The 56141-nt window shown below is 37.4% G+C and carries 66 protein-coding genes and 2 other annotated features (2 of these 68 running past the window's edge); of the genes, 49 read left to right on the top strand and 17 right to left on the bottom strand.

What is annotated here, in order from left to right; genetic code table 11:
- From ACP3VS_RS09675 to ACP3VS_RS09650, 6 genes are all read left to right on the top strand, one after another.
- On the top strand, positions 1 to 904 hold the 3' portion of the coding sequence (locus ACP3VS_RS09675) for an ABC transporter ATP-binding protein (protein WP_031416626.1). Its footprint begins 8 nt before the window's first position; 904 of the gene's 912 nt are visible here — the last part of the coding sequence; the start codon falls outside the window, past its left edge; its stop codon occupies positions 902 to 904.
- A complete protein-coding gene (locus ACP3VS_RS09670; RefSeq protein WP_031416625.1) occupies positions 901 to 1611 on the top strand; it encodes an ABC transporter permease in 711 nt (236 codons plus the stop codon). The genes ACP3VS_RS09675 and ACP3VS_RS09670 overlap by 4 nt, the downstream gene beginning before the upstream one ends.
- The gene (locus ACP3VS_RS09665) at positions 1611 to 2348 is read left to right on the top strand and encodes an ABC transporter permease (RefSeq protein WP_426388579.1); all 738 of its coding nucleotides are present in this window, start codon (positions 1611 to 1613) and stop codon (positions 2346 to 2348) included. The genes ACP3VS_RS09670 and ACP3VS_RS09665 overlap by 1 nt, the downstream gene beginning before the upstream one ends.
- A gap of 19 nt (positions 2349 to 2367) precedes the next feature.
- Entirely contained in the window at positions 2368 to 3627 is a 1260-nt protein-coding gene (locus ACP3VS_RS09660) for an erythromycin esterase family protein (RefSeq protein ID WP_426388578.1), read from the top strand.
- A gap of 68 nt (positions 3628 to 3695) precedes the next feature.
- A complete protein-coding gene (locus ACP3VS_RS09655; protein ID WP_426388577.1) occupies positions 3696 to 4580 on the top strand; it encodes a helix-turn-helix domain-containing protein in 885 nt (294 codons plus the stop codon).
- Positions 4581 to 4683: 103 nt separating this feature from the next.
- Positions 4684 to 4842 (top strand): DUF1540 domain-containing protein, encoded by a 159-nt coding sequence (locus ACP3VS_RS09650; RefSeq protein ID WP_004231699.1) that lies wholly within the window; start codon positions 4684 to 4686, stop codon positions 4840 to 4842.
- 48 nt (positions 4843 to 4890) lie between these two features.
- On the opposite strand, the gene ACP3VS_RS09645 is transcribed toward ACP3VS_RS09650, so the two are convergent.
- A complete protein-coding gene (locus tag ACP3VS_RS09645; protein WP_031416620.1) occupies positions 4891 to 5133 on the bottom strand; it encodes a hypothetical protein in 243 nt (80 codons plus the stop codon).
- Between the two features lie 74 nt (positions 5134 to 5207).
- Positions 5208 to 6545, bottom strand: a complete 1338-nt coding sequence (locus ACP3VS_RS09640; protein WP_012295943.1) for a PLP-dependent aminotransferase family protein — start codon at positions 6543 to 6545, stop codon at positions 5208 to 5210.
- A 118-nt stretch (positions 6546 to 6663) separates the two neighbouring features.
- Between ACP3VS_RS09640 and ACP3VS_RS09635 the strand changes: the two genes are divergently transcribed.
- The 3 genes from ACP3VS_RS09635 (at position 6664) to ACP3VS_RS09625 (ending at position 9063) form a co-directional block, all read left to right on the top strand.
- On the top strand, positions 6664 to 7587 hold the full coding sequence (locus ACP3VS_RS09635; RefSeq protein ID WP_036162410.1) for a DMT family transporter: 924 nt from the start codon (positions 6664 to 6666) through the stop codon (positions 7585 to 7587).
- A complete protein-coding gene (locus ACP3VS_RS09630; RefSeq protein ID WP_426388576.1) occupies positions 7574 to 8452 on the top strand; it encodes a DMT family transporter in 879 nt (292 codons plus the stop codon). The genes ACP3VS_RS09635 and ACP3VS_RS09630 overlap by 14 nt, the downstream gene beginning before the upstream one ends.
- A 65-nt stretch (positions 8453 to 8517) precedes the next feature.
- Positions 8518 to 9063, top strand: a complete 546-nt coding sequence (locus tag ACP3VS_RS09625; protein ID WP_426388575.1) for a histidine phosphatase family protein — start codon at positions 8518 to 8520, stop codon at positions 9061 to 9063.
- A 40-nt stretch (positions 9064 to 9103) separates the two neighbouring features.
- Here the strand turns inward: ACP3VS_RS09625 and ACP3VS_RS09620 are convergent, their stop codons facing one another.
- The 4 genes from ACP3VS_RS09620 to ACP3VS_RS09605 form a co-directional block, all read right to left on the bottom strand.
- Positions 9104 to 9751, bottom strand: a complete 648-nt coding sequence (locus tag ACP3VS_RS09620) for an SIMPL domain-containing protein (protein ID WP_426388574.1) — start codon at positions 9749 to 9751, stop codon at positions 9104 to 9106.
- Positions 9752 to 9805: 54 nt separating this feature from the next.
- Positions 9806 to 10429: a DUF2238 domain-containing protein gene (locus ACP3VS_RS09615; RefSeq protein WP_036162408.1), complete on the bottom strand. Its 624-nt coding sequence runs from the start codon at positions 10427 to 10429 to the stop codon at positions 9806 to 9808.
- A 121-nt stretch (positions 10430 to 10550) separates the two neighbouring features.
- Positions 10551 to 10853, bottom strand: coding sequence for a YunC family protein (locus ACP3VS_RS09610; RefSeq protein WP_008175342.1), 303 nt, complete (start codon positions 10851 to 10853; stop codon positions 10551 to 10553).
- A 148-nt stretch (positions 10854 to 11001) separates the two neighbouring features.
- A complete protein-coding gene (locus ACP3VS_RS09605) occupies positions 11002 to 11124 on the bottom strand; it encodes a hypothetical protein (RefSeq protein WP_012295936.1) in 123 nt (40 codons plus the stop codon).
- 258 nt (positions 11125 to 11382) lie between these two features.
- Between ACP3VS_RS09605 and ACP3VS_RS09600 the strand changes: the two genes are divergently transcribed.
- Complete coding sequence (locus tag ACP3VS_RS09600) at positions 11383 to 12120, top strand: polysaccharide deacetylase family protein (protein WP_031416614.1); 738 nt, start codon at positions 11383 to 11385, stop codon at positions 12118 to 12120.
- Positions 12121 to 12186: 66 nt separating this feature from the next.
- On the opposite strand, the gene ACP3VS_RS09595 is transcribed toward ACP3VS_RS09600, so the two are convergent.
- On the bottom strand, positions 12187 to 12438 hold the full coding sequence (locus tag ACP3VS_RS09595; protein WP_012295934.1) for a hypothetical protein: 252 nt from the start codon (positions 12436 to 12438) through the stop codon (positions 12187 to 12189).
- Positions 12439 to 12543: 105 nt separating this feature from the next.
- On the opposite strand from ACP3VS_RS09595, the gene ACP3VS_RS09590 reads away from it, so the two are divergent.
- From ACP3VS_RS09590 to ACP3VS_RS09570, 5 genes are all read left to right on the top strand, one after another.
- Positions 12544 to 13338, top strand: a complete 795-nt coding sequence (locus ACP3VS_RS09590) for a DUF2268 domain-containing protein (protein ID WP_012295933.1) — start codon at positions 12544 to 12546, stop codon at positions 13336 to 13338.
- Between the two features lie 18 nt (positions 13339 to 13356).
- Positions 13357 to 13869, top strand: coding sequence for a DNA-deoxyinosine glycosylase (locus ACP3VS_RS09585; RefSeq protein ID WP_426388573.1), 513 nt, complete (start codon positions 13357 to 13359; stop codon positions 13867 to 13869).
- 1156 nt (positions 13870 to 15025) lie between these two features.
- A complete protein-coding gene (locus tag ACP3VS_RS09580) occupies positions 15026 to 15388 on the top strand; it encodes a hypothetical protein (protein WP_036162402.1) in 363 nt (120 codons plus the stop codon).
- 360 nt (positions 15389 to 15748) lie between these two features.
- Positions 15749 to 17377, top strand: a complete 1629-nt coding sequence (abc-f, locus tag ACP3VS_RS09575; RefSeq protein WP_197224181.1) for a ribosomal protection-like ABC-F family protein — start codon at positions 15749 to 15751, stop codon at positions 17375 to 17377.
- 71 nt (positions 17378 to 17448) lie between these two features.
- Entirely contained in the window at positions 17449 to 18210 is a 762-nt protein-coding gene (locus tag ACP3VS_RS09570; protein WP_036164885.1) for a hypothetical protein, read from the top strand.
- A 44-nt stretch (positions 18211 to 18254) separates the two neighbouring features.
- On the opposite strand, the gene ACP3VS_RS09565 is transcribed toward ACP3VS_RS09570, so the two are convergent.
- A complete protein-coding gene (locus ACP3VS_RS09565; RefSeq protein WP_012295926.1) occupies positions 18255 to 18740 on the bottom strand; it encodes an SRPBCC family protein in 486 nt (161 codons plus the stop codon).
- Between the two features lie 137 nt (positions 18741 to 18877).
- Between ACP3VS_RS09565 and ACP3VS_RS09560 the strand changes: the two genes are divergently transcribed.
- Positions 18878 to 19246: a YybH family protein gene (locus tag ACP3VS_RS09560; protein WP_012295925.1), complete on the top strand. Its 369-nt coding sequence runs from the start codon at positions 18878 to 18880 to the stop codon at positions 19244 to 19246.
- Here the strand turns inward: ACP3VS_RS09560 and ACP3VS_RS09555 are convergent.
- Positions 19239 to 19985, bottom strand: a complete 747-nt coding sequence (locus ACP3VS_RS09555) for a sulfite exporter TauE/SafE family protein (RefSeq protein WP_012295924.1) — start codon at positions 19983 to 19985, stop codon at positions 19239 to 19241. The two genes, ACP3VS_RS09560 and ACP3VS_RS09555, sit on opposite strands and share 8 nt — an antisense overlap.
- A 194-nt stretch (positions 19986 to 20179) precedes the next feature.
- Between ACP3VS_RS09555 and ACP3VS_RS09550 the strand changes: the two genes are divergently transcribed.
- The 9 genes from ACP3VS_RS09550 (at position 20180) to ACP3VS_RS09510 (ending at position 29254) form a co-directional block, all read left to right on the top strand.
- Positions 20180 to 20644, top strand: a complete 465-nt coding sequence (locus ACP3VS_RS09550) for a DinB family protein (protein WP_031416603.1) — start codon at positions 20180 to 20182, stop codon at positions 20642 to 20644.
- A 10-nt stretch (positions 20645 to 20654) separates the two neighbouring features.
- Positions 20655 to 21485 (top strand): helix-turn-helix domain-containing protein, encoded by an 831-nt coding sequence (locus tag ACP3VS_RS09545; protein WP_012295922.1) that lies wholly within the window; start codon positions 20655 to 20657, stop codon positions 21483 to 21485.
- Positions 21486 to 21689: 204 nt separating this feature from the next.
- The gene (locus tag ACP3VS_RS09540; protein ID WP_031416602.1) at positions 21690 to 22670 is read left to right on the top strand and encodes an ABC transporter substrate-binding protein; all 981 of its coding nucleotides are present in this window, start codon (positions 21690 to 21692) and stop codon (positions 22668 to 22670) included.
- 104 nt (positions 22671 to 22774) lie between these two features.
- Positions 22775 to 23782 (top strand): FecCD family ABC transporter permease, encoded by a 1008-nt coding sequence (locus tag ACP3VS_RS09535; RefSeq protein WP_036162397.1) that lies wholly within the window; start codon positions 22775 to 22777, stop codon positions 23780 to 23782.
- Between the two features lie 28 nt (positions 23783 to 23810).
- The gene (locus tag ACP3VS_RS09530; protein WP_012295919.1) at positions 23811 to 24806 is read left to right on the top strand and encodes a FecCD family ABC transporter permease; all 996 of its coding nucleotides are present in this window, start codon (positions 23811 to 23813) and stop codon (positions 24804 to 24806) included.
- Positions 24807 to 24835: 29 nt separating this feature from the next.
- Positions 24836 to 25618 (top strand): ABC transporter ATP-binding protein, encoded by a 783-nt coding sequence (locus ACP3VS_RS09525; protein ID WP_031416598.1) that lies wholly within the window; start codon positions 24836 to 24838, stop codon positions 25616 to 25618.
- Positions 25615 to 26385 carry an alpha/beta hydrolase gene (locus ACP3VS_RS09520; RefSeq protein ID WP_426388572.1) on the top strand — a complete coding sequence of 257 codons (771 nt, stop codon included), beginning with the start codon at positions 25615 to 25617 and terminating at the stop codon, positions 26383 to 26385. The genes ACP3VS_RS09525 and ACP3VS_RS09520 overlap by 4 nt, the downstream gene beginning before the upstream one ends.
- Before the next feature lie 128 nt (positions 26386 to 26513).
- Positions 26514 to 28082: a BCCT family transporter gene (locus ACP3VS_RS09515; protein ID WP_012295916.1), complete on the top strand. Its 1569-nt coding sequence runs from the start codon at positions 26514 to 26516 to the stop codon at positions 28080 to 28082.
- Between the two features lie 644 nt (positions 28083 to 28726).
- Positions 28727 to 29254 carry a YfiT family bacillithiol transferase gene (locus ACP3VS_RS09510; protein ID WP_012295914.1) on the top strand — a complete coding sequence of 176 codons (528 nt, stop codon included), beginning with the start codon at positions 28727 to 28729 and terminating at the stop codon, positions 29252 to 29254.
- Between the two features lie 98 nt (positions 29255 to 29352).
- On the opposite strand, the gene ACP3VS_RS09505 is transcribed toward ACP3VS_RS09510, so the two are convergent.
- Both ACP3VS_RS09505 and ACP3VS_RS09500 read right to left on the bottom strand, forming a co-directional pair.
- On the bottom strand, positions 29353 to 29967 hold the full coding sequence (locus ACP3VS_RS09505) for an exosporium glycoprotein BclB-related protein (RefSeq protein ID WP_031416594.1): 615 nt from the start codon (positions 29965 to 29967) through the stop codon (positions 29353 to 29355).
- A gap of 169 nt (positions 29968 to 30136) precedes the next feature.
- On the bottom strand, positions 30137 to 31336 hold the full coding sequence (locus tag ACP3VS_RS09500) for a hypothetical protein (protein WP_036217674.1): 1200 nt from the start codon (positions 31334 to 31336) through the stop codon (positions 30137 to 30139).
- Positions 31337 to 31571: 235 nt separating this feature from the next.
- Between ACP3VS_RS09500 and ACP3VS_RS09495 the strand changes: the two genes are divergently transcribed.
- The 4 genes from ACP3VS_RS09495 to ACP3VS_RS09480 all read left to right on the top strand — a co-directional run bounded on the left by ACP3VS_RS09495 (position 31572) and on the right by ACP3VS_RS09480 (position 33877).
- Positions 31572 to 32210, top strand: coding sequence for a hypothetical protein (locus ACP3VS_RS09495; RefSeq protein WP_012295911.1), 639 nt, complete (start codon positions 31572 to 31574; stop codon positions 32208 to 32210).
- 86 nt (positions 32211 to 32296) lie between these two features.
- Positions 32297 to 32875: a hypothetical protein gene (locus ACP3VS_RS09490; protein ID WP_426388571.1), complete on the top strand. Its 579-nt coding sequence runs from the start codon at positions 32297 to 32299 to the stop codon at positions 32873 to 32875.
- Positions 32862 to 33146, top strand: coding sequence for a hypothetical protein (locus tag ACP3VS_RS09485; protein ID WP_426388570.1), 285 nt, complete (start codon positions 32862 to 32864; stop codon positions 33144 to 33146). The genes ACP3VS_RS09490 and ACP3VS_RS09485 overlap by 14 nt, the downstream gene beginning before the upstream one ends.
- 11 nt (positions 33147 to 33157) lie before the next feature.
- Complete coding sequence (locus ACP3VS_RS09480; protein ID WP_426388569.1) at positions 33158 to 33877, top strand: hypothetical protein; 720 nt, start codon at positions 33158 to 33160, stop codon at positions 33875 to 33877.
- Positions 33878 to 33953: 76 nt separating this feature from the next.
- Here the strand turns inward: ACP3VS_RS09480 and rpmG are convergent, their stop codons facing one another.
- Complete coding sequence (gene rpmG, locus ACP3VS_RS09475) at positions 33954 to 34103, bottom strand: 50S ribosomal protein L33 (protein ID WP_012295907.1); 150 nt, start codon at positions 34101 to 34103, stop codon at positions 33954 to 33956.
- Between the two features lie 175 nt (positions 34104 to 34278).
- On the opposite strand from rpmG, the gene ACP3VS_RS09470 reads away from it, so the two are divergent.
- The gene (locus ACP3VS_RS09470) at positions 34279 to 35466 is read left to right on the top strand and encodes a GTP-binding protein (protein WP_197150606.1); all 1188 of its coding nucleotides are present in this window, start codon (positions 34279 to 34281) and stop codon (positions 35464 to 35466) included.
- 18 nt (positions 35467 to 35484) lie between these two features.
- Here ACP3VS_RS09470 and ACP3VS_RS09465 read toward each other — a convergent pair whose 3' ends face one another.
- Together ACP3VS_RS09465 and ACP3VS_RS09460 are read right to left on the bottom strand one after the other, a co-directional pair.
- The gene (locus ACP3VS_RS09465; protein ID WP_012295905.1) at positions 35485 to 36027 is read right to left on the bottom strand and encodes an isoprenylcysteine carboxyl methyltransferase family protein; all 543 of its coding nucleotides are present in this window, start codon (positions 36025 to 36027) and stop codon (positions 35485 to 35487) included.
- A 1-nt stretch (position 36028) separates the two neighbouring features.
- Positions 36029 to 37111, bottom strand: coding sequence for a type III polyketide synthase (locus tag ACP3VS_RS09460; protein WP_031416591.1), 1083 nt, complete (start codon positions 37109 to 37111; stop codon positions 36029 to 36031).
- 391 nt (positions 37112 to 37502) lie between these two features.
- Between ACP3VS_RS09460 and rsgA the strand changes: the two genes are divergently transcribed.
- From rsgA to metG, 4 genes are all read left to right on the top strand, one after another.
- Positions 37503 to 38582, top strand: coding sequence for a ribosome small subunit-dependent GTPase A (rsgA, locus tag ACP3VS_RS09455; RefSeq protein ID WP_171821127.1), 1080 nt, complete (start codon positions 37503 to 37505; stop codon positions 38580 to 38582).
- 10 nt (positions 38583 to 38592) lie between these two features.
- Positions 38593 to 39018: a FosM family fosfomycin resistance protein gene (gene fosM, locus ACP3VS_RS09450; protein ID WP_031416589.1), complete on the top strand. Its 426-nt coding sequence runs from the start codon at positions 38593 to 38595 to the stop codon at positions 39016 to 39018.
- A 15-nt stretch (positions 39019 to 39033) separates the two neighbouring features.
- Entirely contained in the window at positions 39034 to 39681 is a 648-nt protein-coding gene (locus ACP3VS_RS09445; protein WP_197150609.1) for an HAD-IA family hydrolase, read from the top strand.
- A gap of 110 nt (positions 39682 to 39791) precedes the next feature.
- Positions 39792 to 40052: a binding site (T-box leader), on the top strand.
- Positions 40053 to 40109: 57 nt separating this feature from the next.
- The gene (metG, locus tag ACP3VS_RS09440) at positions 40110 to 41744 is read left to right on the top strand and encodes a methionine--tRNA ligase (protein WP_031416586.1); all 1635 of its coding nucleotides are present in this window, start codon (positions 40110 to 40112) and stop codon (positions 41742 to 41744) included.
- 47 nt (positions 41745 to 41791) lie between these two features.
- Here metG and ACP3VS_RS09435 read toward each other — a convergent pair whose 3' ends face one another.
- Together ACP3VS_RS09435 and ACP3VS_RS09430 are read right to left on the bottom strand one after the other, a co-directional pair.
- The gene (locus tag ACP3VS_RS09435) at positions 41792 to 43363 is read right to left on the bottom strand and encodes a 2-isopropylmalate synthase (protein ID WP_036162389.1); all 1572 of its coding nucleotides are present in this window, start codon (positions 43361 to 43363) and stop codon (positions 41792 to 41794) included.
- A 92-nt stretch (positions 43364 to 43455) separates the two neighbouring features.
- Positions 43456 to 43694 (bottom strand) — a binding site (T-box leader).
- A 495-nt stretch (positions 43695 to 44189) separates the two neighbouring features.
- The gene (locus ACP3VS_RS09430) at positions 44190 to 45884 is read right to left on the bottom strand and encodes a methyl-accepting chemotaxis protein (protein WP_012295897.1); all 1695 of its coding nucleotides are present in this window, start codon (positions 45882 to 45884) and stop codon (positions 44190 to 44192) included.
- Between the two features lie 311 nt (positions 45885 to 46195).
- On the opposite strand from ACP3VS_RS09430, the gene ACP3VS_RS09425 reads away from it, so the two are divergent.
- From ACP3VS_RS09425 to ACP3VS_RS09410, 4 genes are all read left to right on the top strand, one after another.
- Positions 46196 to 46690 carry a DUF1648 domain-containing protein gene (locus ACP3VS_RS09425; protein ID WP_197224175.1) on the top strand — a complete coding sequence of 165 codons (495 nt, stop codon included), beginning with the start codon at positions 46196 to 46198 and terminating at the stop codon, positions 46688 to 46690.
- A gap of 145 nt (positions 46691 to 46835) precedes the next feature.
- Entirely contained in the window at positions 46836 to 47015 is a 180-nt protein-coding gene (locus ACP3VS_RS09420; RefSeq protein ID WP_036164848.1) for a hypothetical protein, read from the top strand.
- Between the two features lie 277 nt (positions 47016 to 47292).
- A complete protein-coding gene (locus ACP3VS_RS09415; protein WP_012295893.1) occupies positions 47293 to 47670 on the top strand; it encodes a VOC family protein in 378 nt (125 codons plus the stop codon).
- A 44-nt stretch (positions 47671 to 47714) separates the two neighbouring features.
- On the top strand, positions 47715 to 48695 hold the full coding sequence (locus ACP3VS_RS09410; RefSeq protein WP_426388568.1) for a GNAT family N-acetyltransferase: 981 nt from the start codon (positions 47715 to 47717) through the stop codon (positions 48693 to 48695).
- A gap of 48 nt (positions 48696 to 48743) precedes the next feature.
- On the opposite strand, the gene ACP3VS_RS09405 is transcribed toward ACP3VS_RS09410, so the two are convergent.
- Positions 48744 to 49181 (bottom strand): Rrf2 family transcriptional regulator, encoded by a 438-nt coding sequence (locus tag ACP3VS_RS09405; RefSeq protein ID WP_012295891.1) that lies wholly within the window; start codon positions 49179 to 49181, stop codon positions 48744 to 48746.
- Between the two features lie 190 nt (positions 49182 to 49371).
- Here ACP3VS_RS09405 and hmpA point away from each other — a divergent pair, with 190 nt between their 5' ends.
- The 11 genes from hmpA to ACP3VS_RS09350 form a co-directional block, all read left to right on the top strand.
- Positions 49372 to 50538, top strand: a complete 1167-nt coding sequence (gene hmpA, locus ACP3VS_RS09400; protein ID WP_036164842.1) for an NO-inducible flavohemoprotein — start codon at positions 49372 to 49374, stop codon at positions 50536 to 50538.
- Between the two features lie 180 nt (positions 50539 to 50718).
- On the top strand, positions 50719 to 50979 hold the full coding sequence (locus ACP3VS_RS09395) for a metal-sensitive transcriptional regulator (protein ID WP_012295889.1): 261 nt from the start codon (positions 50719 to 50721) through the stop codon (positions 50977 to 50979).
- 42 nt (positions 50980 to 51021) lie between these two features.
- Positions 51022 to 51363 carry a rhodanese-like domain-containing protein gene (locus tag ACP3VS_RS09390; protein WP_031416581.1) on the top strand — a complete coding sequence of 114 codons (342 nt, stop codon included), beginning with the start codon at positions 51022 to 51024 and terminating at the stop codon, positions 51361 to 51363.
- A gap of 11 nt (positions 51364 to 51374) precedes the next feature.
- Positions 51375 to 51674 carry a rhodanese-like domain-containing protein gene (locus tag ACP3VS_RS09385; protein ID WP_012295887.1) on the top strand — a complete coding sequence of 100 codons (300 nt, stop codon included), beginning with the start codon at positions 51375 to 51377 and terminating at the stop codon, positions 51672 to 51674.
- Between the two features lie 63 nt (positions 51675 to 51737).
- The gene (locus ACP3VS_RS09380; RefSeq protein ID WP_031416580.1) at positions 51738 to 52286 is read left to right on the top strand and encodes a sulfurtransferase TusA family protein; all 549 of its coding nucleotides are present in this window, start codon (positions 51738 to 51740) and stop codon (positions 52284 to 52286) included.
- 16 nt (positions 52287 to 52302) lie between these two features.
- Positions 52303 to 52698: a DsrE/DsrF/DrsH-like family protein gene (locus ACP3VS_RS09375; protein WP_012295885.1), complete on the top strand. Its 396-nt coding sequence runs from the start codon at positions 52303 to 52305 to the stop codon at positions 52696 to 52698.
- 84 nt (positions 52699 to 52782) lie between these two features.
- Positions 52783 to 53910, top strand: a complete 1128-nt coding sequence (locus tag ACP3VS_RS09370; RefSeq protein WP_031416578.1) for an MBL fold metallo-hydrolase — start codon at positions 52783 to 52785, stop codon at positions 53908 to 53910.
- A 145-nt stretch (positions 53911 to 54055) separates the two neighbouring features.
- A complete protein-coding gene (locus tag ACP3VS_RS09365) occupies positions 54056 to 54283 on the top strand; it encodes a sulfurtransferase TusA family protein (RefSeq protein ID WP_012295883.1) in 228 nt (75 codons plus the stop codon).
- Between the two features lie 68 nt (positions 54284 to 54351).
- Positions 54352 to 55137, top strand: a complete 786-nt coding sequence (locus tag ACP3VS_RS09360) for a sulfite exporter TauE/SafE family protein (RefSeq protein WP_012295882.1) — start codon at positions 54352 to 54354, stop codon at positions 55135 to 55137.
- Positions 55138 to 55139: 2 nt separating this feature from the next.
- On the top strand, positions 55140 to 55844 hold the full coding sequence (locus ACP3VS_RS09355) for a DsbA family oxidoreductase (RefSeq protein ID WP_036164834.1): 705 nt from the start codon (positions 55140 to 55142) through the stop codon (positions 55842 to 55844).
- Between the two features lie 231 nt (positions 55845 to 56075).
- On the top strand, positions 56076 to 56141 hold the beginning of the coding sequence (locus tag ACP3VS_RS09350) for a c-type cytochrome (protein WP_325882047.1). The gene runs 885 nt beyond the window's last position; only the first 66 of its 951 coding nucleotides appear in the window; its start codon is at positions 56076 to 56078; the stop codon falls past the right edge of the window.

The following is a 56141-nucleotide window of genomic DNA, read 5'->3' as shown; positions in this document are numbered from 1 at the left end:
TATCGTACAAACACAAAACTTATCAAAAAACTTTGGAAAAGAACAAGCTGTATCAAATATAAATTTGCAAATACGCAAAGGTGAAATTTATGGGTTTTTAGGGCCTAATGGAGCGGGGAAAACAACAACGATTCGTATGCTTCTTGGTCTAATGAAGCCATCCTCAGGAACAATAAAAATTTTTCAAAAGGACATAGTGAAGGATCGTATTCAAATATTAGCGAATGTAGGTTCATTAGTTGAAAATCCATCTTACTACCCACATTTGACGGCCTATGAGAACTTGGAGGCACTACGAAAAATACTAGGTGTACCAAAAACCAGAATCGATGAAGTTCTGCAAACTGTTCGTTTGAAGGAAGCTGCAAATAAGAAAGTAAAGGGCTTTTCACTAGGAATGAAACAACGCCTTGGTATTGCTGCTGCTTTACTGCACAACCCGGAGCTACTCATTTTAGACGAACCAACGAATGGTCTCGACCCTTCAGGTATTATTGAAATTCGCAATTTAATTAAAAGACTACCAAAGGAATACGGGATGACCATTATTATTTCCAGTCATTTATTATCAGAAATCGATCAAATGGCTACACAGGTAGGTATTGTTTCTAAGGGGACATTGATTTTTCAAGATTCCATTGAGGGAATGCGTAAATTTGCACAACCAAAGGTTACTTTTAAAGTGAGCAATGGTGAAAAAGGATGGCGTTCCCTTTTAGCAAATGGCATTAAGGCAAACTATCAGGATGACGTCATTTTCTTAGAGGAATGTTCTGACGAGAAAGTAGCACATATTGTTCAGGTCCTGGTTCAGGAAGGGATTTCAGTATTTCGAGTAGAGGAAGAAAAACGCTCATTGGAGGATATATTCCTGCAAATGACGGCGGGAGAGCTAAAGTTATGATGAGTAAACTATTAATTGCTGAATTTTTAAAGATCAAACGGAAAGGTATATGGTTTTTAACGCTTTTAGGTCCCGTTGGCGTAGTTGCTCTGCAAATGGTCAATTACGGTGTGAGGAAAGACTATCTTTTACAGCAGAGCGAGAATGATTGGGGTTATTTTTTACTGAACATTCATTCCTTTACACCGTTGGCAGTTGTATTAGGTATTGCTATCCTAACGTCATTCATGGCGAGTATAGAAAACGAGACAAATGCGTGGAAACAGCTCATCGCTTTACCTGTTTCAAAGCTATCCGTGTATTTATCTAAATTTACAGTATTAACGATTCTGTTATTTTTGTCTTCAACACTATTAATGATTTTTACACTGAGTTACGGACTAATTTTAAGCTTAGGTGAAACGGTCCCTTACTTAGAGCTCGCCAAGTATAGTTACTTCCCAGCTCTTGCAGCATTACCAATACTAGCTCTTCAGCTGTGGATTGCTAGTGTTTGTCATAACCAAGGTATCTCGATTACTGTAGGAATTTTCGGAGTGATTTTTTCCTATTCTTCCTATGTTTTACCGGATTGGATGATATGGAAGTGGCCATCATTGATGAATCAATGGGATGAGCCGATCATCAATGTCATGTTAGGAGTGGGGATTGGTATCTTACTCTATATTGCTGGCATGATTGATTTTGCAAGAAGGGACGTGAAATAATGACGGCTATACTGCGAGCTGAATGGTTTAAATTACGAAAATCAAAAATGGTACCAATTATCTTAGCAGGACCCATTATTGGGCTATTTATCGGATTATCAGCCAATTTAGAGGATAATATGTCAGGGGTATCAATCAATGAATGGTATATTGCGTTGTTCTCCATGAATTTAACATATGCTTTATTATTCTTACCACTTATTACGGGGGTTTTGGCTAGCCTCATTTGTAGGTACGAACATCATTCTGGTGGCTGGAAGCAGCTATTAGCATTGCCTGTAACGAGGGGGAAAGTATTTGTAGCTAAATATGTGTTAATCGTACTGCTTGTTATGGCGATGCAGCTACTGTATCTATGTTCAGTTTGTGCTGTAGGGATGATAAAGGGGTATACGGATCCTTTTCCAATGGAGATTGTATGGAAAAGCATTGTGGGAGGATGGGTAGCGACATTGCCTTTAGTAGCCCTTCAATTATGGATGTCGATAATGTTTAAAAGTTTTGCTGCTCCTTTTGCAGTCAATGTGGTATTTACCTTACCCTCTATTTTTGCTATTAATTCTGAACGTATTGGACCTTACTATCCATGGGCACAGCCCTTTTCGATGATGTATATTGGTGGCAGTACAGACGATGTATTTTTTGTGCCATGGGAGCAATTGTTAACAGTTGTCGGTGGTGGCTTCATCCTATTTTTTCTTGGTGGGTATTTCTACTTCCAACGAAAAGCCATTTAACCTAAAGGGGAGAATTGACATGAAAATGAAACGAAGTTTGAGAATATTAACTACATGTATATTACTAGCAGTTTTAGCTGGCTGTGGACAGGGGGCGGCTGTCAAAGATGCCTCTCAATATAGTAGTGAAATAAAAGATATTACTATACCTGATGATGTAAAAGTTATTGGCTTTGGAGAGGCAACACACGGAAATGTGGAATTCCAAGCCTTAAAAAAGGATCTATTTGAAGCAATGATGAAGAATGAAAATGTTCGTGTCTTTGTTTTAGAGGGGGATTTTGGAGGAGGCCAACAAATAAATCAATTTATTGTCAATAGTGTTGGCACGGCGCAAGATGCTATTAAAGCACTGGATTACGGCATTTATCAAACTGAACAAATGGTGGACTTTGTGCAATGGATGCATGACTATAACCTAACAGTCAAGGAAGAAGATAAAATTTATTTTTATGGTAATGATATGCAGCGCTATGATGATAGCAAAAAGGGCTTACTTGATTATTATGGGGATGTCGATGCTGAAACAGCTAAGCAATATACGGCTCAGCTTGAACATGTGTCCAACAAAACAATGAGAGATTTATCGAATAGCCAGTTAGTAGAGCTAGATAAAACAATTGATGCCATCATCAAAGATTTACAATCAAACAAGGAAGCCTATGAGAAAAAGTCATCAAAGGATGCCTTCTCTTTTGCGGCGCAATATGCACAAATTTTAAAGCAACGTACGCAATTGTTTTTAAACGATGGTAATTACATGAATTTACGTGATGAATACTTAGCTCAAAATTTACAATGGATTGTTGATTTCGAGACGACGAAGGGCCATGATAAAGTATTGATGTCTGGTCATAATGGCCATATAGATAAAACGTCTGCTACAATGGCAGGTTATAAGTCGATGGGACAATATTTAAATGAGTACTATAAAGATCAGTACTTTGCCATTGGTACGGATTTTGTGACAAATACATTCCAAGCACCGAATGGGTCTGGTGAACGTAAGGAGTATACGATAGAACATCATAACGCTCTAGTGGATGCCTTTAGTGATATCCATGACAACATCTTTTATGTGGATTTTGAAAATGCTAGTCAATCAGAAGAGCTATCTAATATCCTTACAAAGGAGCAAAGAATGGGCAATATAGGCGATGATTTTCGTCCTTGGTATAAGCTTACAAAAATGCTCTATACCATTAAAATGACACCAGCAGACGCATATGATGGTCTAATAATTGTGCAGGAAGCAACACCAACCCAAGTAACCGATTAGTTAAATATAGCAATCTCCATCAAAAAATCTTTGTTCTTCTCCATTATGATAAAAGTGAGGTGAGAAATATGGAGTATAGTCAGGCAACACAAAGGATTATTACTTATATCGAGGAGCAATTGATGGAAGAAATAGAACTTGAGTTTATGCTGAGTATTACGGGGTATTCGAAGTTCCATCTAAGTCGAATCTTTAAACAAGAAACAGGGCTTACGATTGGTGAATATATTCGGATGCGGCGATTAGCTGTGGCTGCCAGTTGTTTAATATACTCCAATGCATCAATCATAACGATTGCCTTTAAATTTCAGTTTCAATCTCAAGAGGCTTTTACAAGAGCTTTTAAAGAAGTGTATGCTTTACCACCAGGAAAGTACCGAAAATTGATGCAATCATTAGCTATGATGGAGGAGGAAAAGTTGATGGAATTAAATGAACAGGTTAAGGGATGGATGCTGAGCGGCGCAAATCCAGAATTATATCAATTTCATACGGATGATAAGGTGTTTCATTCAGGAAAGCGCAGTGGTGTATTATTTTCCACCAATGCATCAGCAAATAATGGGCAATTTGCTACGATGATGCAAGGATTTCAGGCAGCTGACTATAAAGGCAAGAGGCTGAAAATGTCATGTTACTTAAAAACGGCTGAAGCTACAAAATGTGGGGCGTGGATGCGTATAGATAATGGTACGGGTGATACGATTCAATTTGATAATATGGATCAGCGCTCTGTGACAGGAACTACTGAATGGAATCATTATTCTATTGTTCTAGATGTACCCGAGGAAGGTGATTCCATTTATTTTGGTGTGTTGTTAATCGGCTCAGGAAAAGTGTGGGCAGATGGTTTCCGCTTTGAAGAAGTCAACAATTGGGTACCCACAACCAATATGCTTTCGCAGGAACGTTTACCGAAACAACCAGCGAATTTAGACTTTAGCATGGAGTGAATTGGATACGCTACACTCACGTGTGAACCGAGAATGGACTTTGTTGAACAACGTATTGTTTATCTCTAATTTGTTAAAGCTAACAAAGAGGAGGTGTGAAACGATGGCACAAGAAATTCTTTGTGAAGTCAATAACTGCACATTTTGGGATTCTGGAAACAAATGCACAGCAGAAAAAATTTATGTTGTCAGCCAAAAGGGACAACATGCTTCCAACAGTGAGGAAACTGACTGTAAAACTTTTGAACCTGAAACGCATTAATGCAAAAAAGGGTAGCCACTTATAGGTTACCCTTTTTCCCTGTCTTTATTAATAAGCATCGACCTTTTCTTTATTAAATAAAAGTTCATGTGCATTGTTTACTTTTTCCTCTACGTAATCCAAAGAGTACTTACCCACCGAATCTGTTAAATCACCAATTGCCCGCGACAAGTTATCAATGATCGAGATTAATTTATGCATTTCCGTGTGGTCTTTTTCTTGGTGCATCTCATCCATAATTTCATATGCAAGACGCTGAATTTTCCTTAGTCGCAATTTCTCAGAGTGCATTGAATCCTCCTTATTGAACCAATTTATGATGTCTAAATATATGAAAAATAAGTAGGTTTCATGAATGACTTTTTTTAAAAGTAATTGTTAGGATCATTAAGGGACAATGAAATTTCCTTTATACCAACATCAATTTTTGACTCTTCCACATTGGAAACATTTAATTTCAACATTCGCTCATGAAAAAATCCCTCTAAATAATTACGGTTAATCGAATCTAAAAGTATATTGCTTTGTTTCAAGTGCTGGATAAGCTTATCGATATTGACCTGTCTTGGTAGAATAATATGGCTATGCATACAGATTTCCTTAGAAGCTTTAAATTTTGCTAAATGGGCTGTTATAGATTGTTGAAGTCTGTTAGCACGTATGGCATAAGACTCGCTGACCTTCTTTTGATAACGTTCAAACATACCACTTTTTAAGTAAAGCTCTAAGGCTGCCTGGGAGATCATTGAGCTATCAATATCAGTTGTATTTTTAAATTGCCTAAATGTTTGAATGAAGACCTCTGGTAAAACGGCTAGCCCTATACGTAAACCCGGAAACATGATTTTAGAGAAACTTTTTAAATAAATGACATGTTGCTGTGTATCATCTGTATAAATAGGATCTATTTTCGAATTTTGCTCGAAATCCGCTAAATAATCATCCTCAACAATGTATACATGATATTGATAAGCAAGTTGACGAATCATATCTTTCTCCTGTTTGCTATAAGAAGTCCCTAGAGGGTTGTGCAAGCGAGGCATAGTGTAAAAAAACTTAATGTCATAACTATTAAAAATGCGCTCTAACTCATATAAATTAATGCCATCTGTTGTTCTTTTTATGCCGATGGCAGGAATTCCGTAGGTTTTCAAATAATCCATATACAAATGATAACTAGGTTGCTCCACTAAAATTGTTGAGCGACCATTTGGAAATGGCATAATACTCAGCAAAGACAGGGATTGTTGTACGCCCGAAGTGATAAAAATGTTTTCTTCTTTAGTGAACACTTGATAGTTTGTTAATAGTTTTTTTGCCTCTTTTATTAAGGAGGGTAAGCCTTGTGATGTCCCATATCTAAATAGGTCTGCTTGGTATGTATCGATTGCCTTGTTGAGGCAATGTTGAAAGTCTTGGTACGGAAAAGCATGCCAGCTAGGTGAGGAGGTAGCAAAATCTATATGGTCTTGAACCTGTGGCTGAAGGGGTAATTGATGGTCAACAACATAGTGGCCGCTTTTCGGTAATGCATAGATAAGATGCTGATCCTCAAGTTTTTTTAAAGAAGTTAAAATAGTACTTTTACTGCAGGAATATTGTAGTGATAACTGACGTATTGAAGGGAGCTTTGCCCCTGATTGAAGAGTACCTGTTTGTATTTGAGTCAAAAGCTGTGAATAAATCCATTCATATTTAAGCATATTTAACCTCCAGCACACCTGTATCGGTACAGATGCGTTTTTTTCATATCGTCAATGTGTGTTCTTTTTTATACGATAACATTACCGGCCGGAAATGATGGAGAAGGAGCGTTATCGTATGTTAGAAAAAAGAAAAGCCTATATAGCAGCAATTTCGTATGCATTTGTTATTGGACTTTCATTCCTATGTGTGAAACTTACTTTGTCGGTGGCGAGCCCTATTGATACATTAGCTCACCGCTTTACAGTTGCTTTCATCGGCATTGTTATTTTACTAGTATTTACGAAAAATAAGCTAACAATAAAAAAACAGGATTTATTAAAAATTTTACCTTTAGCCCTATTGTATCCTATAGTTTTTTTCACGTTTCAAGTGCTTGGGCTTGCTAGAATTTCATCCTCAGAAGCTGGAATTATTCAAGCAACAATCCCTATTTTTACATTAGCACTAGCAAGTTTATTGTTAAAGGAAAAAGCTACATGGGGACAGTATGTTGCTATCTCGATTTCTGTACTTGGTGTGATTTATATGCTAATGATGAATGGGGCAAATGCTACTACTGGAAATATTTTTGGCAGCGGATTTATTTTGCTTTCAGCTTTTGCAGCATCAATTTATAACGTCTTTGCAAGAAGGCTTACAAAGCAATATTCTTTACTGACATTAACCTATGTCATGACGTTATGTGGATTTGTTATTTTTAATGGGATAGCTATAGGAGATCATGTGATGAAGGGCACCATCCATGATTTTTATAAGCCATTTCTACATGTTGACTTTATCATTGCCATTTTATATTTAGGCCTATTATCCTCGCTAGGCACGTCTTATTTATCAAATTATGCTCTATCTATATTAGAGGCCTCTAAAATGAGTGTTTTTAGTAATTTGGCTACGCTTATTACTATATTTGCGGGTGTTTTATTTTTACATGAAACCTTCCAGAAGTACCATTTAATCGGGGGAGTCATGATTGTTATGGGGGTTATAGGAACAAATTATTTCGGCATGAAGAGGGTAGCGAAAAATGAGCAAATATAGCCTCTTATTATTAATAAGCTGTATATGGGGGTCTCAATTTTTCTTTGTAGCGCTAGTGACAAATGATGTTGGTGCAATAACCTTATCGTTGTTGAAAGCGCTAATAGGTGCCATTTGTTTAAGTGTCATTAGCATATTTTTGAAAAAGGACAGCAATCATGTGAATAGTAAATACTATTGGGCAATCGCCATTTTTGAAGTAGTAATTCCATTTGTCCTGATTGCACAAGGTCAAAAATATGTTAGCAGTAGTAATGCATCTATTGTAATAGCTATGGTTCCCATAATCACGTTAATTTTTGTCGTTTTTTTCTTTAAGAAAAAGGTTAGTAAGTTCCAACTCATTAGCATTTTATTAGGTCTCGTGGGAATCAGTATTCTTTCATGGCCAACACAAGAGATGGACGGTTCAAGTACAGTATTTGGCAATGCATTACTGCTCTTGGCCGCAATGAGCTTTGCACGATCATTAATATTAATGGAAAAGCTGGGGGCTGGCTCACCTATCGTACATATGCGAAATGTTTTAGGAATAGCCACGGTCATTTTATTACCAATGGCGATGATCTTTGAACAGCCATTCCAACTAAATATGAGTGGCATACAGATTGTTGCCGTAACCATTTTGGGGATTTTCCATTCGGGGATTGTTTACATGCTTTATAATTTATTGATAAAAAAAGAGGGTGCATTATTTGCATCTCTTAGTAATTATGTAGTTCCTGTAGTAGGTGTACTATTGGGTTATTTTATACTAAAAGAGACATTGGAAATCAGACAATTCGTAGGCATATGTATTATCCTTTGTGCCCTGTTATTATCTAAAGAGCGGGTTGTTCATAAAAAGACAAATGATGAAAATTAATGATTTGGGATTATTTAATGACGTACAATTCTAATAAAACTACTTTTTCAAGACGGGAGGCATTTATGAGTAATATCTATGTCATTAGACATTGTCTTACACAAGGGCAATCACCTGACGCCCCTTTAACACAGACAGGCATGAGGCAAGCAGAAAGCTTAGCTGATTTTTTCAAAGATACTACCATTCATCGAATTCTCTCAAGCCCCTTTTTACGCGCAGTCCAATCCATTAAAGCTATCAGTAAAGAAAAGGGTATTCAAATTGAAATAGAACATCGATTGTCTGAACGACTTTTAAGTACAAAAGATTTGCCAGATTGGTACGAAAAATTACAGGCAACATTTATGGATATGGACTTATCATTTGATGGGGGAGAATCCAGCAAAGAAGCAATGGACCGCATTGTGAATGTTGTAGAGGAGGCTGTTGCTCGAAATGTTGAAAATACCTTACTAGTGAGTCATGGCAATATCATCACCTTATTATTGAAACATTATAATAAAGATATTGATTTTCAATGTTGGAAAGATTTAAGTAATCCAGATGTTTTTGTATTACAGGTAAAGCACAATAACATCGTAATAGAACGGGTATGGAATCCACAGTAGGAAAGCCTTCTGCCGTTGCTTCGCTGAAGGCTCAAATCGTTCAATATTGAAAGTTCACACGGACAGAGGCATTTATGTCGATTTGCCCTTGTTCAATAGGTGTCATATCGGAGGAAATTGCCATTGAGCGATATAGAATAGGCGTATTAACTTGTTCTTCCACAATTTCAGTGGGGAGTAGCTGCAAAGGTAAATGCATCGTTTCAGCAATGGTTTTCGCCTTTGCCTGAGCATTATGCAGCGCTAAACTCAATGCTTGCTGATAATAGGCATCTACATGGTCAACTTTAAATTGAATGTTTGTGATACGATTTGCCCCATTATCTACTGCTGTATCAATGATTAAGCCAATACGTTCAGGATTTGATACATGGACGGTAATGGCATTAGTTACTTCATAACCATTAAAGATTTGTTGGCCGTCTTCAAAATGATAAAGTGGGGTAATTGTATAGGCAGCTGTTTGAATTTGTTCGCTTGGAATGCCAAGGGCTGTAATGGATTGAATAACTCGATTCATAGTTGCCGCATTCTCCTGCTGTGGCTCTTGTACATTTTGGCCTCGCGTTTGAACTTCTATTTGAAGTTGAATGGAGCTTGGCTTAGACTTTACCTGCCCATCGCCCCTTACAGTTATAACACGTGGGGGAATGGATGCCTTCTGATGATGGAGCTGAGCATAGTACATACAATACCACCTTTCATAAGATTTTTTATTCATCATAGTATGCAAAAAATGATTTTATTTGTTTAATCTCTTTAAATATTTATCATGGAGCTTTGTCAATAAAAGCAAGGTAATAATAGAACCTAGCAACGCTAAAGACATGTCCCATTGAGCGTCCCAACGATCTCCCTGCATCCCTAAAAAGTCTTTGGCCCCTTTACTGCCCTTGGAGATTCGGGTGCTTAACCATTCAATGATTTCATAAAATGCAGCAATCGCAAGTAAAATACTAATGGAAATGAACGATAGCCAAGCGCCTTTTGTAAGAGGCGTTTTTCGAATTAAAATTTCCCTTATAACAATCGCCAGCAAGCCTTTTAAAAAATGTCCGAAGCGATCGTAATTATTACGGTGCAAATTAAATTCTTCTTTTATCCAATTAAATAGTGGCACCTCCGAATACGTATAATGCCCACCAATAAATGTTAGAATCGACAATAAGGCAATGATTGAGTAAGAAATGGTTGTGAATCGAAATTTAGGATAGATACAAACTACAATAATAATCGCAACTATTCCTGGGCTAACTTCAGCCAGCCAATCTAAGTAGGAAGATGGTTTAATAACAGACCAGATAAGAACAATTAAAGTGATGGCAAGAAAAGTTACATGTATTTTAAAATGCTTATTACTATTCATGACAACACGCTCCTTTGTCCCAAAGTATGGGGAAGTAGGAGTTTGCTTATTCAACCGATGCTGCGTTAAAAAAAGGAAAAGCGTCTAGTTATTCGTTCTAAAACTGACGCTTTTGTACACATTAAATCATTTTTAAAAGCGCCTCGACACCACTCATACCTTCTGTAATGCCAAGTTGCTCGGCTTCATAAGTCACGGATTCTAACGGGGCTGTTAATAACTCATCAATCGTTTTTACACCAACTGCCCGACCAGCAATGATTTTTCGATCCACTAAGCGACTATTTAAAAGACCTACATCTAATGCGCCGCACATAATGTAGCCTGTATTATTGGAAATGGTTAATAGTGTTGTTTTAGGTAATTGAACAACTACTGCAGTAAAGAAATGCCCCTTAATCATGATAGGTTCAATTGTCACCATTGAAATCACTCCTTTTCTCTATATACATATGGCGATAACTAGCAAGGTGTTCGACATTTCTAATAAAAAATCTTTTAATAGTAAAGAAAAGAAGTCCAATATCAAAATAAAAGGAATCTACTCTTGGCGAATAGATTCCTTTTAGCATTTACTTGGTATAAGACAATAAAGCTGTTTGTTTAAATGTATTTAATGCAATGGTTGCTTCACTTTTAGAAGTATATTCAAACATACGATACGTGTTTTCTTCAAATACGGTAATGATCCACATTTATATTATCCCCTTTTGTGTTACATAACATTTATTAAATTTAATTAGTTGTTATATATCAGTGATGATTTTATTTTACATGAATAAAGAAAAAAATAAAGGGATATTAATGATGTTTCACATTTCGTTCAAATTTATAAAATTTTTTTAAAATAATTAAAACAGGAAAACAGACAATCCTTCACAAGTATAATTCACTGTAAATCGCAAATAGTAAGTTGACGGAGTTCTGTGAATATGGACTTGGGAGGTGATGCTATGACACGTAAATATGTAAGGGTTTTAACGGTTTTCGTTTTAATCATCTCGGGGTTTTTTGTAGGATACAAAGCCCAGGCTAATAAAGGACGTCCGTATTATGAGGAAACAGGAAAAGTTGTGTGGGATATTAACACAGAGGATAAAATAGTGGCACTTACCTTTGATGATGGTCCACATCCCAAATACACAGCGGCGGTGCTTGATTTATTAGCCAAATATGATGCCAAAGCTACCTTTTTTATTATTGGAAAAAATGCTGACAAATATCCAGAGCTTGTTTTACGTACTTATACAGAAGGGCATGAATTAGCGAATCATACGTATACACATCCGTTTAAAGTTTCCATCAATAAATTGCAAGAAGAGCTTCGACAGACGAATAACACGATATATGGTATTACTGGATTTTCCCCAGTTTTATTCCGTCCTGTTGGTGGAAATTACACAGATGCTATGATAAATGCCGCTGTTAAGGATGGCTACAAGGTCGTGATGTGGTCTTGGCATCAGGATACTCAAGATTGGAAAGAGCCCGGTGTAAAGAAAATTGTACAAAAGGTTATGAAAGGCACAAAGCCTGGCGATGTCATATTATTTCATGATGGTGGCGGTAACCGTACACAAACCATTAAAGCATTAGAGGAGATAATACCGGCATTAAAGAAGCAGGGCTACACATTTGTTACAATATCCGAGTTGATTGAAAGTAAACAGCAGCAAGAACAAGTTCAATAATGAAAAATGAGCCATCTCAACAATGTTTGAAATGGCTCGTTTTTCACATATATAAAATCGCTTAGGCTAGAAGAAAATAATTGGAGCTAGTGCAATACCTAGAACAGTCCCTAGTGCAATACCAACGCCAAAGCCGCCTCCACTAAATCCCCAAAAGCCTAAACCATAACCACCATATCTTCTATCAGGTAGAATCCATACCTGTCTTCTGTCGACCCTCGTGATTTCCCCAACATGTACTCTACCAGATGTATCCGAAATTCTAACTCGTTTACCGTGATATTTACAACAAAGATTGTAAGCATCAGTTGGATTCACAATAATCCCTCCTTTCTACTTCATTACAAGTTAATATATGCTAATTAATGCATTTATCTTTAGCCGATTGTCTATCCATCACATATACTATCAAGAGGTGATGACATGGCAGTTATGCCTACAGATAAGTGGCTTGAGGAGTATGAATTTTCCAGAAAATCTAAGAGCAGTGATGAGCTATATAGCTTACAATGCTCGGTGCTATGTGATCGTTTGATCAAACTATTTCAAGAGGGATATACAGAGGAAATACACTTTGAATTACAGCAGCAAGGTCTTTTCCTACCAGAGGAAGAGATTAATTTAAAGAGACTAAAACAGATGAATGTGTGGGGCTGCGTGGAGCAGGAGTTTATGTATCTACAGCAGAAGTGGAATGGTCCAGCTATACCTATTTATATCTTTCCAATTACAAGGCAGCAGAATATCACTAATAAAAATGGTGTGGCTTATCCTCATTCGCTTTTTTTATTTGTGGGAGAAGTAGAAAAACAGGAGCTTCAAGCATTACTCGCCCATGAATACAACCATGTTTGCCGTTTACATTATCTTAAAAAATCCTTAGATGAAATGACTTTATTGGATTCTCTTATATTAGAGGGTTTAGCAGAATGTGCTGTGAAAGATCTTTACGGAGATAGATGGCTAGCACCATGGTTAACTAACTATACATTTGAGAAGCTTATCAAACTATGGAAATCTCAGTTTTTGCCAAACCTACAACTGCAGGGATTGGAAAAGCATCGACCATTCTTATACGGTGGGGAGCTTCCGCTGTGGATAGGCTATTGTATAGGCTATCAAATTGTTCGGTCATATATGAAGAATCTTTCATCACAGCTTCCTTTATTAATAACAAGCCAAGATATACTTGCTGGCTCAGAGTTTCCGCTACAATAGAGTAAAGGAGTGATTGCTGTGTCTAGTGAAATAAAAAATGTATTATTACCAATTGTAGATTCATCCACAAAGGTGCTAATTGTTGGATCCATGCCAGGAAAACAGTCATTAGTAAAACAGCAGTATTATGGTAATCCACGCAATCACTTTTGGCCTATCATTGGCCAGCTATTACAGGTCGAGGTTCCTGAAGATTATTGTGAGAGAATAGCTTTATTAAAAAAGCGTGAAATCGGTCTTTGGGACACAATTGAAGCCTGTGAGAGAGAAGGGAGCTTGGATGCAGCGATTCGTAATGAAAAGCCAAATGATTTTCAACCCCTTTTTGAAACCTACCCGAACATCAAGTTAGTACTCTTTAATGGGGCGAAGGCATTCGATGTTTTTAAAAAGCATATTGGATTAGAGCTTTTAGCAGGACGAGCCTATAAAAAAATGCCATCAACGAGTCCGATACCCGGGAAAAATATTAAATCCTTTGACGAAAAAGTTGAGGAATGGCGAATTATATTGTCATATTTATCACAATAGTTTGCGGGTCATTCAAGCATTGCTTTGTACATAAAAATTTACATAGTTAAGGGTGATGATATGGCGAGAAAGAATGATAAAAAATCGTTAATGAACTCGTTTTCGCTTCCTGCATAAAAAGATGTATGAAGAATGTTCATAAGAAAAGTCACGAAAACGTTGATATCTCAACATTCGTGGCTTTTTGATGTGTTTTCAAACTTTTATTTGGGAACGTTTTTTTGTTTGAAATTTATATTATATTTACTAAAAAAGCGATAGTCTATCAGCCTTCTATAGTTGGCTAGAAGAAAGGGAATAAAAAAAAGAGTAAGAGTAGCAACTTCTAATCCATTTTAATTTTCTTATACTTTGTGAAATACATTATAGAAAAAAATATAATCCAAAAAATAATTATTAAATACACAAGAGCAGTGAGAGGTTCGGTAAACGGATTAACATTATTTTGATAATCTTTAATAATTAGAATAGCTAACACCAAAATTGAACTCCAAAACATAATCATCAAATATAATTTCATAAGATTCTAGACTCCTTTCTATTAACATTTTTTTATTTATAATGTAAATTATGGATATATCGTTAAAAGGGATGGAGGAAAAGTATACGACTGTTAAAACTAGTAACAATTTAAAATTTTTAACTTCTTTCGTTACCATCTTTTTATTAAGTGTAATTTATTTTTCGGAAAATTCCAACGTTGAAGAAAATATTACTCATACAGTAATTGAAGTGCATAAACGTGAAGAAAGTAAGAGCATGGAGCGTTAGAAAGAGATGTATATTTTTAAAACAGAGTTTTTTTTCGGAGCAAATAATAAATATATATTTATTATTAAAAAGATTAATTACTTTATTTATATTTTGGACAGGCTATAAACCTTAGAGCTGCAAGTGTTTCAGGTTTTAAATGTGTATTTAAAATCGTTCCTAAAGACGCAACTTATCCGTTAGTTTGTTGTTGAAAATAAAAAGACATATCAAAAAATACTTTTCCTATGCGATAAAGTTGGAAATCATAAATATACTTTATTAGAAATGCCAAAGGTTATAGGATGAGGAAAATTGGCCTGTTATTATCTTCGCTTAGGTGGGCAATGGCTCAACGGTTAAATGCCCTATTACATATATTGAATTATGTAAAAGGAGGGCTTGTGTGTACAATAATCCATTTAGAGAAGATAATTTTAGAAGACCTGGCTGGGGTGGCAATGATAATTTTGAAACACCGCCATTTGGTCCACCTAATTTTGGTCCGGCTCCAGCTGGACAAATGCCAATGAGTGCACCACCAGGCTTTTCACCGCCAGTGCCCGCACGGCGAGAAGGATCAAGTGGTATTCACTCCTGCTTATTTAGAAACACCTTTATTTGGTTGAATACAGGTAGGAGCTTTTGGTTTTTCCCCACAGTTATAGGAAGAGATTTCATTGCGGGTTTTCGTTGGAGTAATCGGTATGGCTGGTATTTCCGTACCATAACAAGAAATCAAATTCGTTCATTTGAATGTTTTAGATAAAGCTCACACAAAGAAAGTTTCATTTTCAAAAAAATGGTGTTACAATGACGGTAATAAAAGATGAAGGGACGATGGGTGGCTAATGAATAACTAATCTTATTTTTTAAAGATGAAATTAAAATTTCACCAGCAATAAAAATAGGATTAGTCTGCCCATTTTCCATAAATAACACTTGTATTGGTCTTAATCTGCCAATATAAAGCGATTCCGCAAGCTTATTTTACTATGTCTAAAATAAGTAATGGAGTAACAAATATAGCTGTTGCAACAGTTTATTTGTGTATATGTAGCGATGACTAATCCTTCCAAAATACTTGGAGGGATTTTTTTGATTCCTCCTACTGGAGAGGATGAATGTTATGAAGGAGCTTTTAAAATTACAGGATATTAGTTATGAAATAAAGGATACATTCCTATTTGAACATGTGACTGCTACCGTAAAGCAAGGTGAGGTAATCGGCATTATTGGTAGAAATGGTGCTGGAAAATCCACATTGCTTCAATTGATTCGAGGTATGTTAGTGCCCACAACAGGAGAAATCAAGGGGCTACAAACTGTAAAAACGGCATTTGTAGAGCAGGAATTAGCTCATTTTAATAGGATGGAAATAACAACTAAAGAGGCAGATTTGCTATCTAAATGGAAAGTGCCGAATGTGCCATTTGCAGCATTAAGTGGTGGGGAAAAACTCAAAATGCGCCTGGCGGAAGGTTTCTCGCAGGGAGTTCAACTTCTAATGCTGGATGAACCAACCAATCATTTAGATGAACAGAGCACCAATTTTTTGATTAAACAAGTACAAAACTATAGGGGAACGGTTATTGTTGTCTCGCATGATCGATACTTTTTAGATAGCGTAGCGACCAAAATTTGGTCGATTGAGGACAATAGACTTATAGAACATAACGGCAATTATTCAAACTATATGGCTGAAAGAGAGCATCGAAGATTAACACAACAACGTGCATACGACAAGCAGCAAAAAAATATTGAGCGCATTGAGGCACAGATGCAGGAATTGACAGCATGGTCTCAAAAGGGCCATGCTCAGTCTACAAAGCTAGAAGGTTTTAAGGAATACCATCGTGTGAAAGCAAAGCGTCTTGATTCCCAGGTGAAATCCAAGAAAAAGCGATTAGAAGCAGAGCTTGAGAAGGCAAGGGTGGAAGCTGTAAAGCCTGAGGCAGAAATACGCTTTTCTTTAGGCACCCATCAACGTGTCGGTAAACGCTTTTTAGAGACCAAAAATGTATCCTTACACTTCAATGACAGAGTGTTGTTTAAGGATGTGAACGTCACTGCGCAGTTTGGAGATAAAATTGCCATCACAGGAATAAATGGTAGTGGAAAAACAAGTTTTTTAAAAGTCATCTTAGGTCAATTAAAGGCAGAGGGCAGAGTATGGCTATCTCCGGCTGCTAACATTGGTTATTTATCACAAGAAGTCTTTGATCTACCTCTTGAACAGACACCGGAGCAGTATTTTTATCAAGAAACGTTTGAAGAGCGAGGGAAAGTCCGCAATCTCATGAAAAATCTAGGGTTTACTTCTACTCACTGGACATCTGCTATAGGGGAGATGAGCATGGGTGAGCGGGTAAAATGTAAACTGATGGCTTATATATTAGCAGACAAGAACGTTCTTATTTTAGATGAGCCAACGAATCATCTTGACCTGCCTTCCCGTGAGCAATTAGAGCAAACGCTTGCCCAATATAATGGGACATTACTTGTTGTCTCACACGATCGCTACTTTCTAGAAAAGGTAACGAATAGTGTATGGGAGATTCATGCTCAACAGATAGAGAAAAAATGGAGAAAAGAGGTTAAGCAAGACGAGGGTGTAGTGACACTTCGCTTAAAGCTAGAAACCGAGCGGCAGGAAATATTAGGTAAACTTAGCTTTCTCACAGCTAAAGATAAGGACTATGTAATGCTTGATGAAAAATTTAATGAACTGACGAAGCGAATTAACGACCTAAAATAGATAACGTTTAAGATGGTTTTCACTAGGGAAAAATACCGAGAGAGGGAAATTAATAGATGGAGGTACACGCAATGAAAAGAATGCTAGTTCTCCTTTTTTTGAGTATTTGCTTTATAGGTGCCTGTGCTAATCGGGAAGAAAATCAACAAGCACATGAAAGTGAGACCCAAATACCTGTCGAACAAGCTAATCAACATGATAATGGAACAGCTATGGAACAAACAGAGGTCCTGCAACAAATCAAGGATCAAATACAAGCTGATTTCACCATAAAAATGCCAACAACTTTACCTATTACACAGGATTCTTTTTTATCAGCTACTACAAGGACAGAAGGGAATCAGGTGGAAATTGTCTTTTATGAAAGTAAAGAGAGTATGCCGATTAATGATATTCGATTAAAGAAATCAGCAAACGTTATAGCACGATTGCTCGTTAAGCAATACAATAATGCAGAAGGGGCAAGCACCCAAATAGCGTTTGATAATTTTAATCAAAATGGTGGACAAAAAGTGGATCTTGGTGACAATATTAAAGGTTATCAAGACGCGGGGGCAGGCTCCTTATGGACTGGATGGAATGAAGGACGCTGGGCAATTGCCACACATACCCGAACAGAAAATCCTGAGGCTGGTGTCAAGCTTGCAAAGCAAGTAGTAGAATATTTAAAAAGTCATATGCTCCCTATTCCAAAGCAATATGGCATGGCTCAATTGGACGTTTATCAAACAGGCAATTTAATCGTTTGGCAGGATGAAAAGCTTGTGTATACACTCGATTCCATAAAAGACCCACTAAAGGCCATAGAAATAGCTACAGCGTTTGACCAATAATTAAAATCCTAGAGTCTTGTGGCTCTAGGATTTTTTTAGTTGTTTTACTTTATAGAATCAATAAGGCCACTGTAGTCGTGGAATCGCTGTTGCCAACTCTCCATTGGGAAATTTAGTTGTTCCTTTCTATCTAGCAAATCAGTCAGCAAGTTTAGACATATATGCCACCCCGCTAAATCCTTTGGCGTATGCTCTGTCAATTCTTGAAGTGTCTCTACTAATAGGAGGAATGTGCCCTCGTCATTAGAAGAAAGTTCGAATCGTACCGTATCCGTACCCCAATCAAATTCGAGAGTTTCATTTTCTGCATAATCGGTAATGGCTATTGTTTCATAGGCATCTGTTCCATCGTTCATATTAAAATGCATCTTACCATTCTTACGAAGATCAATGATTTCTAAATTGCTCATCCACTTTTGCAGCTTGTCATTTTCAGTGATTGCTGCCCAAACAACATCTATTGAATGAGGGAGCTGGCGTTTGAATGTTGCAACATGATGATTGGATTGTTCTTCAATAGTAGCTAGCATAGTATCCTCCGTCTTTTATGTGATTTTGTCCTTATTATAGGTGTTCTTTATGAACTGTTCAAAGGAGAACATCCCATAAATATATTATTTATAAGAAGTGAGATTTGGGATACTATTGTTAAAAAGGGGGCGTGAACATGACATATGAACAAGCATTAGAACGTTATATCCAAGCAACAAATACTCATGATTTTAATAAGGTAAAGGTTATTTTGCATCCACAGGCTGTCTATTGGTTTTCGGATAAAACATGTACGACTACAGAAGAAATTGGTGCTTACTTCAATCACGCATGGAATGTAATTCAAGAAGAGGTCTATTCAGCAACTGATATAACTTGGCTAACCGTTGATGAAAAAACAGCCACCTGTATTTATACATATCACTATGAAGGCTATCATAATGGGAAATCTGTATCAGGTAGCGGTAGGGCGACAAATATTTTTACATGGATGAATGGTGAATGGAAGTTAATTCATGAACATTTGAGTGGATATATTAAATAATTTCCCATACCATCTGAATAATCAACATCGAGATAATCACAGTTAGTAGTCGTTTGGCTACTTTTATTGGAATGTGTGGTAGCACAAGGAGGCCTAATTGAGAGCCTATAATGGAGCCTAAGGCCATGGCAATTGCATAATGCCATTGAATAAAGCCTGTTTGATAAAAAACAATAAAAGCTCCAGTACAACTTCCAAAAAGCAGTGCACGCGTGAGCTGTACGGCCTTTATGTAAGTGTGTTGGCAACGCCAATAATATAAAATACTAAAAGTTGAAGAACCAGGACCAAACCCACCATCATACATAGCGATAAAAAATGGCTGCCAAAGGGAGGACGTTGTATGCTCTGTAGGATTCACAGTGTCAGTCCAAGCCTTGTTTTTTAAAGTGACAACTAATGCAAAAATCAGTAGGATACAGGCTGTAACATTCATATTTTGTTCGGATTGTGACACGGCTAGAAGTGCACCACCAGCTCCTCCTATAACAGCAATAGCTATGTATTTTAAAATAACTTTGAAATGTAGCTCCTTATGATACAGTAAATAAAAAATGCTAGATAAAGCCGATATACCGGTCGAAAATTTATTTGTAGCAATACTAGTTTGAATGGGAATACCGACCAGCATCATAGCGGGTAGCGTCATAAGACCTCCACCTCCCGCAAGTGTACCGATAAAGGCAGCTATTATACCAATGCATACGAGGGTTAAAGAGATTTTTGTATAATGTGCCATGAAACTAAGGAGTACAAGGAACAATATCCATAAAATTTTTTTCATAGGCTACTCTCCTCACTTGGATAGCTTTAGGGTAAAGGTATTTAATTTATAAATCTAATATATTATTTTTGAGTACATATAAATATTATTTATCTTTTGGAAGACTAAGGGAGATTGCTGCATACAAAGGAAGAAAGAGGCGAAATCCAATGCTGCGAGACAAAAAGTCGATTATTAAACACTATGAACATTCTCTTCATTGGGTAAAGAATTTGAGGAATTTAACTGAGGAGCAATGGCGTATGCCAATTGAATCTGGAAAATGGTCAGTTGCAGAGGTGATAGGGCATCTTACACCCTGGGATAAATTTGTGTTAGAACAACGAATACCATATTTATTTACTAATACATCGTTACCTAAAGGACCAGATGTCACGAATATGAACACGAGGGCAGCTGAGAAAAGTCGTGAACAGCAGTTAGAAAAAACGATTATTGAATTTGTTTTGACAAGACGTCAATTGCTTCAAACCATTCAGCAATTTACAGATGAGCAATGGCAGCAGTCGTTCAATATTGGGCAGTCTAACATAACGATGGCTGATTATTTTGGCGGATTAATTGACCATGATTTACATCATTTTTCACAAATTCAGAGTGTTTTACATGTATAGGAGCTAGCACATGGATATCAAGTATTTAATAGATTACTTTGCACAGGCATCTGTAAAGTTTACCGATGTCTTTACCAAAAGAATGGAGCCAGGAGAGGTTGATTTAGGGAGAACTACAGCACCAGAAAAATGTGGAATTATTGTGCCGCTTGCAGGAAGTGCTATCTTTAGCTTGAATGGAACGCCATATGTGATGGAGCCAGGAGTAATAGTGCATGCTGGTCCTCAAATGCCAATTGAAGTGAACGTAACAAGTCAGAAGGTTTGGGAATATGCTGTAGTTCACTATAATCTACCTATGGAGGAGACGGCATTATATCCACTGGTGGAACAACATTTTCTCATTAAAACAGGACATAATACGCAAATTATTACCCAGGTACAGCAGCTAGTAGAAAGCTATTCCTTTCCAGGTAATATGGCCGTATTTAAGTCCAAGACATTATTCATGAACTTGCTGGAACACATTCTTATAGCGGCAAAAGTGAAGGTTCTGGATAATGCCAATGAATTAATGGAGCAGGCTTTACAGTATATACATGAGCACTATGCGGAGCAGATTTCGGTATCAAATATTTCTAGTGAATTTGACATTGAACGGCGTCGTTTTGCCTATTTATTTGAGCAGCATACAGGTATGAATCCAAGCAAATATATAACAGAATACCGTATACGACGTGCGAAAGACTTACTAGAATATGGTGGAATCCCTGTAGCTGAAATTGCAGAATGTGTTGGATATGTAGATTGTTTTTATTTTAGTAGAGTATTTAAAAAGTGTACGGGTTTATCTCCCTCAGCCTATCGCAAGTTAAAAATAGAGGAAGCCAAATATGTATGAATGACTGTTTCTTATAAAAAAGGAGCAGTTTTTTTATGGCATAAATCGGCAAAAGTCCATGTCATTTTCGAAATCGTCCATTCACAATCTATTTTCACTTTGTTAGGATAGTATCCGTAAATGATAATGAGTATCAATTATATGTTGACATACATATGTAAATGATTATCATTATCAATATGAGCTTGTTAGGAGAGAATATCTATGAATAAATATTTTAAAATGTGTGCACCAGCACTTTTAGCACTATCATTAGCTGCATGTGGAACAGATAAGGCAGAGGAGTCTACTTCAACAAATAATACAACGGAGACAAGTGTAACAGAATCACAGACAGAACTAGCTAAGACACAGACAATTACGTACTTGGGTGAGAAATATGAGCTTCCAGTAGAAGTGAAAAATATTGTCGCTGCAAGTCTTGAATCTATGGAAGACGCTGCAATGCTTGGAATTAAGCCCGTAGGTGTACTTGAAGTAGGTGGCAAAGTGCCAGCATATCTAGCATCTGATTTTGAAGGTGCTACACTGGTAGGAAATAAAATGGAGCCAAATGCAGAGGCCATTCTTAATTTGGATCCAGATGTCATTGTAGGTACTTCAAAATTCCCTAAAGAAACGGCTGAAAAGTTGAACAAAATTCAAACAATGATACCTTACTCACATATTTCAACAAACTGGAAGGAAAATTTGACAGTGCTTGCACAGCTAGCTGGTAAAGAAGATGATGCTAAAAAAATCATTTCTGACTATGAGGCAAAAGTTGCTGATGCACAGGTTAAATCGAAGGAGCAATTAGCTGATAAACAAGTATTAATCATCCGTGTTCGCGGTGGTGTAATGTACATTTATCCAGCTGGTGTTTATTTAAATCCTGTTTTGTATGAGGATTTAGGTGCTCCAGTTCCAGAGGTAGTGACGACAGCTAAAGCGCAGGCAGAATTATCGCTAGAAACATTAGCTCAAGTAAATCCAGATGCAATTTTCCTTCAATTTGAGGAATCCGAAAATAAGGATACTCCTAAGGCGTTAGAGGAGCTACAAAAAAATCCAATTTTCACTAGCTTAAAGGCATCACAAAATAATGAAATTTATGTCAATACAATTGACCCGTTAGCACAAGGTGGTACGGCTTGGTCTAAGGTTAAATTCTTAGATGCAGCAGCTGAAAAATTACTTAAATAGTATACACAGGCTGGTAGTAGGTTTGGTGATATCACCAGGCTATTACCGGCCTTTTGTTCAGTAGAAGTTTGGATACTAAAATGGTATAGAAAAAGGTGTGAAAGTTGAAAAAAACAAACGTAGTGTCATTTTCAATATTAGCAGTATCTCCTCTCCTTATTGCCCTTGTGGCGCTTGTTTCTGTTATGTATGGAACAAAGGATATTAGTGTAATCACTGTGTGGCAAGCAATATCAGCATTCGATCCTTCTAATGTTGATCATCAAATTATACGGACAGGACGTATTCCTAGAATAGGCGCAGTCTTGTTAGTAGGAGCCTTTTTGGCAGTTGCGGGTGCAGTTATGCAGGGAATTACACGAAATTATTTAGCATCTCCTTCATTGATGGGTGTCAACGATGGCTCTGCATTTGTTATAACATTAGCCATTGTCTTTTTCCCAGGACTGCCTAATTATCAAATGATTTTATTGTCAATGCTAGGTTCTGCACTGGGTGCGGGCATTGTTTTTGGCTTTGGCTCGTTAATTCGGAATGGTTTATCACCAGTAAGGCTAGCCATTATTGGAACCGTTATTGGGACATTTTTAAGTAGTATAGCTACAGCGATTGCGATGTATTTTCAAGTATCACAAACAGTCAGTGCTTGGTATAACACTAAGGTACATATGGTAGATATGGATATGTTGATGCTCTCTATTCCATTTGGATTAGTTGGTTTATTATTGGCCTTACTATCCGCGAGGGCCATTACGATTACCTCGCTAGGTGAGGATATTGCAATGGGACTAGGTCAAAAAACAAAGGCAGTACGGATTATTAGTATGCTAGCTGTCGTATGCTTGACAGGGACAGCAGTTGCTCTCGTTGGGAAAATAGCCTTTGTAGGGTTAGTTATTCCGCATATTACTCGTTTTCTTGTTGGAGTAGATTATCGCTATATTATCCCTTGTGCGGCGGTTATTGGTGCCTTTTTCTTGGCGCTTTGTGATGTCCTTAGCCGCTTTGTTAATTATCCATTTGAAACGCCAATAGGAGTCTTAACAGCATTAGTTGGTGTGCCATTCTTCTTATATTTAGTTCGAAAGCACGGAGGTGAAAAACGTGCGTAAACATACCTCAAGTGTATTCTTAATGACTATGTCGACGCTTTTACTTTTGATTTTAGTTGCAAGTTATCTACATATTACAAATGGTGTTTTTGATATGTCTGTGATGGATGTCATAAAAACATTATTGCGTATTGAACCTAATCCAAAATTTGATCTTGTTATTTTTGAATTCCGCTTACCACGAATTGTCATAGCTGGGCTCGTTGGTATTGGATTAGGAATGGCGGGGGTTGTATTACAGGGTATTACGCGCAATGGGCTCGCAGATCCAGGGATATTAGGAATTAATGCTGGAGCTGGTGCTGCGGTCGTAATTTTTATGTTTTTCTTTCAATTAAAATTAGTGAGTGCAGATATGAACAGCTGGCTATCCATTTTAATGATGCCATTGTTCGGTTTTATCGGTGGAACAATTGCGGCTATATTAATTTTTACGTTTGCTTTGAAAAATGGTCATCTCGATATGCAGCGATTAATATTAACTGGGATTGCCATTAACAGTGGATTTGGCGCTTTATCATTGTTTCTATCTCTAAAAATGAGTGCGCAGGATTTTGAATCTGCAGCTATTTGGATGGCAGGTTCCATTTACAATGCGAATTGGATTTTTGCTCTTACTATGTTACCTTGGCTTGTAATTTTAGGAATTTATGTGCATAAAAAATCGTATTTACTTGATTATTTTCAGCTGGAAGAGGATAACATCACAAGTTTAGGAATTGCTGTTGAAAAAGAGAAAATGAAGCTGTTATTAGCCAGTGTAGGACTAGTTAGCGCATGCGTATCTGTATCAGGAAGTATTGGCTTTATTGGGTTAATGGCGCCACATATCGCCAAGCAGCTTGTTGGTATTCAGCACCGCTATGTCATGCCAGTAAGTGCATTAATTGGTGCAGGCTTGCTAATTCTAGCTGACTTTATCGGCAAAACGGTATTCGCACCGTCTGAGCTGGCTGTTGGAATAGTAGTATCGATTATAGGAATTCCATATTTCTTGTATTTACTAGTGAAATCTAAGGCATAGGAGGAAATGGTGTGCAAACAGCGTTTAGAATGGAAAATTTGGCTTCAGGCTATGAGCAGGTTCGAGTGTTTGAAGGGTTAAATTTAACGATTGAAGAGGGCAAGGTCACAACGATTATCGGACCGAATGGCTGTGGTAAATCAACGCTTCTCAAAACAATAGGAAGAATTTTGAAAAAGCAACAGGGCACGGTATACTTGCAGGAGCAAAATATGCAAAATCTGTCGACAAAGGATATTGCACAGAAGCTAGCAATATTATCACAAACACCCGTTGCACCGGGACAATTAAAAGTCGAGGAACTTATTGCTTATGGCAGATATCCGCACCGCAACAATGTCAATCGATTAACAAATAAGGATGAAGAAATGATTGAGTGGGCGTTAACGGTCACAAACACGGTGGAATATCGAAATCGGGAGCTAGCACAGCTTTCTGGGGGTCAGCGTCAACGTGTATGGCTCGCTATGGCATTGGCACAGGAAACAAATATTTTGTTGCTCGATGAGCCGACTACGTATTTAGATATGGCCCACCAATTGGAAGTACTTGATATCGTGAAAAATTTAAATGAACAGCATCAATGTACAATCGTCATGGTTCTTCATGATATTAACCATGCTGCTAGGTATTCAGATCATCTGATCGCCATGCGAAATGGTGTTATCATGCAAACAGGAACACCACAGGAAATCTTAAGCGCAGAGGTGATGCGTCAAGTCTTTAACATTGATGCACGTATTATGGAAGATCCAGCAACCAATACACCTGTATGCTATGGCTATGACATATTGAAGGAGGAAAACAAATGAATCCAACAGAAATAGATTACTCAACACAGCAAATGACTTCAAAATTGGCAGACTATACGTATGGGATTAACGTTTATGTACCAAATGAGGAAGCGCCAACGGAAGGCTTTCCGGTCATCTATGTATTGGATGGTTCTTCTTATTTTTCTCTTGTTAAGGAAGCAGTTCGATTGCAAAGTCGTAATGCGCCAAAAACGGGTATTTTACCATCCATTGTTGTTGGTATCGGGCATGGTGAAGATATGCGTGAACGACGTTTTTATGATTTTACGGCACCAGCAGAGACGTATATTTATCCCGCAAGATTTAAAGGTAAAGGGCATGAAAAGCTTGGTGGGTCAGTAAACTTTAGTCGATTCCTAGAAGAAGAACTAAAGCCAATGATTGAAGCCAACTATCCAGTAAATAAAGCACAGCAATCGATATTTGGTCACTCATTAGCTGGTTATTTTACGCTTTGGCAATTATTTCACCATCCAACAAGCTTTCAACATTACCTGGCTATCAGTCCTTCCATCTGGTGGAATGAGCATGAATTAGTCCCATGTGCCTCAGTATTTTTAAATGAGCATCAGGCTATGAAGGAAACATTGTTTATTAGTGCTGGTGAACTGGAAACCTTTATGGTGGATGATGCACGACAAATGGCAACAATACTTGAAAAAGTAATGAAGGTTGATTTTTATGAAGCTTTAAACGAAAATCATGCATCTGTTGTGCCTACAGTTATGAGTAGAGCCATACGTTTTGCTTTTACAAATGAATAAACAATAGCCGCATTATCTATTGGTAGTGCGGTTTTTTATTTTCAAGAAGTTTTGATTTATAAAATACTTGAAGGAAACTCATAATAAAGGAAATTTGGTAAAACGTCTGGGATTAATGGAGGCGCTGTATGCAAAAAATTAAAAATTTAATCAACCCAGTATTTATTATTTCTAGTGGAGCCATTTTATTTTTAGTAATTATTGGGGCAATAATACCGGAACAGTTTAAGAATGGTGCGAACAGCGTCTTTCATATGACGACGGATTTTTTTGGTTGGTTTTACTTAATGGCGGTCTTTATAATCGTGGTTTTTCTATTTGGCTTGGCTATTAGTAAATATGGCACTATTCGGTTAGGAGCAGAAGATGGTCGACCAGAATTTAGCTTTCTCACATGGATTTCTATGCTCTTTTCTGCAGGTCTAGGGGTTGGATTAGTCTTTTGGGGAGTAGCTGAACCAATGAGTCATTACTTTTCACCGCCCTTTAGTGACACAACACCTCTAACGACAGATGCAGCGCGACTGGCAATGGGTTATTCTTTCTTTCATTGGGGAATCAGCCAATGGTCTGTTTATGCTATATTGGGGCTTGTCATGGCTTATGTGCAATTTAACAAAAAAAGAAATATGCTCATCTCTACCGCTTTAGAGCCTGTAACGGGGACAAATCGAGTCGTGAAGGGCACAATTGATATTTTAGCGGTTATTGCTACAGTTATGGGGGTAGCTACTTCTATTGGCTTGGGCGTGCTCCAAACAAACGGAGGTTTAAGCTTTGTCTTTGGTTTACCTAATACATTTCTCATACAGGTAGCCATTATTCTTATCATGTTTATTGGCTATATGTTCTCTGCCACTACGGGCCTTCAAAGGGGAATGAAAATCCTAAGTAATGTCAATATGATGCTAGCGATTGTTTTACTGCTATTTGTCTTTATAACTGGCCCAACAGTTTTTATTATGGAAACCTTTACACTAGCAATAGGGGATTATATTTCAAACTTCATTCAATACAGCTTAAGGATGCAACCGTATATCGGGGGGACTTGGGTGAAGGATTGGACGATCTTTTATTGGGCGTGGGCGATAGCATGGTCGCCCTTTGTTGGTTCTTTTATTGCCCGTGTATCTAAAGGAAGAACGATTCGAGAATTCATTGTTGGCGTATTAATTATTCCTCCTCTTATTGCTTGTTTTTGGATTGCTGTTTTTGGAGGAACTGCCATGTGGTTCGACCTGCATAAAGAAGCTGAAATTGCGCAAACCGTTCATAACGACGTAACAGTGGCCTTGTTTCAAATGCTAGAGTATTTACCTCTTTCAATGATAGCTTCTTTTATTGGAATTTTGCTCATTTTCATTTTCTTAATTACATCAGCCGATTCAGCTACTTTCATTATGGCGAGTATGACGACAAGGGGGTCTTTAAACCCGACAGTACTATCCAAGTTAGTATGGGGTATATTGATGGCCTCTATATCAGGTGTTTTATTGTATACAGGTGGGCTGGATGCACTACAAACAGCCTCATTAATTGCCGCGTTACCGTTTACAGTCCTATTACTGTTGTTAATGATTTCTTATATTAAAATGATGAAGGAAGAGATTGTTCCTCTGAAGAAAAAAGACATTCAACGATTGAAGATAGCAAGGAAGCATCTTGAAAAAGAAGCAAAAGCCAAAGAAAAAAAATAAGGTGATAAGCTGTATTATTCTTTGATGAGTAATACAGTTTCTTTTTGTGTTATTGCTATTTGGTATTTTAATGAACGGAATTGTCTGTAATAATTGAGGGTAAAAAGAATTTTTTTAGGGGATGGGGGTTGTCGTAGAAGATTTGTCCTTATATGTATGATGCTGTTAGTGGTAGTAGTTATACAAATATAGGTAAAATTGTAATAACAGAGAATGCCCCAGATTTTTTGCAAATAAGTGATTTTGCAGCTATTAATTGGAATGAAAAAGCAGTGAATTTGGTGATAGAGCCATTATAGGTAATGCCAATAAATCGGGTGTTATTGGTGCTAGTATGCAAAGTTTGAGCCCACAAAATGGATGTGGCATCTTTGAAGAATTGAAGGAAATGGTAATACAGAGTTAACAGTTGTAGGATACTATAGAGATTCTAAAACTAACCAGTCTATTTTAGTTGGCGGATGGAGCACAGGTCTTAGCGGGCCAGCAAACGAAGCAGATGCTCATAGCCCTTTAAGCGTAAAAATTCCTAGTCCTGGAAAAGGGCTGTTTTACTGATACAAATGGAAAACACTCTGATACGTTGATTGTTGATATCCAGGAATAATAATGACCTAAACATTTTGGAAAAGTAAGAGGGAAAAATGGAGGAGAGCAATTTGATTGATTTACGATATCCCATTGGGGAGTTTCAATGTCCAAAAGAAGTGACATCACAGCAAGTAAAAGAATGGATGGGAGATATTTACCTATTACCAAAGCAGCTTAAAGAAGTATTAAGTGAAGCAAGTGAGCAGGCATTGGCAAAATCGTATCGTGAAAATGGTTGGACCGTTAGACAGCTAGTCCATCATATTGCTGATAGTCATATGAACAGCTATACCCGTTTTAAGCTAGCACTAACAGAGGATGTACCAACGATTAAGCCATACAATGAGGCTGAATGGGCAATGCTCCCAGATTCAGAAATGCCAATAGCAACTTCGCTGACATTAATTGAAAGTTTACATGAGCGTTGGGTTTATTTACTGACAAATTTAACGGATGAACAATTACAACGAGCTTATAATCATCCTGATTCGGGGTTAACAACATTGGAACAAGCAGTAGGTTTATATGCATGGCATGGCAAACATCATTTGGCACATATCCAGCATGCATTAGCATTTTAGCTACATAAAAAGTAGACGATTTAGTTAAAATCGCCTACTACAATTTAATTATTAGGTTTGAAAAGATACTTATAACTTTAAGAGTTAGCGTTATTTACTTATACAATAGTAATTCCTGCACTTGCGTTACCAGTAAGAGTAACCAGAACAGTAGCTCCTGAAGTAGTCATGGAGAACACCATTAATAAACGATCACCAGTAGTTACTGGCACTGATACGTTGGCACTACCGCTTGCAATTGCACCAGCTAATAATGCTGCTAATGGTAAAGCTGGAGTTAAATCAACAAATGCTGCAGTAGGGCTGAAAACATTGCTTCCTTGAACTGCACGGTAAATTTGTGCTCTCACTGTAGCTGTTCCTGTTAGTGTTAAAGCGGCAGTTGCTGAAATTGTTGCAGCAATAGATGTAATTGTTCCTGGACGTGGAACAGTAAAAGCTTCTGTGGCAAGAGAACTTGTTAAATCAATATTAACGCCAGCAAGAGCTACACCTGGAACAGATGTACCAAAACCAACAAGGCTTACAGTACTAACTAAACCAGTTGCAAGAGATACTAATACAACAGGAATTGTTCCTGAAGAAAATGGGATAATGGAACCTGTAGCTGCTGGTGGAGTAATACATGCCGCATCAATACCGATAAATGGTCCAAGGGCAGTACAATCACCATTGCCTTTAGAGCAACCACACATTGAGTTGTTAAAACACATTTTTACACCCCCTTTCTTCATTATTCTATTCATATGTGAAAAGGGGGGAAGGGCAAATATCTACCTCTCCTATAAATTCAATGATTTCATAAAATCAATTTTCTATTGAAACAAAAAGACATCCACTATGTGTTTTCATACATAGTGGACGTCTTATAAAGTGATAAATTTAACTCCATCTTTTAAAGAAATCAAAAAATGAATTTTTTCCCTTCTTATTTTCTTCCTCAATCGGCATATTTACAGGATCAGGTTCCTTATTTTCTTCTTCCAGGGATGGATGAACCTCATAGACTGCTTCAGAATTATACACTTCGACATACTCTTCTGTTTCGATTGAAGGAGAATGATGTGTTTCAACTGTGTCAGCTGGCTGTGCTACTGTTTCTGAAATGACTTCGTTGAGAGGCTCACTAGCTATTGCAGTAGTGTCTTCACTAACTGTCTTGCTAAGTTTCTCTGAATTAACCTGTTCAAACGATCCTTTAGTTACTTCGGAAATCTCATGGTTGTTACGTTCATTTTCCGTTGGCACAGCCTCTGTAGGATCATCTAATTTTTCGGTTCCAGTACTCGATTCATGAACAATAGTTGATAGTAAATGATCATTCTCGATGTTTTCCTCACTTAAAGTGGGCTGTACAGCAGATGGATCATAAACACTTACTGGAACTTCCTTTGCATCCGTGGCATTTTTAAAATGGAAGGTGGATTCAACTGTCGTGTTTCTGAATAAACCATTGTATATATGGCTTGGATGCGTATTAATGGATTGAAAATATTGCTGATTAAAATGCCGCTCTTCTGGTTTAGCTACCTGCTGGTCATTGTGAGGAGGTGGAGCCCCATTATTATTGACATTTTGTTGGTGGTTTATGGCTTTACCTGCCAAACTTTGTAATAGTCTATAAGATGGTTGTGCTGATGTTATCGTAGTTTTATCTGCTGTCTGTGTCATTCTAGGTTGTTGTCTAGGCAAATGAGTAGCCGAAGTTTGAGAAGGCATTTTAATGGCGGGAGAAATGGTTGTTGTATCATTTCCTTCAACAGTTAATAATTTGTTTAAAACTGCTAAAATTTCTTGATTCATTTCTTCCATGGTTTGATTCAGAGACTCAATCTGTATGGAAAGAAGCCTTATTTGATCATCATATCCTTTTATATAGGAATTTTGCTTAGTATCCAATGTCTCTGTAATCCCCTCTAAATGGGCTATCTGTGTTTTCAGTCCATCAAACCCCTGCTTCATATAAAGGAAATCTTCAATTGACGATCCCGTTTTTAATGATGATAACGATTCTCTATAGGTTTCAATTTTTTGCTTTAAATTTTCAATCTCTTGAGTGGTGTACAATTTTGACTCCTCCATTGTAGTTCACCCCTTTCATTCCATTATTAGTTTATTAAAAATATTGACTTTCTGTTACAAATATACCTGTTCCTTCAACATTTTAGTTCTTATTATAAAGAAAGAACTGTAAGACAAAATGATTGTCGTTGATTTTTATAAATATCCAATGTAACTATTTATTAGCCCATGCACTTATAGCTGAAAAACATATGCTACAAACGAAAGATAAAAAACTTATGGAGGTGTCAAAAGGATGCAAGAACATATGCCATCCCAGGCGCAGGAACTGATTTGTATAAATGTTGATAAGGTATATGACTGGATTGTAAAGGAAATGTCATTTGATATTTCACCAACTGGAGCAATTACATTCCCAGGCGTAACAGCAGCTACTGACTTAACAGGTGCTATTGTTACATGTCGAGTAATTCCAGCAGCTACAAATCCAATTGTGATCCTAAACCGTGAGAATCGCCAATTCTCTATCGATGGATCAACTGTTTGTCTACAACATTTAAATATTCAAAAGAATTTCATTCTTACGATCGTTGTTACATTACCAAATGGAACAATGTTCACAAGCGCAGAGATTCCTGTTTCACGCTGTGAGCAAGTGACATTATGTGCACCTAAGGGTACAGATGTAGAAATTCTATATACAGATTTAGATTGCTTCGTTTGTACAACTGGTACACTTACAGCTGCAGCAGGTGCAATTACGTTTTCTGCGTTAACAATTACTGTTGCTGTTTGCCAAAGCATTCAATCAACATTCCCAGTTACTGTGGAATTCTTAGCAACTTTCTGCGAACCAAGAGCAGATTTACCATTCACATGTCCAACTGCGGTTCGTCCACAACAATGCCCAGTTATTTTCCCAACTGTTGGTTAGTAGTGCTAACAAATAGAGGAAAGTCATATCATGAAGAGAGGGTTATCCTCTCTTTTTTTTTATGAATCATAGTAAGGGGGCATTAAGTGATAACACGAATAGAAGACAAGATACAAGCGGTGAAAGAACAGACAAACATGTATGTTCAAGAAATAAAAAAGCTGGTAGAAGAGCTAGCAGTTCAAAATAAGATTAGTCTAATCAGTTATTTTACATCCTCGTTCAATATATCCTATGACTCTGAGCAAGAAAGTCTTTGTTTAGGCTCCTACCATATTCGTAATATTGGTCAAACACCCGTCACAAATCCATATCTATGTATTAAATTACCGAAAGATTCTCCGTTTTATTTCTCGGGAAGGTATGTTCACGAAAATTACACACCTACTTTAAAGACACAGGGGCAAAGTAATTGGGAACGTTTTAATGACAAGTCTAGTAAGGAGGAATATTGGCTTAGACTAGTAGGGAAGTCCACCATCGAACCAAATGAAACGATTTCATTTACCAATTTTCAAATTAAATGGTCCCATAATTTATCGTATTCTGGCACTATTATGGGTTTTACATATTGTGATCAGCTAACAGATGGTGTGGTTGTGTTAAACCCAATTAATCTCAATGGAATTAGTCAAACGCAGGAGGGAAACAATGGTGGATCATGAAAAACAAGAGCTTAGTAGCGTAATCCAACAATTGATGAAGGACCAGCTTAACCGCCGTAATGTACAAGATAATAGCTTTGCCTTTCTTGAAAAAGATACATTGCAACAATTAATTGGCTATCTTGTCTCTGGGGAAAAAAATAATATCTTTGAACAACATGAACATTCGAAGCTACAAACAAAGTGGTTAAAACAACTAGATGAGGTGTTAGATGACAGTAAAGCACAGTTTGAAGAAGTCATTGAAATTCTAAAAAGTTTTTCAGGCTAGGAGGTGCAAGGATGGACAACGATATTGTCAAAAACAATGATCCTCTACAGCTCCAACAAATGATAATTTTTTTAAGGGCCGAATTAGCCAAATATAAAAATGAAGTGAAAAGGCTAAGGGATAGTGATTATTATGCATTAGTGCTACGGCTTGAACGGGAAAATATACAATTAACAAGACTCAGAAAAGATCTCTCGATGGAGCTATTAAAGTTGAAGCGAGATTTTGATAAGGAATTGGAAGCATATGATGAAGAGATACAAAAACGAGAGTTACAAAGGAAAAAACAAATTACTTCGATAGAGTCCTTATTAAAAGAGCTAAATGAGTTGCGAGCAGAAAATAAGTTATTAAAGGACAGCGTTAACGTATCTAATGAAGATAAAAACTATAGGTCAATGATTGAAGGGTTTGATAAAAGATTACATGACTTTACCATCGTTACAGGTGGACAAATGGAACGTATCTTAGAGACAATAGAACAATCCTATAGAGACAAAGTAGAGACGGACAGCCTATATCAACAATTAGTCAAAGAATTAGAGACGAAAAATCAAGAAATCGAAAAACTAACGAATGAGATAAAAGGCTATAAAAATCAAACTGATGACAGTAGAGTAAAAATGAATGGATCTATTAATCTAGACGAGCAGATCGATTATAGATTACGAATGCTTGATGAACTCGATCAAAAATTGAACGAGCTTGCATTCGAAATAAATAGAGAATAGATGGGATAAAACACTGTTTCTAGGGGGTAAGCATACCCCTTTTGAAACAGTCCCCAATTAATTAACTACTGCTAAATTACTTTGTTTCACGATGTAAAGTAGTTCGTTTTAAGCGAGGGGAATACTTTTTAAGCTCCAATCTCTCTGGATTATTACGTTTATTTTTCGTCGTGATATAGTTTTTATCACCAGTTTCTGTGCAGGCTAGAGTTATTTGTACGCGCATAATTATGCCTCCTTTTAAATAGTAATTATTACGATTTAAACAATATATTTTAGGTTGTAAATTGTCAAGTTTAATTTCGTATATAATAAAAAGCTTTGCATTTTATAAAATTATATGTTTTAATTACAAATTATAAATAGTAATGATTACGATTTAAGGAGTTGGAGAGATAACAATGAAAATACCTGTGACTGTATTAAGTGGATACTTAGGTTCTGGTAAGACCACAATGATGAATCATGTATTGCAAAACGAAAAGGATTTACGTGTTGCTGTTATTGTGAATGATATGAGTGAAATTAATATTGATGCTGAGCTTATTGCAAATGGCAGCGGTATCTCACGAACAGAAGAGAAATTTGTGGAGTTATCCAACGGCTGTATTTGTTGTACATTGAGAGAAGATTTATTACAGGAGGTGGAACGTCTTGCGAAGCTTGGCAATATTGATTATATATTGATTGAATCGACAGGTATTAGTGAGCCGATTCCAGTTGCGCAAACATTTAGCTATTTAGATGAAGAGCTCGGCATAGATTTAACGAGATTTTGTCAATTGGATACGATGGTAACGGTCGTAGATGCGCATCGCTTTTGGCATGATTTTCAATCAGGAGAGAGTTTATTAGAGCGTAAGGAAGCAATTGGTGAATTAGATGGACGGGATGTTGCAGACCTTCTTATTGATCAAATAGAATTTTGTGATGTCCTTGTATTAAATAAGTGTGACTTAGTTTCAATAGAAGAGTTAGAACGGTTGGAGGGTATATTGCGCGCACTACAGCCCGAGGCAAAAATAATCCGAACGGTGAATGGTGAAATTGATTCTACTGACATTTTGAATACAGGCCGTTTTGACTTCGAGCGTGTATCAGAATCAGCTGGCTGGTTAAAAGAATTAGAGTTGGGGCATGAAAACCATATGCCGGAGACGGAGGAGTACGGGATATCTTCGTTTACCTATACAAGTAGAAAGCCATTCCATCCGATGCGCTTTGTCGAGTGGTGTGACCACATGCCCCAATCAATTGTGCGGGCAAAGGGGATTGTTTGGAGTGCTAAACATCAAGATGTTGCGTTATTGCTATCACAGGCAGGTGCATCTGCAAAAATTGAACCTGTTTCTTATTGGGTAGCTGCACTACCAAAAGCTCAGCAGGAAGATGTTTTCCAACAAAGTCCAGAGGTGTTGGAAGACTGGGATAGCGAGTTTGGAGATCGCATGACCCAACTTGTTATTATTGGTATTGACTTAGATAAAGAACGTATTTTCAAACAGTTGGACAGCTGTTTATTAACAGATGAAGAGTTTCGTAACCCGTGGGAACAACTACAGGATCCGTTTAACTGGGAATGGCATTAATAAAAAAGAAGATTTCGGCTACGACTCCGAAATCTTCTTTTCAAACACTCGATTATAATTAGTGGCATCTCGTAAAGCCTTTTCTTCTATTGGGATTCGTACAGATAGCATTGTAATGTTTAATAGTGTAAAGCAAAACGCTGTAAAATATGCCTGGAACATAAGAGGTAGAAGGAGAATTTCCAAGCAAACGACGGCATAATTAGGGTGGCGCATAAATTCGTAGGGACCTTTACGCACAACTTGTGCGTGAGGTAGAATGAGAATCTTTGTATTCCAAAATGTTCCCAAAGAACGGATACACCATATACGCAATGCCTGAACGGCTACAAACAAAATAAAAAGTAATGGGAATAAGGGCGAAATACCATTGTTATTTGTTACTACTTCAACAATTAGAAACAAGAAGAAACTAATATGCATAGTGACCATATAAGAGTAGTGAGAGTTACCTACCTCATAAGCTCCCTGAGAAAACATCCATTTCTCGTTTCGTTTAGCAATGAAAACCTCTGTCAATCTTTGTAGAATGACAAGCGTCACAATTAAATAGAAGATCATGCTACTCCCTCCAGTTTAATAATACAGCTTCTGCACAAAAACCAGGGCCAAGAGCGACGAGTAAACCTGTATCCCCCACTTGTCCTTCATGTAACATAAATTGTTTTAACACGTATAACACGGTTGGCGAAGACATATTACCATGTTGTCGTAATATTTCCCGAGAAATGTCGGTTTTTTGAGAAGAAAGATAAAGCGTGTCTTCATAGGCTTTTAATACTTTTTTTCCTCCAGGATGTGCAATGAAATGAGTAAGCTGTTCACTGTAAATTCCTTGTTCCAGTAAAAACTGTTCAATATATGGTCCAAGCCAACTAGTAATAATAGCCGGAATGCTTTTTTGAAAAATGACATGAAGCCCATTATTTTTAATGTCCCATCCCATTACATTTTCTGAATTGGGCATCCATTTAGAGCCTGTCGCTAGAATAGCTGGTGATGGTTTTTTTGTATCAATCATGATTTCATCGCCACACACGAGCATACAGGCAGCACCGTCAGCAAAAAGCGAAGCCCCAATTAAATTACTTTTAGAAAAATCGTTTGGCTGAAATGTGAGGCTACATAATTCAACACAAACAACAAGCACCTTTGCATTTGGGTGTGCTTTACAAAAATCAAAGGCTCTGCTAACACCCGCTGCTCCTCCCGCACAGCCTAAGCCCCATAATGGAATACGTCTTAATCGATCGGAAAAAGTAAGCTTGTTCATAATACGAGCATCAATGCTAGGTGTTGAAATTCCCGTACTACTAACAAATATGATGGCATCGATTTCTTCAGGAGAAATGGGTGAATGTAAGAAGGCTTCATTTTGTAAGCATGCCTGAATGACGCTTACGCTGTATTGTGTAGCTAGTTCAATATATAAATTATTTCGCTCCTCAAATGAGTGATTTGTACGATGCCACTCAGGTGGTACACAAAAATGACGTGTTTCAATTCCACCATTTTCGAAAACCTTTAGATAGCGTTCTAATTTTGGGATTTTTTCATAGAAAAGCTCTTTTGTTAGTTCCTCTGCATTTGATTGCTGTAATGTGTAAGGTGGTTGATGTGTGCTAATAGAAATGATTTTAGGCAATTCAACATCTCCTCGCATTTATTGGTCTTGTACATTCTATGCGTTGAGGAAGTAGATACATGCTTATAATATTGTATTTGACAATTCCTAAAATTTTGTATATATTGGTAACAACTAAATGGAAAGTAGGTGATGTGACATGATGAATAAATCTATTTTTAGCGAACTGCAATTCGGTTTGTTTCATTTCACACGCCTAATATATACAAAGAGACGTCGTGCATAGCTCGATGTACTTGTATATCCTTTAAACGTGCGTGTGAAACCTTGTAACTGCCGAATTATGCAGGTACAAGGTTTTTTTATCGTGATTCAAATTTGCTGAATCAAGATAATTGCTTCTTGTGGAAGTCTGCACAGAAGCCTCATAGAAACGCATATTTAGGAGGAAATTAATTTGAATTTAACAACATTAGGTTTTACAAAATATTTTGAAGAGCAAATATTAGAAATGAAAAAACAATCTAAGTTTAAAAATTGTGTGCCTGCGAGGGTCACTTTAGAGCATAAGCATTCCTATCGAGTGTTAGCTCAAGAAGGGGAATGGCTTGCAACAATCGCTGGTCATTATGCCTATACATCTTTAGCTCGTGAAGACTATCCGGCAGTGGGCGATTGGGTGCTGGTAGAGAAAATGCCTGGTGAGGAACGAGCAATTATTCATCAGTTATTCAAACGAAAATCTGTCTTTTCGCGAAAAGTTGCTGGTCTAGAGATACAGGAACAGATTGTTGCATCGAATGTGGATATTGTGTTATTAGTCATGAGCTTGAATGCTGATTTTAATATTCGCCGTTTGGAACGATATTTAGTAGCTGCCTGGGATTCAGGTGCAAAGCCCATTATTGTTCTTACAAAGGCAGATTTATGCGAGGATGAATCAAGCTTAGTAAAAGAAGTTGAGTCAGTAGCATTGGGTGTAGATATTTTCGTAACGAGTGCTATTTCTGGAGAAGGCTTAACGGAAATTCAGGCCTTATTTACTGAAGGGGTCACTGGAGCATTGCTGGGCTCCTCCGGTGCAGGAAAATCTACATTGACGAATGCTCTGTGTGGCGAAATGCTGATGAAGGTATCAGACATTCGTGAAGACGATGCAAAAGGACGTCATACAACGACCCATAGAGAGCTAGTGATATTACCCTCAGGTGGCTGTTTAATTGATACGCCCGGAATGCGTGAGCTACAGTTATGGAATCAAGGTGATAGTTTATCATCCAGCTTTCAAGATGTTGAGGAATTAGCAAAAGCTTGCCGTTATCGTGATTGTACCCATCAAAAAGAGCCGCATTGTGCAGTGCGAAAAGCTATTGCTGATGGTGAACTTGATCAAAATCGTTTGCAAAGCTATTTTAAGCTACAAAGAGAATTAGCTTACATGGAACGTAAAACAAATGTCCAGGCAAAGCTCGAGGAGCAACGTAAGTGGAAGCAAATTTCTAAAGGTGTTAAAAAGGGAAAAAACAAATAGGAGCACACATATGACAGTACAAAGCATAAATCATCTACTCTTTTCAGTGTCTGATCTAGAGAAATCCATTGCATTTTATGAAAATGTTTTCGGTGCTAAGTTACTTGTAAAGGGAAACAGCACAGCCTATTTTGATGTAAATGGGCTGTGGCTTGCCCTCAATGTTGAAAAAGATATACCGCGCAATGACATTCAATATTCCTATACACATATCGCTTTCACGATCTCTGAGGATGAGTTCGATAAAATGTATGATAAATTAGTACAATTGAAGGTTCTTATTTTAGATGGCCGACAAAGAGATGAAAGAGATAAAAAATCAATTTATTTTACCGATCCTGATGGACATAAGTTTGAATTTCATACGGGGACTTTACAAGATCGTTTGGATTATTATAAGAAGGAGAAGTTACATATGGAGTTTTTTAATCATTAAGCAAGGAGTGATTTTATGACGAAAGCTTTTATTTTTGATATGGATGGCACTTTATTTCAAACAAATCTTATTTTAGAACCTGCGCTAGATGCCACATTTGATGTGTTGCGTACAAAGGGCTTATGGCAGGGAGAAACACCCATTGAAAAATACCGTGAAATTATGGGTGTTCCTCTACCGGTAGTATGGGAGACCTTATGTCCAATGCATTCAGTAGACATACGTGAGGAGAGCAATGTGCTCTTTCATGTAAAGTTGACGGAGCAAATCCGTAGTCGTAAAGGTGCGCTTTATCCACATGCTGAGCAAACTCTTGCCACATTGTCAAAAAGCTATCCGTTATACATAGCGAGTAATGGACAGGTTGACTATTTACAGGCAATTGTAGAAACCTATCAATTAGAGCGATTTATAAAGGGGACTTACAGCATTCAATCCATTGCTAGCGGTCATAAATCAGACTTAGTGAAAAAAGTAATGCAAGACAATGGAATTCAGGACGGGGCGGTAGTTGGTGATCGTTCTTCCGATATTCAAGCTGCCCGCGATAACGCGCTACTTTCAATAGGTGTTCGCTTTGACTTTGCTCAGGACCATGAATTGCAACAGGCACATATTGTGATAGATGATTTAACGGAGTTACTAAACATAGAGTTAGGCTAATTATGATAAACCCATTAACATTAGGTGAGCCTATTCGAAAAAATGGAAGCGACTTAACGACAATTATTGCATTTCATCGTAATAAAGCGTAGAATAGTGCCAATCCTATAGATAAAGCATTGAAAAGGAAAAGTAGATAGGAATAGCATTTTGTAGAGAGCCTCTGTTGGTGGAAATGAGGTAAATGAATCCTTTTGAAAATGACCTTTGAGCTTCGTACCGAAAGCTTATAGCAAGTAGATTACGACGAGATGGGCACTCGTTACAACAGCGGCAGTATCTCTTACTTTAAAAAAAGACGTACTGAATAAGGCAAATAGTGTGAGCTATTTGTAAATATAGGTGGTAACACGGGTAGACTCGTCCTAATCAGATTTGATTAGGGCGATTTTTTTTTACCATTTTTAATGAGAGGGGAGCAATTTAGAATGACTATCGTTATTGGAGGCGCTTGGCCGTATGCAAATGGCTCTTTGCATTTAGGACATGTAGCCGCATTATTACCAGGTGATATTTTGGCCAGATATTACCGTCAAAAAGGTGAACAAGTATTATACGTATCGGGTAGTGACTGTAATGGTACACCAATTTCTATTCGTGCAGCTCAGGAAAACACAACAACCGAGGCGATTGCTAATCATTATCATGAAGAATTTACAAAATGTTTTAATAAGCTAGGATTTACTTATGATTTATACACAAGAACGGATGCAGAGCACCATCATGAATCCGTTAAGGGCTTATTTTTACAGCTACTTGCCAACCACTTTTTATATAAAAAGAAAATTGAACAGGCTTACTGTGAGACAGATCAGCAATTTTTGCCAGATCGATTTGTAGAGGGTATATGCCCAAATTGTGGTGCAAAGGCGAGAGGAGATCAATGTGATAACTGCTCGGAAATTTTAGACCCACTAGATTTAATCGATAAGAGCTGTAAAATATGTGGGAATGAGCCAGTAATTCGAGAGACAGAACATTTTTATTTTACCTTTAGTCAATTTCAAGGGAAATTAGAGTCCTTCTTATCCGAGGCAAAGGCAGAGAAACGTTGGAGGGATAATGCATTAGGATTGACAGAGCGCTACTTAGCAGAGGGCGTTCCTGACCGAGCAGTAACGAGAGATTTACCAAATGGAATAGATGTTCCGGTTCCTGGCTTTGATGGTAAGAAAATATATGTGTGGATTGAAGCAGTGGCGGGGTATTTAACTGCTAGCCTAGAATGGGCAAAGCAACATCATATGGCGATTGAAGACTTATGGAATGAAGAAACGATTTCGTATTATGTCCATGGTAAGGATAATATTCCATTCCACACAGTTATTTGGCCAGCTATTTTGATGGGACTAGGTGTGCAAGCTTTACCGACACATATCGTATCTAATGAATATTTAACATTAGAAAAACGCAAATTATCGACGAGTCAAAACTGGGCCGTATGGGTTCCTTATATTTTAAGTCGTTATGATGCTGACTCTATTCGCTATTTCTTAACGACTAATGCACCAGAAAATCGCGATACTGATTTTTCATGGCGAGAATTTATTTACAGTCATAACGGTGAATTACTTGGTGCCTATGGTAATTTTGTGAACCGAACATTGAAATTTATAGAGAAATCCTTTGCTAGTCAAGTGCCACAGGCTGAAGTGGATAGTACTATTCGTAAACAAACTATTCAGCTATTTAATGAAGTGGGTATTCTTATTGAGGGTGGCCGTTTCAAGCAAGCGTTAGAGACCATTTTTGAGTATATTCGTGGAGCTAATCGTTACTTCGATGAACAACAGCCATGGTTACAAGTAAAAGAAAATGTGGAGGCGGGCAATTGTACACTAGCTACCTGTGTCTATATCATTGCCAATCTCGGACAATTACTACAACCATTTCTACCGTTTTCAGCAGCGAAGGTAAGAGATATGTTAGGAATAGATGAAATAATGTGGCATGAGCAAGTAGAGTTACCTAAAACCATTGAAGACATAACACCTTTGTTTGAACGGCTGGACATTGAACTAATAGAAGAAGAATATCAAAAGTTAGTAAGGGATAGTCGCTAGACTTGAAAAAGCAGTATGGCTGAATGAGGCCATACTGCTTTTCTTGTTTAATTCATAACAGGTGTTAATTTGGCCACGACAATGCTATTGATGGCATTCATATAGGCTAGGGCACTAGCTTTTAAAATGTCAGTATCTGCAGCTTTTGCCATATACTTTTCACCCTCATGCTCGATCGTGATTTTTACTTTTCCTAGCGCCTCTTTGCCGCGCGAAACACTATTGATATTATATTCCACTAGTTTTACATCCATGCTTGTAATTTCTGCAATGGCAGAATAGAGAGCATCAATTGGACCTGAGCCAACTGCGCTAGCCTTCAATACTTCGTTACCTTTCCGTACTTTAACGCTCGCTGAAGGGAAACTTGTATTGCTGACGACTTGTAAATCTTCAATATCAAAGAATTGGTCACTATAGTGAGTTGCATTCTTGTGAGAAGCATCATGTTTTTCATAATAGCTTTCAACAATAACGTATAAATCGTGATCGTATACTTCCTTTTTGGCATCCGCTAGCTTTAGGAAACCTTCAAAGATTCCCTCAAATTCATCTGTAGAAAGATTTGAAAACCCTAACTTTTCAAGAGCATTTTTCACAGCATGTCGGCCAGAACGTGCTGTCAGTACTAGCTCCATATCATCAAGACCAACGTCTTCAGGGTGCACAATTTCATAAGCATCACGAGATTTTAGTAATCCGTCCTGATGGATACCCGATGAATGGGCGAATGCATTATCTCCCGTAATAGCTTTATTGACTTGAACATCTAAGCCCATAAAACTAGAAACAAGACGAGAGGTATTAATAATTTCTTTAGTGTTAATACGAGTATCAGCATTATAGATAGTGCTACGCGTTTTTAGTGCCATAACGACTTCTTCTAATGCCGCATTACCTGCGCGTTCACCGATACCATTAATTGTACATTCGACTTTGTCGGCACCATTTTTTATGGCAGCAAGCGTATTTGCAGTTGCCATTCCAAGGTCATTGTGGCAATGAACGCTAAGAAGGACACTGTCGTCTAAATTTTTCATACGGTTGTTTAATTTAAAAATCATCTCACCAAATTCTTCTGGTTCTGCAAATCCGACTGTATCAGGTACGTTAATCATAGTGGCACCAGCCCTCATAACAGCTTCAATTGTTTTCCAAAGATATTCAAAATCTGAACGAGATGCATCCTCTGTGGAATATTGAACTTGAGGCAAAAGAGTTTTGGCATACTTTACAGCATCTACTCCAATTTGCAGAATTTGATCTTTTGATTTACTAAATTTTTTCTCCACATGTATATCGGATGTCCCAAGAACCATGTGAATCATAGGGTTTTCAGCGTATTTCACAGCATGGTAGACGGCATCAATATCTGCCTTTACTGCACGTGCTAATGCTGTAATCATAATATCGCCAGTAGTACCGACCTTCTCAGCTACAGCTTTGACAGCATCAAAATCTCCCTGTGATGAAGCGGGGAATCCAGCTTCGATAATATCGACACCTAATTTTTTCAGTTGCTGTGCTATTTCTACTTTTTCATATAAATTTAGCTTAGCTCCTGGCACCTGTTCACCATCACGTAATGTTGTATCAAATACCCAAATTTTTCTTCCCATTCTTTAACACTCCTCTTGTAGTTATCAGTATCTAAAAGCTACACGTAGGCCAATGATTCACTAAAAAATAAAAAAACTCGTCTCTATTTAAAAATAGAGACGAGTTTATGCTCGCGGTACCACTCTAATTGACCTTCTCTGTACAGAAAAAGTCCCCTTATCGACAGCTATCACTGTCTATCCTGTTAACGGGGGAAACCGACATCCCTTACTAGACTGTTCAGGGAGTAGCTCATGGACGAGTTCAAAATGTGTGTCTACCGATTTACACCAACCATCGGCTCTCTACAAGTACATCACCATTTTTACTATTTCCAATCTTGGCCTGCAATGTGTTGTTGAAAGCAATATTACTTGGATATTAATAACCTGTCAATAATTTTCTAAAAATTTTTTTAATTCTGTCTAAAGTAGTGCTCGTTTTGATAAAAATTTGATAATTGTGAAGTAAATAAATGGCTACTAAAAAAGCAATGTCTGTTAGAAAATAAAAGTTGTGAATGAACGTTAGAAAGGTAGAAGAAAAGAAGAAATTTGTCTTTGATTTAGAAGGTACAATTTGCTTTAAAGGAAGTCCTTGAATGGGGGGTTATCAATGCGTATAGACATGTAGACAAAGTGTGCATGCAGTTATTTTTTTGCCTCCTTTAGAGCAATACGTAAATCTATTGTGTTTGTTTAGGGAAGCGTCAGGTTGGTAAGAGAGCTACTTTACAAGTTGCTAGTGAGGAAGCAGCCATTATATGAAAAATATAAGTGAGTGAAAGCCTATACATATATAGAAAAAAACTGCTCGTTTCCTAGAAGGAATTCGAGCAGTTTTCATTTATTCTATTTTAAAGCGAGAGACTTCTGTTTGAAGCTCCTCAGCCATATTTGAAAGTGTTGCTGCGGAAGCAGCGACTTCCTCGATAGTTGCTAACTGCTCCTCAGAGGCAGAAGCGACATTTTGTAAATTACTAGAAGACATTTGAGCGATTGTTGCTATTTCATCGAAGGATGCATAAATTTGTTCCGCACTGGATGACATTTCTTCTGAAACTGTAGTAGCATCTTGAATTTGCATGGACACTTGTTCAATTAACTCTACAATTTTAGAGAAGCCTTCTTCAGCTACCTGTACCACCTGCATACCGATTTGAACCTCTTGTGTCCCTGTATCCATCACCTTTACAGCACGGTTTGTATCTTGTTGGATTTCTGCTATTAACGTAGCAATTTGCTCTGCAGATTTTTTGGATTGCTCTGCTAACTTTTTCACCTCGTCTGCCACGACGGCAAAGCCTCTCCCGTGATCACCCGCACGAGCTGCCTCAATAGCGGCATTGAGTGCTAATAAATTTGTTTGCTCTGCAATATCTGTAATAATGCCAATAATGTTACCGATTTCTATAGAATGACCGTCTAAATTCTTAACTACGCTTGCAGATTCTAATACAGCAGTATTAATAGTAGTCATTTGTGAAATCACTCGATGTAATGATTTATTGCCCTTTTGAGCCTCTGAATTCGTTTCCATTGCTAGTTCCGAAACCGCCGCCGTAGTAGATGCTAATTGCTGTATGCCCTTTGTCATATTTTTCATCGCTTCAGAGCTTTCTGTAGCATTTTTACCTTGAGCTTCAGAGCCACTTGCCACTTCTTGAATCGAAGAAGTAATCTGCTCTGTCGCTTGGATGGTTTGGTCAGCACTTGCTGTTAATTCTGCAGCAGAGCCACTAACTTGTACAGTGTTGTGACGTACATTTGTAATTAAATCTTTCAAATTAACGGCCATTTGATTAAATGCTTGGGCTAAGTCACCCACTTCATCACGATTTTTAATACGAATCTGTTCAGCCGTTAAGTCACCTTCTGCTATTTTTTTAGCTGCCTTAGCCATACCGTTAATTGGTCGAGACATTAGACTACCAACAACCATTGCAATTATCAGACTTATGACAACTGCAAGAACCCCAAGAAGTATCATTTGGAACTTAATATCTTGAATTTGTTGAGATGTGGCAGCAATTTTTCCGTCAATATATTCATGTTGATAATTGGAAAGGTTTTCAACGCGTTCGTCAAATTGTTTAATAATGAGCCGCCCTTGCGTACTATCGAGCTTTTCGTACTTTTCCGTTTCACCTGAAGCCTTTAACTCAAACATACGATCGGCAAACTGCTGAACATTTTGCTCGCTTTTATTAATAGCTTCTAGAAATTTAATGGATTTTTCGGTCGTCAGAGATGCCATGAGCTCTTCAGATTTTTGTTTAAATTCTGTCCGAGAGTCTTGATTGCTTTGGAGATTTTGTTTATCTCCAAGCAGTAAATAGCCACGCAAACTAACAATCTCTTGTTTGGCAATAACGCGTAATTCCTGAATAGCGATAGATTTAGTTGTTTGCTCCTCCAATAATGTACGATAAGTTTTGTTCACAGAATCAAGCTGCTTTATATTTAAGCCGATAGTAGCAACTAGAACTAAAATAACTATAAAAAAACCGAGTAATAATTTCTTGTAGATAGTAAATCGCATAGATGAAATTTCCTTTCTCAGTATTTAGTAGAAATGTTACAAATTAATGAAATATGTATATATATCATTTATATCAGAAAATATGAATTTTACAAAGTATTATGAGTATTTCTACTGTAATAAATAGTTTAAAGGTGGCAGAAATTTGTGATTGAAGTAATAAAAAAAGAAGATTTTTTGCTAAAATATGCTAGAAATAAAGCGATAGTTAATGGTGTATATTGAATATTAAGCCAATATTCATAAATTTTGAAACTTATAGAGAAGTCAAAACGTAAATTACATATGAAGATGAACTGAGGTGGCAGGTAATGTATAGGCCTATTTTAAAAATACCTAAAACAAAGTCTGAAAAGGTTTGTGATTATATTGGAGTTATAATATTCCTCTTATCTATCCTTTATATTTCAGTTATGTGGGGTAAATTGCCTGAAGAAATTCCTGTTCATTTTGATGGTAAAGGTGAGGTTGATCGATGGGGTTCGAAAATAGAGCTCATTATTCTTCCGTTTATAGGTGTGTTTTTATGGATAACAATGAGCCTTTTAGAGAAAGCTCCACATATCCATAACTTTCCGGCTCGTTTGAATGAACAGAATGTAGCAGCATTTTATTTGAACAGCAGAAAAATGTTAAACGAAGTAAAAAATTTCTGTCTTATTTTATTCGCATGCTTATCATTCCAAATGGTACGAATTGCTCTGGGAGAGACTACTTCCATAGGATGGTGGTTCTTGCCAACTGTCATAATTGGGATAATGATGCCGATTATTAAAGGCATAGTAGGTACGCGCAAAATAAAATAAAGCTGAACTGTAAACGCTTGGAATATTTCGAGCGTTTATTTTTTGTTTCCAAGCTGTCATTTATTCAGTATACTATCAAAACTAAGATGCAAATGTATGAGCATTTCTTTAGCGGCTTAAAATGAGGGGGAGAAGAGGTGTTTAAATGATGCAAAAGAAATTTAAATTAAAGGATGATTTATCTATTTCCATTCATATCCAGCCACCTCATTCGATAGTAGACGATGTTTTTCACTCTAGAGAGGCACCGTATGACCGTATTATTTCTTTTGCGTTTTCCATAGATGCCATGGTAACTTATTTACAAAAAAGTGGTAATAGATAATAGTCTAATGGAGCAAGGCTATTTATTTTTTGTTTATCCTAAAAAGGGTAATAAAAATATGAACAATTTTTTTATCGAGATGAAATTTCCTCAGCAATCCATGTGGATGAGGAAAGGTATGCTGATGGTAGTGATTTAAAGTTTTCTAACCTAATGTCATTAGATGAAACTTTTTCAGTCTTAAGTATTAAGATGGATGGTAAAGGAAGAGGCAAGAAGAAATAAGCCAATAGTCAATGTGTAAGGGATTATGTATGATGAGGGAGCGAAAAAATAGATGAAAAGCGCGACAACTTTTTTAATGTTTCAAGGGCAAGCACATGAAGCTATTGAACAATATCGGCGATGGTTTACAGATTTAGAAGTTGTGCATGTAGAATATATGGAAAATTCTCAGCAGGTAGCAATGGCCACCCTACAATTAAAGGGGTTAAAACTAATGGTGAATGATAGTGTCATACAACATAATTTTTCGTTTACGCCATCGACCTCTATCTTTCTAGAGTGCGAATCTGAGGAAGAAATAAAGAATTTAGTAGCCCAAATAGTGGAGAGTGGGCAAGCGTTGATGCCACTTGATCATTATGGATTTTCAAAGCGATTTGCGTGGATTCAGGATCGCTTTGGTGTCTCCTGGCAGCTATCGTATAGTTGAGAATGGAGTACGACAATAGAATGTTAATAAAAGGGGAATAGAAGATGACGGTAACTTTAGTGAGACATGATATCAAATATGCTGAGGCCATGCATGAGTTGTCTTCTATGCCACAGGTTCGAGATGCACTTGGGTTACCTGTTGGTAAAGTAGAAGATACTATACATTTTATCAAACGTGAATGTATCGATGAAGAAGAAGGGAAGACCGTTCCTCGAGTTGTTTTAAATGAAGAGGGACAGCTAATCGGTGTAACGGCATTAATGTTTATAGACCAACAAAAAAATAGTTGTCATATCGGTTCTTGGCTCGGCCATCCATTTTGGGGGAAAGGTTATAATCTTGAGGCTAAAACAGCTATTTTAGATATCGCCTTTTTTGAGCTTGGATTAAAGCGCGTTTTTGCGGGAGCTAGGAAGGTGAATATTCGTTCCCAAAAGGCACAGGAAAAGCTGAGCTTTATTCGATTAGGGGTGGAAGAAGATTATCCAGAAGAGCATTCATGGTTAGAAGCTAAGGAGAAACAACCATGTGTTTTAAATGTTTTTGAACGTGAGGATTTTGTACGATATCGAACATCTCTAAAAAAAGTAAATGGGAGTCGAGAGGCCTTTTTACCACAACTTTTACTTGCAGATGAGAGTGAAGAGGCTATCCAAAAATACCTAGATAAGGGTACCTTATTTGAAGTAAAGTGTGGAGAAAATCTTGCGGGAGTAGCATTATTAATCCCTCAATCTAATACAACCATCGAGCTGAAGAATATTGCCATTGTGCCAAAATTCCAAGGGAAAGGGCTTGGCAAAGAGGTATTGAGACAACTCACGACATTTTGCGAGAAGGAAGGCTATGAAACGCTTTTAGTTGGAACAGCAAATTCAAGTATTGATAATATAGCCTTTTATCAGAAGGCAGGCTTTCGCATGGAGTCTATTGAAAAGGATTTCTTTCGTGTCTATCCAGAGCCCATATATGAAAACGGCATTCGTGCATTAGATATGATTTTCTTTACTAAGCAATTGTGAATATTTTCATAAAGAAATACCCGTCCAACATAGGTTGAGCGGGTATTTTTATTTACCTAGCAGGAGAGCCATTAATTTTTCCTTCGAATGTAAAAAGTCATCTAATGTGTAGCGATCCAGTACAGTCAAGTAAGCCTGTAAAGCTTCGTATAGTACACCTTTTAACTGACATTCAGGAGCTATTTTACATAGATTATTCTCTTTATCGAAACATTCTACTAAATGAAAATCCTCTTCTGTATGACGAACAATTTCACCAATGGTGATGGATTTTGGATCGATGGCTAAGCGAATACCGCCACCTCTTCCGCGAATTGTTTCTATATAGCCTAACAATCCAAGCTGGTGCGTCACTTTCATTAAATGGTTTTTCGATATATTATAAGCCTCTGAAATCTCTTGAATAGTTGATAATTGGCCATCTTCTTTAGCACCTAAGTAAATAAGCGTACGAAGAGAATAGTCTGTGTATAAAGTTAAGCGCATAAGAACACCCTACTTTCTATAATTCAAAACAATTATAGCATTTTTATAATGAAGTATAATATTTTCAAACCTTTTTTAAAGATGTATTTAAAATACATTAATTATGTCCATTTTGTTAAAGATGTATTTTACATATTGCTTTAAGAAAATGAAAGCGTTATATTGTAATCACGAAAGGATGGTAAGCGATATGTTAAAACAAGAAACTATTCAAATCATTAAGGCAACAGTTCCTGTATTAGAAGTTCATGGTGTAGAAATTACAAAGACGTTTTACAAAAATATGTTTCAAGCTCATCCAGAATTACTGAATATTTTTAACCACACTAACCAAGAAAAAGGTCGTCAGCAAACAGCATTAGCAAATACAGTTTATGCTGCGGCCGTTCATATTGAAAATTTAGAGGCTATTTTACCAGCAGTCATGCTTATTGCACATAAACACCGTAGTTTAGGTATCTTACCTGAGCATTATCCAATTGTTGGTGAAAACTTACTAAAAGCGATTAAGGAAGTACTTGGCGACGCGGCGACAGACGATATTATTAATGCATGGGCTGAGGCATATGGCGTTATTGCAGATGTTTTCATTCAAGTAGAAGAAGAGTTATACCAAAAAGCGGAAAATAATGGTGGGTGGCGTCTATTTAGACCATTAAAAGTGGCGAAAAAAGTGGTAGAAAGTGACTTAGTTACATCTGTTTATTTTGTCAATGAGGATGGCTCAGCATTGCCAGCTTACGAACCGGGACAATACATTAGTATTCGTGTGAAAGTTCCTGGTGAAGAGTATTTAATGAACCGTCAATACACACTTTCTCAAGCAAGTGCAGAAGATGGTTACCGTATTTCAGTAAAACGTGAAAGTGATCAGACGCCAAACGGAAAAGTGTCAAACTTTATTCATGATGACTTACAAGTTGGAGATTTAGTAGATGTAAGTGTGCCAGCAGGATTATTCGTTTTAGAAGAAACTACTGCTCCTATTACATTTGTTAGTGGTGGTATAGGTGTAACACCATTAAACAGTATGCTACAATCCCTAAAAGATGATGCAACGAATAAAGTTAACTTTATCCAATGTGCACGCAATGAGAAAGTTGTAGCGTTTAGCGATGATATTCAAGGAAAGGTAAATGCGCTACCTAATGCATCGTATACGGCTCTATATTCTGATGAAAACAAGCAAATTACGAAAGAATTATTAGCAGAAAGAGTGGCTGATAATGCTGATGTCTATGTATGTGGACCTGTAGGCTTTATGGAAGCAGTTATTAAAAACTTACAAGAAATTGGCGTTAAAGATGAAAAAATTCACTATGAATTCTTCGGACCGGCTATGCAATTAGCTAAATAATATAGTGGAATCCCTGTGATGAGTAATGACTCATAGCAGGGTTTTTTGTATAAGTCGATACCGATAGTGGTCTTCAAGAAAAAGAGTTGAAGCTTTCATGTTGACAATATACCTATTGGGGTATAATATGAATCTCGTAAGTAAGTTCAATCTATCGTTTTGAAAGGAGGCTGGAACAGAATGGCTTATGACTCTAAAACAGCTAATCGAGTAAAGCGGATGGAAGGTCAATTACGCGGAATCTTACGCATGATGGAGGAAGGTCAAAACTGTAAGGATGTGATTACACAGCTGTCGGCCGTGCGTTCAGCGGTTGATCGGACAATAGGAGTTATTGTTAGTGAAAATTTATTAGATTGTGTCACCACTGCTGAGGGCAATGCGGAAAAGATGAACTCAGCCATTCAAGAAGCAATGGATTTAGTGGTGAAAAGCAGATAGTTTTATATACCCTTTAATGTATAAAAAAGGAGGAGTGATAACTTGGAAACATGGATCGTTATTGCAATTATTGCAGCATTTTTCATTTGGCGAATGAAACCAACAAAGGGTGTTCAATCTATTTCTACAGTCCAATTAAAAAATATGCTGAATGATAAGGATAAGATATTTATCGACGTACGCACGCCAGCGGAGTTTAAAGGACGCCATATCTCTCAGTTTAAAAATATGCCGCTTGGGTCCGGCTTTGACAAACTACCGAAGGATAAAGAAGTGGTTGTGATTTGTCAAAGTGGTATGCGTAGTAGTCAGGCATGTAAGCAATTGAAAAAGCAAGGCTTTGAGCGTGTTACCAATGTTCGCGGTGGAATGAGCGCGTATTAGGAGGAAAGTAAATGAAGGAAATTACAGCAAAGGAAGTAGAGCAAGCAATCATTCAGGGGAAAAAACTGAGCCTGATTGATGTACGAGAGGTAGAAGAGGTAGCGGCTGGTCATATTCCGGGTATAATCCATATTCCACTCGGTTTATTAGAGTTCCGCGTACAGGATTTGAATAAGGATGAACCGTATATTATGGTTTGCCGATCAGGTGCTCGTAGTGCTCGTGCTACCGAAATTTTAGAAGGTAAAGGCTTTCATGTTTCAAATATGGTTGGTGGAATGTTGTCCTGGGAGGGCGAAGTACAATACTAGCTTATAGCTATATTTTTTTGTTGAAAATAATACCTTTATAGGTATATGGAGGTTGTAATGAGAATGAAGGCAGATTTTCAGCTAGATGCCAAGGGCCTTTCTTGCCCGTTACCCATTGTTAAAACGAAAAAAGCAATGGCTGATCTTATAGACGGTCAAATTTTAGAAGTATGTGCGACAGATAGAGGCTCTAAAGCTGATATTGCAGCTTGGGCAGAAACTGTAGGTCACCAATATATTGGCACTTTAGAAAATGAAGGGGTGCTCAAGCATTATATTCGCAAATGTACAAACGATCAAATAGAAGAAATTTCGTTTGATCAAACGATTGATTTAGAGCAAATCATTAATCGTGACGGATTAATTCTTGATGTGCGTGAAGAAGCAGAGTTTGCCTTTGGGCATATTGAGGGCGCTAAATCTATTCCAATGGGTGAATTGGAAGCGCGACTGTCAGAGCTCGATAAAGAGCAAGAAATTTATGTTATTTGTCGTACTGGAAAGCGCAGCGATATGGCTGCACAGAAGCTAGCCTTACATGGTTTTATAAAGGTCTTTAACGTTCTACCAGGAATGACATCCTGGCAAGGTAAATTAACAAAAAACATTTAATAGGAGGAATTTTATCATGTCAAACAAAGTAGCAATTATTGCAAGTAACGGTGGTTTATTTGATGCGTATAAGGTGTTTAATATTGCAACAGCAGCAGCAGCTTCTGAGAAGGAGGTAGCGATTTTCTTCACGTTTGAAGGATTGAATCTCATTCATAAGCAAGGGATGCATGCGTTACCAATACCTGCTGGAGCAGAGCAATTTGAGGAAGGCTTTGCGAAAGCGAATGTTCCTGCCATTCCTCAATTAGTGGACATAGCCCAAGAATTAGGTGTTAAATTTATTGCTTGTCAAATGACTATGGATGTAATGGGCTTATCGACAGATGATTTTATTGATGGTATTGAAGTAGGAGGAGCTGTTACTTTCCTTGAGTTTGCAAAAGATGCAGCACCATCACTAACTTTCTAAAGAATTCTTTTGTACCAGTAAGGCGGAGGGGAATGCCTCTCCGCTCTAAAAAACTTTGAAATTATACCTATGGGGGTTATATACATGCCGATGCAGAAATGGAATGCTTCACAAATTGCCAAAAAGGTCATTAACAATGAAGAATTGTTTATTTTAGATGTTCGTAATGCAGATGCATTTGAAGACTGGAAAATAGAAGGACATCGATTTGAGTACTTAAATGTACCATATTTTGAACTGTTAGATGGTGTTGAGGAGATCTTGCCGAAAATCCCCTCCAATAAAAAAATTCTAGTCGTTTGTGCTAAAGAAGGATCATCATTGATGGTGGCTGAAATGCTATCGGAAGCTGGTCGAGATGTTGCCTATTTAGCAGGTGGTATGAAATCTTGGAGTGAATATTTAGAGCCTATTAAAGTGGGTGATTTAACGGGTGGGGGAGAGCTGTATCAATTTGTCCGTTTAGGGAAGGGTTGTCTTTCTTATATGGTGATATCTGAAGGTGAGGCAGCTATCATTGATGCTGTTCGCTTTACAGATGTATTTATAAGTTTCGCTGAACAGAAGAATGTGAAAATCACACATGTTTTTGATACACATTTACACGCCGATCATATTTCAGGTGGACGTCATATAGCTGAGGCAACTGGTGCGGTCTATTACTTGCCGCCGAAAGATGCAGAAGAGGTTGTATTTTCCTATATACCGTTAGTTGATGGAGTGACTGTTCAAATTGGTAATTCAAAAATAGATGTAGGAGCTATTTACTCACCAGGTCATACAATTGGCTCTACATCATTTGTAGTCGATAGCAAATATTTGTTAACAGGGGATATTTTATTTATCGATTCTATTGGACGTCCTGATTTAGCAGGCCTTGCTGAGGATTGGGTTGGAGATTTACGAGATACACTTTACAAACGTTATCGAGAATTATCGGGTGAGCTTATCGTGTTACCAGCTCATTTTATGATAATTGATGAACTTAACGAAGATGGGACAGTAGCAAAACGACTAGGGGATTTATTTGTACAAAATCATGGTTTGAATATTTATGATGAAGTTGAATTTAAACGTGTCGTGACAGATCAATTACCACCACAACCTAATGCCTATCAAGAAATCCGTCAGGTAAATATGGGGAAAATAACTCCCACACCAGATGAACAAACTGAAATGGAAATCGGTCCAAATCGCTGTGCTGTTCGATAAAATTTGCTAAAAGTACAATAGGTACGTCTGTGTATTATAAATGTGGATATTCCAGATATTGAAGGTGCTCATCCTTCAGGAATCTAAAATAACAAGAAGAACCGGCAAATCGCTTACAACCTTTGCCGTGCTGAAGGGGATCAATATGAAGTCAAATTTACAATTAGATGCAAAAGGTCTTTCGTGTCCAATGCCCATTGTGAAAACAAAAAAGGCGATAGATACATTAAATACTGGAGAAATTTTAGAAGTTCAGGTGACAGATAAAGGAGCTTTAGCGGATATTCCTGCTTGGGCAAAAGCTGGAGGTCATAATATATTAGATCAATCTGAAGAAGCAGGTGTTATTACGTTTTTAATTCAGAAAGCTTAAGGCTAATGGAGGGTTGTCTATTAAATAGAACAACCCTTCTTTCACTTTTCGGAAGGAAGGAAAAATGTATGGATATTACATGGATATTAACGATCTTTTTGATTGGTTTTCTTGGTTCGTTTGTATCAGGGATGTTAGGTATTGGTGGTGCCATTATTAATTACCCGATGCTACTGTATATTCCACCATTATTAGGATTTATGGCCTTTTCAGCTCATGAGGTTTCCGGAATTATTGCCATACAAGTATTTTTTGCTTCCATAGCTGGTGTATGGGTATATCGCAAAGGTGGATATTTAAATAAATCACTCATTATCTATATGGGTGGTGCTATATTAACAGGAAGTTTTGTTGGTAGTTTTGGTTCCAAATTTTTATCAGAGGCAGGCATAAATATAGTTTATGGTGTGCTAGCCTTAATAGCCGCAGTCATGATGTTTATTCCCAAAAAACAAATTGACGATCAACCTATGCAGGATGTTACTTTTAATAAAACATTGGCCATTTTATTAGCCGTAGTTGTTGGTATTGGTTCAGGTATTGTCGGAGCAGGTGGTGGGTTCTTATTAGTCCCCATTATGCTAGTGGTTTTAGGAATCCCTACGCGTATGACCATTGCGACTAGTTTAGCGATTACATTTATCTCCTCTATAGGGGGAATGGTTGGAAAATTAATGACAGGACAAGTTGAATATTTCCCTGCGCTCATAATGATTATTACCAGTCTTATAGCGGCCCCACTTGGTGCAAAGGCTGGGAAAAAATTGAATACCAAAAGCTTGCAAGGCATTTTGGCAATGCTCATATTGGCTACTGCCATTAAAATTTGGGTAGATATTATTGGGGGGGGATAACTTTGAAAATTGAAGTTTTCACGGATTTTACTTGTCCATTTTGTTATATTGCCAAGCTAGAATTGGAACGTGCAATTGATACAAGTGGCTATTCGGGACAAGTAGAAATTGAATACAAGGCTTATCAAATAGCTCCGGATACGCCTAAAGTAAATGCACCGACTTTTTTAGACGCGTTGGCTATAAAGTATAACGCAACACGTGAAGAAGTATATGATATGACAGCGAATATGGCATCCAGAGCTGCAGAAGTTGGGTTGTATTATAATTTTGAAAAGATGAAAACAGCTCACACAGAAAAAGCACATCGTTTAGCAAAATGGACGCAGCAATTTGGTCAAGCATCGGCATATACAGAAGCACTGATGGCTGGTCATTTTATGGCTGGTGAAGATGTGAATGATGATTCTTTTTTATTAAAAGTGATTGGGCAATTAGGCTTAGATATAAATGGGGCGCAGGATGTTCTAGCTACTAATGCCTTTCTTGAGGCTTTAAACCTGGATCGATATGATGCGCAGCAACTTGGTATACAAAGTGTCCCATTCTTTGTATTTGAAAATCGTTATGGCATTAAAGGGGCAGAGCCAAATGAAGTCTTTGTGCGAACTTTACATCAGACAGCTAAAATAGTGGGAATTCAGCCAAGCATTAAATTAGTGGGAACAGGTGAGGATACGTGTACAAATGGGGCGTGTAACCTGTAAACTGATGAATGGGTGTCGAGTACTTAAAGTACTCGACATTTTTTTGATTCAACTACATACTGCAAGAGGTATTAAGTCTTGATTTTGGTGTAGTAGTACAATAAATTATGGTTAATTTATCCATTTTTATCATCTGAATGGTTCTATTTTATAGTAGTGTGAGAAAAATCACATCCAATAAAATGCTATGTTGCTAAAATATAAGTGAGTATACAAAGGGGGGTATTATAGATGAAACCTATAGTAGCAGGAGTAGCAGGGACAGTATTGTTAGTAGGCACAATTTTTGTAGCAACA

The organism is Lysinibacillus sp. VIII_CA (assembly GCF_049943995.1).
Classification (GTDB): Bacteria; Bacillota; Bacilli; order Bacillales_A; family Planococcaceae; genus Lysinibacillus; species Lysinibacillus pinottii.
The sequence above is the reverse complement of the archived record's forward strand: the minus strand, read 5'-3'. Positions and strand labels throughout refer to the sequence as shown.

Coding starts and splice junctions, on each gene's coding strand:
- ACP3VS_RS09670 (WP_031416625.1), top strand. CDS start 901: ATGATGAGTAAACTATTAATTGCTGAATTTTTAAAGATCAAACGGAAA.
- ACP3VS_RS09665 (WP_426388579.1), top strand. CDS start 1,611: ATGACGGCTATACTGCGAGCTGAATGGTTTAAATTACGAAAATCAAAA.
- ACP3VS_RS09660 (WP_426388578.1), top strand. CDS start 2,368: ATGAAAATGAAACGAAGTTTGAGAATATTAACTACATGTATATTACTA.
- ACP3VS_RS09655 (WP_426388577.1), top strand. CDS start 3,696: ATGGAGTATAGTCAGGCAACACAAAGGATTATTACTTATATCGAGGAG.
- ACP3VS_RS09650 (WP_004231699.1), top strand. CDS start 4,684: ATGGCACAAGAAATTCTTTGTGAAGTCAATAACTGCACATTTTGGGAT.
- ACP3VS_RS09645 (WP_031416620.1), bottom strand. CDS start 5,133: ATGCACTCTGAGAAATTGCGACTAAGGAAAATTCAGCGTCTTGCATAT.
- ACP3VS_RS09640 (WP_012295943.1), bottom strand. CDS start 6,545: ATGCTTAAATATGAATGGATTTATTCACAGCTTTTGACTCAAATACAA.
- ACP3VS_RS09635 (WP_036162410.1), top strand. CDS start 6,664: ATGTTAGAAAAAAGAAAAGCCTATATAGCAGCAATTTCGTATGCATTT.
- ACP3VS_RS09630 (WP_426388576.1), top strand. CDS start 7,574: ATGAGCAAATATAGCCTCTTATTATTAATAAGCTGTATATGGGGGTCT.
- ACP3VS_RS09625 (WP_426388575.1), top strand. CDS start 8,518: ATGAGTAATATCTATGTCATTAGACATTGTCTTACACAAGGGCAATCA.
- ACP3VS_RS09620 (WP_426388574.1), bottom strand. CDS start 9,751: ATGTACTATGCTCAGCTCCATCATCAGAAGGCATCCATTCCCCCACGT.
- ACP3VS_RS09615 (WP_036162408.1), bottom strand. CDS start 10,429: ATGAATAGTAATAAGCATTTTAAAATACATGTAACTTTTCTTGCCATC.
- ACP3VS_RS09610 (WP_008175342.1), bottom strand. CDS start 10,853: ATGGTGACAATTGAACCTATCATGATTAAGGGGCATTTCTTTACTGCA.
- ACP3VS_RS09605 (WP_012295936.1), bottom strand. CDS start 11,124: ATGTGGATCATTACCGTATTTGAAGAAAACACGTATCGTATGTTTGAA.
- ACP3VS_RS09600 (WP_031416614.1), top strand. CDS start 11,383: ATGACACGTAAATATGTAAGGGTTTTAACGGTTTTCGTTTTAATCATC.
- ACP3VS_RS09590 (WP_012295933.1), top strand. CDS start 12,544: ATGGCAGTTATGCCTACAGATAAGTGGCTTGAGGAGTATGAATTTTCC.
- abc-f (WP_197224181.1), top strand. CDS start 15,749: ATGAAGGAGCTTTTAAAATTACAGGATATTAGTTATGAAATAAAGGAT.
- ACP3VS_RS09570 (WP_036164885.1), top strand. CDS start 17,449: ATGAAAAGAATGCTAGTTCTCCTTTTTTTGAGTATTTGCTTTATAGGT.
- ACP3VS_RS09565 (WP_012295926.1), bottom strand. CDS start 18,740: ATGCTAGCTACTATTGAAGAACAATCCAATCATCATGTTGCAACATTC.
- ACP3VS_RS09560 (WP_012295925.1), top strand. CDS start 18,878: ATGACATATGAACAAGCATTAGAACGTTATATCCAAGCAACAAATACT.
- ACP3VS_RS09555 (WP_012295924.1), bottom strand. CDS start 19,985: ATGGCACATTATACAAAAATCTCTTTAACCCTCGTATGCATTGGTATA.
- ACP3VS_RS09550 (WP_031416603.1), top strand. CDS start 20,180: ATGCTGCGAGACAAAAAGTCGATTATTAAACACTATGAACATTCTCTT.
- ACP3VS_RS09545 (WP_012295922.1), top strand. CDS start 20,655: ATGGATATCAAGTATTTAATAGATTACTTTGCACAGGCATCTGTAAAG.
- ACP3VS_RS09540 (WP_031416602.1), top strand. CDS start 21,690: ATGAATAAATATTTTAAAATGTGTGCACCAGCACTTTTAGCACTATCA.
- ACP3VS_RS09530 (WP_012295919.1), top strand. CDS start 23,811: ATGTCGACGCTTTTACTTTTGATTTTAGTTGCAAGTTATCTACATATT.
- ACP3VS_RS09525 (WP_031416598.1), top strand. CDS start 24,836: ATGGAAAATTTGGCTTCAGGCTATGAGCAGGTTCGAGTGTTTGAAGGG.
- ACP3VS_RS09520 (WP_426388572.1), top strand. CDS start 25,615: ATGAATCCAACAGAAATAGATTACTCAACACAGCAAATGACTTCAAAA.
- ACP3VS_RS09515 (WP_012295916.1), top strand. CDS start 26,514: ATGCAAAAAATTAAAAATTTAATCAACCCAGTATTTATTATTTCTAGT.
- ACP3VS_RS09510 (WP_012295914.1), top strand. CDS start 28,727: ATGGAGGAGAGCAATTTGATTGATTTACGATATCCCATTGGGGAGTTT.
- ACP3VS_RS09505 (WP_031416594.1), bottom strand. CDS start 29,967: ATGTGTTTTAACAACTCAATGTGTGGTTGCTCTAAAGGCAATGGTGAT.
- ACP3VS_RS09500 (WP_036217674.1), bottom strand. CDS start 31,336: ATGGAGGAGTCAAAATTGTACACCACTCAAGAGATTGAAAATTTAAAG.
- ACP3VS_RS09495 (WP_012295911.1), top strand. CDS start 31,572: ATGCAAGAACATATGCCATCCCAGGCGCAGGAACTGATTTGTATAAAT.
- ACP3VS_RS09485 (WP_426388570.1), top strand. CDS start 32,862: ATGGTGGATCATGAAAAACAAGAGCTTAGTAGCGTAATCCAACAATTG.
- ACP3VS_RS09480 (WP_426388569.1), top strand. CDS start 33,158: ATGGACAACGATATTGTCAAAAACAATGATCCTCTACAGCTCCAACAA.
- rpmG (WP_012295907.1), bottom strand. CDS start 34,103: ATGCGCGTACAAATAACTCTAGCCTGCACAGAAACTGGTGATAAAAAC.
- ACP3VS_RS09470 (WP_197150606.1), top strand. CDS start 34,279: ATGAAAATACCTGTGACTGTATTAAGTGGATACTTAGGTTCTGGTAAG.
- ACP3VS_RS09465 (WP_012295905.1), bottom strand. CDS start 36,027: ATGATCTTCTATTTAATTGTGACGCTTGTCATTCTACAAAGATTGACA.
- fosM (WP_031416589.1), top strand. CDS start 38,593: ATGACAGTACAAAGCATAAATCATCTACTCTTTTCAGTGTCTGATCTA.
- ACP3VS_RS09445 (WP_197150609.1), top strand. CDS start 39,034: ATGACGAAAGCTTTTATTTTTGATATGGATGGCACTTTATTTCAAACA.
- metG (WP_031416586.1), top strand. CDS start 40,110: ATGACTATCGTTATTGGAGGCGCTTGGCCGTATGCAAATGGCTCTTTG.
- ACP3VS_RS09435 (WP_036162389.1), bottom strand. CDS start 43,363: ATGGGAAGAAAAATTTGGGTATTTGATACAACATTACGTGATGGTGAA.
- ACP3VS_RS09430 (WP_012295897.1), bottom strand. CDS start 45,884: ATGCGATTTACTATCTACAAGAAATTATTACTCGGTTTTTTTATAGTT.
- ACP3VS_RS09425 (WP_197224175.1), top strand. CDS start 46,196: ATGTATAGGCCTATTTTAAAAATACCTAAAACAAAGTCTGAAAAGGTT.
- ACP3VS_RS09420 (WP_036164848.1), top strand. CDS start 46,836: ATGATGCAAAAGAAATTTAAATTAAAGGATGATTTATCTATTTCCATT.
- ACP3VS_RS09415 (WP_012295893.1), top strand. CDS start 47,293: ATGAAAAGCGCGACAACTTTTTTAATGTTTCAAGGGCAAGCACATGAA.
- ACP3VS_RS09410 (WP_426388568.1), top strand. CDS start 47,715: ATGACGGTAACTTTAGTGAGACATGATATCAAATATGCTGAGGCCATG.
- ACP3VS_RS09405 (WP_012295891.1), bottom strand. CDS start 49,181: ATGCGCTTAACTTTATACACAGACTATTCTCTTCGTACGCTTATTTAC.
- hmpA (WP_036164842.1), top strand. CDS start 49,372: ATGTTAAAACAAGAAACTATTCAAATCATTAAGGCAACAGTTCCTGTA.
- ACP3VS_RS09395 (WP_012295889.1), top strand. CDS start 50,719: ATGGCTTATGACTCTAAAACAGCTAATCGAGTAAAGCGGATGGAAGGT.
- ACP3VS_RS09385 (WP_012295887.1), top strand. CDS start 51,375: ATGAAGGAAATTACAGCAAAGGAAGTAGAGCAAGCAATCATTCAGGGG.
- ACP3VS_RS09380 (WP_031416580.1), top strand. CDS start 51,738: ATGAAGGCAGATTTTCAGCTAGATGCCAAGGGCCTTTCTTGCCCGTTA.
- ACP3VS_RS09375 (WP_012295885.1), top strand. CDS start 52,303: ATGTCAAACAAAGTAGCAATTATTGCAAGTAACGGTGGTTTATTTGAT.
- ACP3VS_RS09370 (WP_031416578.1), top strand. CDS start 52,783: ATGCCGATGCAGAAATGGAATGCTTCACAAATTGCCAAAAAGGTCATT.
- ACP3VS_RS09365 (WP_012295883.1), top strand. CDS start 54,056: ATGAAGTCAAATTTACAATTAGATGCAAAAGGTCTTTCGTGTCCAATG.
- ACP3VS_RS09360 (WP_012295882.1), top strand. CDS start 54,352: ATGGATATTACATGGATATTAACGATCTTTTTGATTGGTTTTCTTGGT.